Source organism: Paenibacillus thailandensis (genome assembly GCF_042685365.1).
Classification (GTDB): domain Bacteria; phylum Bacillota; class Bacilli; order Paenibacillales; family Paenibacillaceae; genus Paenibacillus_AP; species Paenibacillus_AP thailandensis.
On sequence record NZ_JBHUMY010000007.1, the window covers coordinates 271,443 to 329,113 of the forward strand.

A 57,671-nucleotide genomic window follows, 5' to 3' on the forward strand; every position below is an offset into this window, starting at 1 on the left:
CACTTTTGCACCTCGTGCGGCGCTCCCGTGCCGTCCGTGCACCCACCTGGTGCACTTTTGCACCTCGTGCGGCGCTCCCGTGCCGTCCGTGCACCCACCTGGTGCACTTTTGCACCTCGTGCGGCGCTCCCGCGCCGTCCCGGTACCCACGTGGTGCACTTTTGCACCTCATGGGGCGCTCCGGTGCCGGCCCGGTACCCACGTGGTGCACTTTTGCACCTCGTGCGGCGCTCCGGTGCCGTCCGGGCATCCATCGGGTGCATTATTGCACCTCGTGCGACGCTCCGGTGCCGGCCCGGTACCCACGTGGTGCACTTTTGCACCTCATGCGGCGCTCCCGTGCCGTCCGGGCACCCACCTGGTGCACTTTTGCACCTCGTGCGGCGCTCCCGCGCCGGCCGGGCGCCCATGACGCTTTGCTCATCGCTTTTTCCGCTCGGAATACGGGTTACTTCCGGTAAAAACGTAACGGATGCGAGGCAGCTTGTACAGCAGCCCCGGCCTTTTGTCCAGCAGATTGTTCTCGACATTGCAAGTGACCAGCCGGCGCAGGCCGGCCATTGTACCGGGGAGTTCGCGTATGCCGGTATGGTTCACGGTTAAATGCTCCAACGCCTCCAATTCGCCGATTTCATCGGGCAACCGGTTCAGCGACATCGCCGCCTTCGGAATAACGCCGCCGACCGGCACGCCATAGTAGCTCCCACCGATAATAGACAAGCTTCGCAGACGCTTCAACCGTCCGATTTCCGGCGGGATTTCCTCCAGGTCGGCGCAATAAATCGTCAGTTCCTCCAGCGTTTCGATATCGAACAGCTCGCGGGGAAGCCGCCTGACGTTCTGCTCGAATAATGTCAGCTGCTTTAGCCGTTTCAGCTTGCCGATTCGTGGCGGAATTTCGGTTATGCCGAAGTTTTCGATATGCAGCGACAGCGCTTGATGCCGGATGGCGTCGTCCAGAAACTTGTCGAAATCCACATGCCGGCTTAACTCCAGAAACAAACCTTCGATTTCGTTCGACAGCCGCTCCGCTTCCGCTTCCTCAACGGACAATCTCCCGATCTCTTCATGGGCGATATTCAGAAGAAAATCGTTCCCTTCGCGGTCCCGGAACGTCAAATCCTCCGGCAGGTCGGGGCCCCGCCAAGCGTACAGGCTGTCCGCCGCTTCCTTCAGCAGCGCCCCCGCCTCCTCGCAGCATCGGTAGGCATAATACACGCCCGGCGTATATGCGACGCCGCTCGTTTGACGAAGCTCTTCAAAGGTGTACTCGGCCACCCGGAACGGGAGCAGCTTGGTCAACAGATCCGCATAGTTCTTCGTATACAGGGACACCTCTTCATCGATTCCTTCATACCTATGCACGCCTACAACAAACGTATCGCCGTTTGCGATCGCATAATCGATCAGCGCCTTGTAGCCGTCTCCGTAAGGCTCGGACCGCAATCGGATTGCTTTTTTCACGTGAAACCTCCTCCTTCATGATGAACTCCCCGTTTATTTCCGCGGAAAGCTCCCGATACAGCCCCGACACCCATCCCGATGCCAATTCCGACGCCAATTACGCACATAAGGTTCCCCGTCACGATCCCGCCACAACCCGCCAGTTCCGCTCGCCGTCCGCACGGATGACGCCGTGCCGCCTAATGTAATCGGCTGCGAGCACCGCCATGTCGTCCGCCCCTTCCAGCACGACGGGCTTGCCGCGGAACATGTCGTAATCGCCGCCCCCCGCCGCGCGGTAATTGCTCATGACGACGGTGAACGACCGGTCGTCGGCGACCGGCTCCCCGCCGCGCGTCAGCTTCGTGACCCGCTTGCCGACCGGCAAGGAGACGTTCAGCTCGTATTCGATGCCCGCCCACATATCGTAGTTATAGTGCTGCGGCTTCGGCTCCAAATAGGCCCGGCTTACGGCAGGCCCGCCCGCTTCGTCCATGTCGAAATAAGCGGCCGTCTGCTCCAGCGCCTCCCGTATGTCCTTGCCGGTCAGCCGAAGAACCGTTAACGTATTCGGATAGACGAAGTTCGACAGCACGTCGCGCATCGTAATATTCGTTCCGAAGCCCCGGGCCTCTTCGCTTAAAAGCGCCGTATTCGACAGCTCCGCACCCGTCGCCGCAAGCTGAACCTGATGTACGAACGAAATAAAAGGATGCGCCGCCAAGCGGCAGGCAAACGGGTCGTCGATCCGCAAATCGCCTTCCGCCCGGCCGATCGGCTCGTCCAGCCAGCTTTGCGTCCGCCGCTCCAGCTCGCCGGTCAGCTTCATAACCGCCTCGTCCGCCGGCGTCGCTTCGTCCGGCTGCAGCAGCTCCGCGCGCTTCGCGGTAACGGCCCATCGGCCTCCGCTCTTCTCGAGCTCGACCGTAACCATCCCGACGGCTTGCCCGCCCGACCCCGGCTGAACGACGGCCACCCCGTTAACTTCCCCGGCGATTAGCCGGTGCTGATGCCCGGTAACCAGCACGTCAATCCCTTCGGCTTCCGCGCATATGGCGTAGCCTTGATTTTCGCCCGAAAGCCGCTCCGTCGGCTCCCCGGTCTCCAGATCGCGTTCGAAGCCGCCGTGGTAGCTGACGATCAGCAGATCCGGCCGCTCCGTGTCGCGGATGCGCCGGACCCATTCCTTCGCCGCTTCAAGCGCGTCCCGGAACTTCAGTCCTTCGATATGGCGGGGATTTTCCCAATTCGGGATATAATGCGTCGTAAGGCCCAATATAACCGCCTTTAATTGGCCTTCCAGCCATTTGACGACATACGGCGGACCAAAAGCCGGCTCGCCCGTCGATTCGTCCACGATATTGGCGGACAGCCACGGAAACCGGGAATCGCGAACCGCCTGCCGCAGCAGCGGAAGGCCGTAATTGAACTCGTGATTGCCGGGAACGGCGGCATCGTAACCGAGCGCGTCCAGCGCTTGAATGAACGGGTGAGTCCCTTCCGGCCTTGCAGCCGCGAAAGAAGCAAGAGGCGAGCCTTGCAGCAGGTCGCCGTTATCGATCAGCAGCATCGCTTCCCCGCGTTCCCGCACCTGCCGGATCAACGATCCGAGCTTCGCGAGTCCCGTGTCCTTCTTCCCGTTCGTCCGGTAATCGATGTCCCGAATGTACCCATGAATGTCGCTGGTCGCCATAATCCGGCATATAATGCGTTCTTTCTGCTCCATCTCTCCCACTCTCCTGCCCTATCGACTTATTCTTCCATTGTAGCAGTTTATACCTGACTTTATATGTAACTTTTTGTCTTTACAATATATTAATTCCTACTTTACCTAAAGATAATAAAAGCTTAATATATTAGGCAAGTAAGACTAATAGAAAGATTTGGAGGGAATCAGATTGAAAAAATTGCGCGCATTTGCTTTACCGCTGCTCTTGTCCGCGGTTCTCATGTTGGGCGCCTGCGGGGGCAACGGCGGCTCTTCTTCCAACGGGGGCTCGTCCGCCGCTCCGACTCCGGGCGAATCCGCTTCTGCATCGCCGTCGGCCGAACCTAGCGCGGCTCCCGAGGGGTATGTTCCGACCGAATTGACCGTCCAATTCGTTCCTTCGCAAAACGCGGACACGCTGGAAGCGAAAGCGAAGCCGCTCGAGAAGCTTCTGGGGGACAAGCTGGGCATTCCGGTTAAAGTCAGCGTATCGACGGACTACAACACCATCATCGAAGCGATGGCTTCGAAAAAAGTCGACGTCGGCTTCCTGCCTCCGACGGCTTACGTGCTGGCGAAAGAAAAAGGCGCGGCCGAGGTCGCTCTCCAGGCGCAGCGCTACGGCGTCGAAGACGCTACCGGCAAAGAGACGACCGAGCTGGTCGATTCGTATTACGCGATGATTATCGTCAAAAAAGATTCCCCCATTCAAAGCGTCGCAGACTTAAAAGGCAAAAAAATCGCTTATCAGAACGTCACCTCCTCCGCCGGATACGTATGGCCGGCCGCCGAGCTGCTCGAAGCCGGCATCGACCCGCTGAAGGACGTAGAGCCGGTTACGGTTAAAGGCCACGATCAGGCGGTAATCGCCGTGCTGAACGGCGACGTGGACGCAGCCGCTATTTTCCAAGACGCGCGCAACACCGTCGTGAAAGATTACCCGACCGTATTCGACGATACCCGCGTCGTCGTCAAAACCGAGCCGATTCCGAACGACACGGTCTCCGTCCGTTCCGACATGAACGCCGATTGGGTCGCCAAAATCCAGCAAGCGTTTATCGATATCGGCCAGGATCCGGAAGGCGGCAAAATCATCTTCGACATTTATTCGCACCGCGGCTACGTGAAATCGGAAGACAGCGTATTTAACATCGTCCGCGAATACGGCGAAAAGGTGAAAACCGAGTAAATCCCGTGCTCGATTGGATTTCTTGACAGACGGGACAAGCCAGTATCGGCGCTCCGGCGCCGGTACTGGCTTGTCCCGTTATCCTATACTGGACCGAAAGGTAAGGGGGCAAGCAGGCATGATAGAGCTTCGCAACGTTTCGAAGGTGTACCCCAATGCGACCAAAGGCTTGAACAATATTAACCTGACGATCGGCAAAGGCGAATTCGTCGCCGTCGTCGGCTTGTCCGGCGCCGGCAAGTCGACGCTGCTGCGGTCGATCAACCGGCTGCACGACATTACGGAGGGCGACATCCTCATTAACGGCAGCTCGATTACGCAAGCGAAAGGCAAGCAGCTCCGCCTGATCCGCCGCGATATCGGCATGATTTTCCAAAGCTTCAACCTCGTCAAGCGCTCCAGCGTGCTGCGCAACGTGCTGGCCGGACGGGTCGGCTACCATTCCACGCTCCGCACCGTTCTCGGACGTTTTCCGAAGCAGGACGTCGATCTGGCGTTCGAAGCGCTGAACCGGGTCAACATCGTGGAGAAAGCTTATTCCCGCGCCGACGAGCTGTCGGGCGGCCAGCAGCAGCGGGTCGCGATCGCGCGCGTGCTGGCCCAGGAAGCGAAAATCATCCTGGCCGACGAGCCCGTCGCTTCGCTTGATCCGCTGACCACAAAGCAAGTGATGGACGATTTGAAAAAAATTAACGTCGAGCTGGGCATCACGACGATCGTCAACCTACACTTTATCGATCTCGCCAGAGAATACGCGACGAGAATCATCGGCCTGCGGGCAGGCGAAGTCGTCTTCGACGGGCCGGTATCGGAAGCGACCGACGAGCGTTTCGCGGAAATATACGGCCGTCCGATTCAGCGGGACGAAATGCTTGGGGATGTCGTATGAGCATGAACGCCGATTTGAACGTCCCTAACGCCAAGCCGGAAATCAACCGTCCCGCTCCTCCCGGCCGTTTGAAGCATCTTTTGACGGCTGCGCTAATTGTTGTGCTCCTGTGGGGCAGCGGCATTCAGACGGAAGCTTCCTTTAAAGAGTTATTCATCGGCCTGCCGAACATGTGGGATTTGCTGGAGCAAATGTTTCCGCCGCGCTGGTCGTATTTCGACAACATCGTAACCGGCATGCTGGACACGATCCGAATGGCGCTGCTCGGCACGACGATCGGCGCGATTATCGCCATTCCCGTCGCCCTGCTTTGCGCAAGCAACCTGACGCCGAACCGCTGGCTGTATTATCCGGCCCGCTTCGTGCTCAATCTGGTGCGGACGATTCCGGACCTGCTGCTCGCCGCGATATTCGTGGCCGTATTCGGCATCGGTCCGGTGCCGGGCATCCTTGCGCTGGCCGTGTTTTCCGTCGGCTTGATCGCCAAGCTGCTGTACGAGGCGCTGGAGACGATCGACCGCGGACCGCTGGAGGCGATGACCGCCGTCGGGGCTAACCGGGTGCAATGGATCGTCTACGGCGTCGTGCCGCAGATCCAGGCGCACTTTATATCGTTCGTGCTGTATACGTTCGAAATCAACGTCCGGGCCGCAGCGATCCTCGGTCTTGTAGGGGCCGGCGGCATCGGGCTTTATTACGAAGCGACGCTTGGTTTTCTCGAATACGACAAAACTTGCGTCATCATCTTATTTACACTGGCTATCGTCTTGCTGATCGATTACGCGAGCACGAAGCTGCGGGAGAAGCTGCTATGATGAATACATGGGAAACCGTCGTTCGCAAGCCGAAGAAGAACCCTTACCGCTGGCTCATCTACATCGCGCTTATCGCCGTTTACGTTTGGGCGCTCGCGGGCGTGCCGTTCTCCGGCTTCAAGGAAACCGCGGGCCAAGTCATGAAATCGATCGTGGCCGGCATTTTTTCGCCGGATTGGGATTACGTCTATTTGCCGGACGGCGAAGATTTGCTGCGGGGGCTGCTCGATACGCTTGCCATCTCCGTGCTGGGCACGTTCATTTCCGCGGTGTTGTGCATCCCGTTTGCCTTCTGGGCATCGCGCAACATGAGCCGCTTCCGTGCCGCCTCCGGCGCCGGCAAAGCGGTGCTCAGCTTCATCCGGACGTTCCCGGAAATCATTATGGCGCTGTTGTTCATCAAGGCGGTCGGTCCGGGCTCGTTCGCGGGGGTGATGGCGCTTGGCCTGCATTCCATCGGAATGCTCGGCAAGCTGTTCTCCGACGAGGTCGAGAATATCGACCGCGGGCCGATCGAAGCGTTGACGGCTTCCGGGGCCAACCGGCTGCAGGTGCTCTGGTACGCCGTCATCCCGCAGGTGCTGCCGGGATTTCTCTCTTACACGCTGTACCGGTTCGAAATTAACGTCCGCTCCGCCACGATCCTCGGCGTCATCGGCGCCGGCGGCATCGGCACGCCGCTCATCTTCGCCCTGAGCACGCGCAGCTGGGACCGCGTCGGCATTATTCTGCTCGGCATCGTCGTCATGATCACGATCATCGACCTCATCTCCGGCGCCATCCGGAAAAAGCTCGTGTAAAGCGGGCTGCACGGCCCCGGTAGCGAAAAGGCATCCGATCATAACGATCGGATGCCTTCGCGTCTTCATGAACGAGCCCGTCAGCGCAGTCCATGACGACTGCTTTTCAACGCCGAGTCCCATGCTCTCTTCATTTCCGTCAAGCTTTCGTACCTCGTCATTCGGTCTGGATTTACCGCCTGCAGGGCGACCTGGTAAAGCGCCTCGCCCGCTTCCCATTTTTCGAAGGAGCGATCTAGCTCGCCGCCCAGCAAAGCAAAAGCGGTCGCCCCCATCGTAAATACATTGGTTCGTTCATCAATCGGAGCGCCAAATTCAAATTCTTCCGGCGACATAAAACGGGATGACCCCCAAAGCCTGCCCATTGTGTTGACGAACGGCTTCCTTTGGTAAAGGTCAATATCGCATATTTGAATTTCGTTTTTCTCAAAATCGTACATCAGGCTGCCGTCATAAAAATCAACGGCGACAAAACCGTTTTGTGCAACAAACTCATGGAATGAAAAAATGCGATCCAACGATTCCAGCCTTTGTTCGACGGACAGCCGTCTGAATCGATAATAAGGGGAATCGGGATGAGTATACTTGTCGGGCGGAGGAAACGACCAGTGAGGATGAAGGGATTCTCCTTCAAACCATTTGAAGATGGCGGCATAGCCCGATCCCGCGTAGAAATGATCAACCAGCGTAACTAAGGACGGGTGGCGTAATTCATGATAAAGGCGTACGGCTGTTTTCAGGTTTGCAATGGCTTCCTGTTCGCCGCCGGAATAAGCTAACGTTTTGGCTCCGGCGTACTTCACAAAGAACTTCCCTGCGCCGCTTTCAACGCCGAAGCCAATGTTTCCGGAATCCTGTTGGTCGAAAACGGCAAACACCCGGCCCAGCTCTTCAAGCCAATGAAAATCATGTTTTTGTTGTAACCGAAACGCCACATCGTGAAGTTCGATACGGCAATGATTCGTCATCCGATCTCTCCTTTTGGTTTACAAAATGAAAAGGGTGTCCCCCTTCGTTTTATGATGACTTTTGGGACAGCCCCTAGGAATATTTTAATATTCGCCTTTAATGACAAAAAACGAACCCCGAATCGTTCCGGCCAGTTTAGACTTCTGCCTGGCGAACTTAAACTTCCCTTCCAGCTCCTTCGGCACTTCCATCCCTTCGGAAAGCTTAAAGCCAACAGCCCGCTTCTTGGGGTCATCGACCGTATACATGACGTTGATCCCTAGACCATCCTCGTAAAAGACGAAAGCCCATTTGATATTTTCCACTTGAAAACGCGATGTTTCCAGAGGTTTGGCCGCAAACTCAATGCCGCGTTCTTCCTTTAAAATGCGGTTCACATAATCCAGGGTCTCCTGGCTTTCGCTGGCGGGTACAACCGTAAACTCATGCTTGTATTTGTTCATAAAGTAACGGGCTTCATTCGCGCGTAAACCGGCAAGCGCTTCTGCCACAGGCGAAACTTCCAAACCGGCCGTAGACACATTTTTGAAATCAACGATATTGGACATTTTCAACTCTCCTCGTATCCCTTTATTTTATAAACGAAATCCGTGTTGTTGTTCCGATGCAGTTACTGCTCCAGCACCTTTTCAAGCTCGCCGCACCATTTAGTCCAGCCATATTTGGCGCCGTTCAGTGCCGGAGCATTCGAAATTCCGGTTTGTTCGAGATGCAGGTTAACCTTTCCGTCCCCTAAATCCTGCAGCGTCCAGGTGACCGTGTGCTTCTCGCCGCTCGCCCAAGTATAGGACAACCGGTGCGGTTCCTCCACGAGCAGTACTTCGCCTTCGATAATTCCGTTCCAATATTCGTTCGGCTGCGTGCGGAACTGAAACCGATGTCCCACGACGGGTTCAAAATCATTCTCCATCGGCTGCCCGGTGTGGATGTTGGCCACCCACTTGGCAAGCTTGCTCGAATCGGTTAAAGCGGACCAAAGCTTCTCGATCGATGTCGCGAACTGAAAATCCATAGATAAAGTTAAACTCATTCTTCTTCCTCCTCTAATAGTTGTTTCAAGCGCAGCATATTCTCGCTCCAGAAATTGCTGTAGAAAGCCACCCAATCTTGAATTTCTTTGAGCGGAGAGGCGTTGAGCCTAAACCGCGTCTCTCTGCCGACTTTCCGGTCATATACCAGTCCGGCCTCTTTCAGGATCGTCAAATGCTTGGATACCGCCGTACGTCCCATTGGAAAATGCGGCGTTAATTCATGAAGCGGCAGCTCCTCAGATTCCGCTAGCAGACGAATGATTCGGCGCCTGGTCGGATCTGCGATCGCGTCAAACACATCCCTCACAGCACTCCCTCCTTGTTTTCTCTAGTCAGTATCTTCTGGCGGGAAGAAGGGTTCTCCGTTAATTTTACCACGATCCCTAAAGTTTGCGGTTCTTCGGGCGCAGCGCCCACGAAGCGATATTTAGCGCGGCATAACAAAGCGGAAGGATAACATTGAACCCGTTATCGCCATAATCGTTAGCAAACGCATGAGACAAAGCCGCGCCCGTCATCAAAAAGAAGATACCCGCGTAAGCCCATTCTTTAAGCCGAGGAAACCCCGGCATAAGGAGAGCGATGGCTCCAAGCACCTTCCAAATCCCGAGAATGGTCAGGATGTACAACGGGTAACCAAGACTCGTCACCAGCTCGAGGTTCCCCCCATATTGCAGCAGTTGCCCTATACCGCTCATTATAACAGCTGCTGCAAGCAGTGATGTGACAGACCAATAAGCGATCGCTTTCCCTTGGGACCGAACTTCACCTTTCGTGGTTGTTTCCAAACCGATCATTTTACTCATTTGTTTTTCCTCCTCATCATTGTTTCAAGCGAAACTTATTCTGATTCCAAGTTTTCCAAATCGGTATCCGCTAAACCGACACCATTTGGTGTCGGTTTGATTATATGACACCTTACGGTGTCGTGTCAACACTATTTTTAAACTCCGCATGCCCGGCAAAGTATGGGGCCGCCGTTGGAGGTTAAGGCACACAACAAACAAAGCCCCTTTAAGCAAACAATAGCGTTTACTTAAAGGGGCTTGTTCTTGGCGGCCGTTATGATTGCGCTGTACCGCAGAGGTGCGAGCGGTTCGGCTACGGGAGTTAAATATTCATAAAGCTGTCGCGCTCGACCTTGCTGACCCGCAGGAAGTAACGGTCATACCATTCCGTCTTCCCTTTTTGCTGAGCAACCCGATGCAAGGAGTGCTCCTTCCACGCTTTAATATCCTCTAGCGTTTCCCAATAGGAGACGGTAATTCCGAGCCCGTCCTCCTTCGAGCGCACGCTTTCCACGCCCAGGAAGCCTTTCTGCTGCGCGGCAAGCTCGACCATTTTGTCCCCCATGGCCTCGTAGCTCTTATGGTCTCCGTCCGACAGCTGCGAAGTGAAAATAACCGCATAATAAGGCGGTTCCGGCGTTTTGGCAATAGATCCCATTGTTTGATTCCTCCAGTCGCTTAAGTTACGAACTACTTGAATTATAAGAGCACTCTTTCAATAAATAAATTGAATGTTTAAAATAAAGGTTATGAATCTTTTTCATGTTAAAGGAGCAGCCGCATGAGCTTGTTAAAATACGAAATCGTCGTCAAAGCGGCGGAAACCGGAAGCTTCACCAAAGCCGCGGAGCTGCTGAACGTGACGCAGTCGGCCGTCAGCCATGCCGTTTCAAGCCTGGAAACCGAGCTCGGACTTCAGCTTCTTATTCGGGACCGCTCCGGCGTCCGGCTAACGCATGAAGGCGAACGGCTATTGGAATATATGAAAGAAATGGTGCATCTTCAGGAGAAGCTTATGCAGCAAGCCGATCGCATTAAGGGGCTGGAAACCGGAAAGGTTACGATCGGTACTTTTACGAGCGTATCGATTCATTGGCTGCCCGAAATTATCAAACATTTTCAGAACCGATATCCGCTTATCGAGCTCAAGCTGCTTGACGGGGACTACATGGAGATCGAAAGCTGGATTGCGAAAGGCACCGTCGATTTTGGTTTTGTTAACGCAGAGAGAGCCGAAGGGCTGGATCTGATCCGATTAAAAGAGGATAAAATGCTGTTCGTTATGCCTTCCGGGCATAGGCTTTGCGAAGAACGTGTTATCCATATCGGCCATGTCGCGGGCGAGCCGTTCATTATGCCGGCCAAAGGATGCGATACGAACGTTCGTCGATGGTTTGCGGAGCAAGGCGGCTCGCCGAATGTCCGATTCGAGCTGGAAGACGACCATGCCATCATGGCGATGGTGCGAAACGGCCTGGGCGTAAGCATCCTGCCCGAAACGATCGTTTCGGACGCGCCTTCGGGCATTTCGGTTCGCCCGCTTGTCCCGGAAGCCCGCAGAACGATCGGTTTAGCCGCGGTCTCCTTCAAAAAAACGGGACCTGCAGCTTCCAAAGCGATATCGTTTATTATCGAAGCCTTTCGTTCCGAAGAGCGCGGAAGCTGATGTCATCGTTTTAAAAAACGTTCGTAGGTCGGTTTCAAGGTTCATGATGACTCTGCCAGTCGTCTCGAATCCTTCCGGCATGTCTCCGAGATGTTTTACTTTCGCGATAACAAAAACGGTATACGTATCTGTACTTTCCCAATACCAAGCGGCAAACGGCACCCTTTTAGCCTCTAAAATCAAGCCGGCTTCTTCCACCGTTTCGCGGTCCAAAGCCGCATCGATATCCTCATTGCCTTCTATTCTTCCGCCGACCGTAGTTCAAGCTCGTTTGCCCGTTCCAACTGTAAGGAATCCGGCTACGACACTGGATTCGAGAAGGATTCTTCTCCTTTTTTACCGAAAAATCTCCTTCCCGTTCCGTAGCTTCCAAGCAAGCCATGCAGAGCCCGCAACCAATATAAAATGCATAAGGTACAGTAATAAGCCGAGGGGTTCTTTTGATAAGGGATGAAATGAACTCAAGATCAGAACACCCCATATACCATGATAGAGACCGTTAATCCACAGTACGATGCTCCTGCTCCGGCTATATTCTCTTGAGCACATAGCGGTCCCTAACACGAAATGCAGAATACTCCAAAGCCCTCCGATTGGGGCGGCTTCCAAATTCCACAACCGCTCCAAGACCGGTGGAAGGTATAAAACTCCCATGCTGATCGTCGACAACCCCAATAACCGAAGACCGCTGGCCGCATTCATCAAACCTCCTCCTTCCAGACGACTGCATCACCCATTAATTTTAACTTACCCCAAAATATACCATAGAATTGCGCGAGTCGCCGACACAACGGCCCCGCCAGGCCGAAGAATAGCAGCCGACGGAAGGCTCTTACCCTGAATTCGCTCCGTATCGGATGCAAACGGCATCTGAATCTGTCACACTTTTGCCGGCTTTCCTGTCTTATTTATGAAGAGGTGAAACAGCATATCCTTGCGAAGTAAAATCGCAAAGTGCAGGAAGGAGCGTTATGGATACGGAAAAAATGTACCGCGCCTATCGGCCCATGTTGTTCTCGCTAGCCTATCGGATGCTGGGCAGCGTTACCGATGCGGAAGATATCGTGCACGAGGCTTTCATGGCGGTCGGCCGGCTGGAGCCGGAGACGCGTCTTAACAACGAGAAAGCTTATCTATGCAAGATCGTCACGAACCGGTGCCTGAACCTGCTGCACTCTTCCGCCAAGCAGCGGGAAGTATACGTCGGCACATGGCTCCCGGAGCCGCTCGTGTCGCAATGGAATGCCGATACGGACCCGTCCGAAATTTATCAGCAGAAGGAATCTCTCTCGACGGCTTATCTGCTGCTCTTGCAGCAGCTCAATGCTGCCGAGCGGGCCGTCTTCCTGCTGCGAGAAGTATTCGAGTACTCTTATGACGAGATTGCGGACGTCGTAGGGAAAAGCAGCTTCAACTGCCGCCAAATTTTCCATCGGGCTAAAAAAAACATCTGCCGTCGCAAATCTTCGGGAGATGCAGCCAATACCGTAACGGAATCGCAGGTGCGGCAGTTTATCAAGGCGTTGATCGATGGCGATACGGGCATCCTTCTGCAGCTGCTGGCGAAGGACGCGATCCATTACAGCGACGGAGGCGGAAAAGTTCAGGCCGTGCCCCATCCGGTTGCCGGAGCTGCGAACGTGATAAAGTTTTACGAAGCGTTGTTCCGCTGGTTTCGGGCGCCGGACAGCCGCTATTCGTTCAGGATCGCGCTTGTGAACGGGAGCCCCGGTCTCATCTTGACGATCGACGGCCGGGTAGCCTACGTGTATGCGTTCGAAGCCATGGGCGGCCGTATCCGAACGATCTATGCCGTCGCCAATCCGGATAAACTTCGGCATATGTGTCGCTAATCGTAACCGTGGAACACGATAAAATAGGAGGAATAAAGCATGAAAATAACGGAACTGCAGCTCAAGACCGGCAAATTGGAGGAGATGAAACAATTTTACGGGGGGACGTTAGGCTTTCCTTTGGAAGCTCGGTCGTCGAACGCATTCACGGCCGTTGCCGGTGCGACGAGGTTGACGTTCATCCGTGAAGAAGGTGATGCGGCGCCTAATTATCACTTCGCCATGAACATCCCCGAAAACAAGATCGAAGAGGCGAAGGCGTGGCTGCTTGACCGGAGCTGCCCGGTGCTTGAAGCGAAACCGATCGATTTCTTGCACATCGGTGCCGAGGACGATATCGCGTTTTTCGAGGGAACCGACGCGCATGCCTTCTATTTCGAAGATCCGGCGGGCAACCTCGTCGAATTTATCGCTCGGCATCGGATGAACAACGGCTCGTCCGAGCCTTTCGGAAGTTCGTCCGTCCTGAATGTCAGCGAGATCGGATTTCCGCTTCGGAACACCGTGCCGGAGGCGATGGATTACCTGAGATCGCGGATTGACGTTACGCCTTATGTCGGAGACGGGAAGTCGTTTCAGATGCTCGGCGACGATCACGGCATGTTTATTTTGGGCAATACCGAGATCGGTTGGTATCCTACGCGACGAGTACCGGAGATCCATCCGATTCGCATGACCGTGCTGGCGGATTGCAGCGGCGAGTTTCAGCTGGGCGGGTATCCTTACGTCATTCGTACCGTTGCCGAGACGTCATCGCCCGAAGGCGAGGAAGCGATTCGTCCATGAGCTTCAAGCCCATGACGGAGTCGGCGTCCGCCATGCCGGCGGTATAGCCTCGTACCGGCGGTCCGAAGCTTAATCGCCAGCTTCGGACCGCCCTGTATTCGCACGGTTATTACGCGGCCTCCGGCACGGCTGTCTCCGTCGCAGCTTCCTCCGTTACTTCCACGGTAATTGTGTCGCTGGACGTTACGCCCGCGTCGTTGACCAGCTCTCCCCGGTATACATACGTGCCGGGGGTGCGGCCTTCAATCGAAGTGACGGCGCTTTGGGCGTTCGGCGTCGCCGCTTCCAGCTGCTGCGTGTCGATCAGCCGGTCGTTCTCGTAGAGACGGTATTCGGTAGCGTTCGTTCCCCACCACAGATCCATCTCCACGTCGTAGCTGCCGTCGCCGTCCCAGTTGTTCGCCGCCAGCACCGGCTTGCCCGGCGAGGCGTCGGTCACTTTGACCGTCAGCGTATTGCTGGTCGTCGTTCCGTATGCATTCGTAAGCTCCGCCGTGTATACGTAAGTGCCGTTCGCCTTGCCCGTTATCGCGGTTTGTACGGACTGGGCGGACGGCGACGCATCCGTCAATCTCACCTTGTCGATGAGCTCTCCGTCCTCGTACAGTTTATAGAGAACCGCGTTGTTGCCCCACCACATGTTCATCGTAACCGTATAATTTCCGTCCAGAAGCCCGGTGTCGTGCCCGTTATCGTCCGAGAGAACAGGCGCGCCCGGCGCGCCTGCGGCAATCGGAGACTCCATGGCTTCGGCGAAGTCCGACAGTCCTCTTGGCTTCAGTTGATATACGCTTCTAAAAATCGCGGCAACCCCCGTAATGTCTACGACATCCCCTTCCTCGTAAGGAAAATCGGAGAGCGTCAGGCCCGTCCGGGCGTCGACGCGCACATGCGTGCTGATGCCGCCGCCGACCGCATCGAATTCAAAAGATCCGCTTGGCGAAGCCGTTATGATGTTCGTGATCGTAACGCCCTTCAATTGAACAAGCTCGCCTTGGTTCGAATCGTCCACCGTATCCGCAGCTTCGGCTTCCGGCAAATCGGCCGTCCCCGTCTTTTCGATCTTGACGATATCGGCCAGTTCCAGCTCCGTATTGTATATAGCGAGCGGAGCCGTCACCTTCAGCACGTCTCCCTGCTGATAGCCCGCAGCGTTCTGAAAGACGTAGATCCCTCCGGTCTCATCCTGCAAATAGAAAGCTTGTCCGCCGAAAGCGCCCGGCTTCGTCGTCACGACGCCTTCGACGGTCACGATTGTACCGGCGCTTAGCGCACGCGCTTCGGCAATGGAGATCAATTGCGGAATGCCGCCGTTGTCGTCCGGCAGTTCTTCGGCCGGAACGTCGCCGGTCGCGACGGTCTTCGTCAGCAGGTTCGAACCGTTGAGACGGAGGCGCAAATTGGCGGAGCCGGTCGTTCCCGGCTTCAGCCGAACGGTCAAATCCTTGTATGCACGGCCGGTCTCATCGGCCGTCAGGCTGAACGCCGCGCTGTAGCCGTAGGCCGCCGGCCAAGTGCCGTCGGCGTTTTGCACTTGCGCGACCTGCGTGCCGCCCGTCAAATAGATGCCCGCGGTAAAACCGGAGACCGTAGCGCCGGCAGCCATATTGTCCACCACGACCCGAATTTGGAACGGCTCCGCGTTCGGAAGCGTGTCCTGATGGACGAAGCTGTAGACCGGATTATCCACTACGGGAGGGCCGCCGTAGGAGCCGGGCTTAAACGTCGAGCGGTCGTACCATTTATACCCCGCTTCGGGCGCGGCCCACGGCTCCGGCTTCGGTTCCGTCGACGCTTCCGGCGCTTCGAACGGCAGCAGCTCGGTCGGCTCGTCCAGCTCCAGACCGCTTACTTCGCTGAAAGACGTATAGCTTTCCTTCTCGGACAGCCAATCGATCAGATTGACGAGCAGCACGGCGTCGTCCGCTTCCTTGAAGCCGTCGTACGTCGTTTTTTTCGCGCCGGTATCCTCCCGCAAATATTTCGGCGTCACGTCTTCGACCGGCGAGGAGTCCCCGATAAACGCCGCTTTTCCGGCGCCCAGCTTGGAGACGGCGACATACGGGCCTTCCGCGATTCCGCCGCCGTTGTAAACGCCTTGATCGACGGCATTGCCCCACGCCTCGTTCGTTTCCGGCACGTAGACGATCCCTTTCGCTTTGTTCGGATCGATAATCGCCAGCGTAGAGCCGGCATGCATCGCCACGCTCGAGACGCCTTCCGTAATGCCAAACGCCTGCTCCGGCTCTACGATCACGTTGGCGTCGACGTCGCCAAGCGCGTTATACCGGAAACGCACGCCGAAGTTGTCCGCCAGCCAATCCGAGCTTGCGACGTCCTGCATGGCGGCCGAAGCTTTTTCCTCGTCGCTCATTCCTTTAGCCGGATCGTCCCATGCGCCGCGGCGATAGCCGTTAAACGATTCCGAGCCGTCCCAGCGGTTTTTGTTCCGGTCCGCGTTGTAATGGTCCCCGATAAAGAAAATGCTGCCTCCCGACTCCACATACTGCTCCATGGCCGCCTGCTCGCTCGTTTTGAAAGGAATGTTGGGCTCGGCGATAACGAATACGTCATAGTCTTTCAGATCGTCGTAGGTGAAAGGCGTCGTTTTGCGGAGTTCCTTCACATAGTAGCCGTTATTCGCGAGGGCGTTCCCGAAATCCGAAAAGCCGCCGTCGATGACCCAGTCCGCCGCACCCGCGGTTTGGGCGTGCGTGTTGTCGAACAGCACCTTTTTGCCGGCGTTATCGTTCACGACCTTGGCTTCGATATACGGAGCCGGATCGGTCGGCCCTTCCGCGAAGGCGGACGGAATGCCGCTTCCCCAATGAGCTTGAACGGGCAATGCCAACGATGCGATAAGAGCCGCTTTCCATAACCATTTCGCTTTCCATCCAGCAAGCTTCCCCACTACGAATCCTCCTTTAATAGATATCTAGAATGACGACCATATTCTACCATGTAATAGGGAGGAATAGTGATAGAGTTTTGTAAATATTTCAGAATTTTTGGAAAAATATTTGGCCGTCTTCGCGAATCCTGCGGAAAGCACCTTCGGCCGTCGGCAAGGCATGACATGAAACCGCCCCAATAGCCCCATAAAACGGCCAAAAAGCGCTAAACGGACGTCGCGGCCTGCTGCAGCCCGTCCTCTAGCGCTTTTTTAGACTATTTCCACCATGCTTCGTCCGGATAACGGTCGCCGCCTATGGCTACCGTTTCGCCGATGCGCGGGGTCGCCATTTTCACTTGCTTGGCCTGAGCGGCCCGGGTTACCCGCTCGATCGGATCGTGCCAATCGTGAAGCGAAAGCGTAAAGGCGCCCCAATGAACCGGGAGGAGCACCCCGCCGCGCACGTCGAGATGCGCCTGCACCGTTTCCTCCGGCAGCATATGAATGTCCGCCCAACGCTTATCGTATTGCCCGCATTCCATCAAGGTCAGATCAAACGGGCCGTACTCGTCCCCTATCGCTTTAAAATGCGGCCCGTACCCGCCGTCGCCGCTGTAGTACACCGAGCGTTCCCGCCCTTGGATGACCCACGAGCACCATAACGTCGCGTCGCGGTCCGTCAAGCTTCTCCCGGAAAAATGCCTTGCCGGGGCGCATACGAAACGGATGCCGTCCAGCCGAATCTCATCCCGCCAATCGCATTCCCGTATGATGGAAGGATCGATGCCCCAGCGGCGAAGATGGGCGCCGACGCCAAGCGGCACGATATATAAGCCCGCTTTGCCCCGGAGCTTGCGGATGGTGCCGTAGTCGAGATGGTCGTAATGGTCGTGGGACAATAACACGACGTCGATGAACGGCAGCTCCTCCGGCCGGACCGGAAGCTCCCTGCTGTAGCGCTTGTTGCCGAAGATCGGAAACGGCGTCGGCGCTTTGCCGAGCATCGGATCGATCAAGATGCGCTTGCCCTCCAGCTCGAGCAGCGATGCCGAATGGCCGAACCAGGTAACGCGGGACTCTCCGGGCCCAAGCGGTGGCCAATCGGCCGCCGGAACGACCGGAAGCGGCTGCCGCGGCCGAATGGCCGGCTTGGGCTTGGCGTAATCGCGGAGCAAAGAGCGGACCGTCTTCATGTCCATCCTCATATCGACGGGAGGGACATTGACGAACTTCCGCCCCGAATAGTGCTCCAGCCGTCCATAGGCGGCCCGCCGCTCCTTCGTTTCCGTTCGTCCGAGAGGGGGATAATAACGAAGAACCAATGCAATAACGATTCCGATTATAACGACGGTAATTAAGGTTGCCGGCATGTTTGACAGATCCCTCACGATATATAAAGGCTACCGCTATTGTACCACTGCTTGTCCTCCCGCTTCAAAGGCTCCGGTTCCCCTAGTTTTTATCCCCGTTCGCCCCGCTTAATTCCTCTCTGCTTATATTCCAGCGGGCTTACGCCGACATGTTCCTTGAACACCTTGGAGAAATAGTGCTGGTCCGCGAAGCAAAGCGCATCCGAAATGTCCCTGATTTTCATTTCCGGTCTCGTCTCCAGCAGCTTGCGCGCCTCGTTTATTTTCATTTCCGTGTAATAGTGCACGAACGTTTGCCCGGAGAAGCGCTTAATAATCCGGCTGATATAGGACGAGCTGACGTGGAACAGCCGGACCAGATCCGGTATGGATACGTTCGCGTACAGATTGGTGCGCAAATAACCGTCCATCCGCTCGAACAGCTCGGCGCCGCTTTTCCGGTTTAACGATTTCGCGCGGTCGAAGCATTGCTCCGCCCAAACGAGCAGCTCCGAGCCGAATTGCTTGTAGCTCGGCTGCCGAAACAGCTCCTCCCGTTTGCCGAACAGCCATGCGCTCCCCGCTTCCTCTCCCTCCTCCAGCAGCGCGGCGAAGGAGGCGGCCAATTTGCCGAAAAACCGCTTCAGTTCGGCAAGCCGAACGTTCGCCCTCTCCCATTTGACCAACTGCTCGGAAAGCATGAGCATAAACCGGTCCTTGTTCATCTGCTCGATCAGGGACGCCAGGACGCCCCCGATCCGGTCGACGTCTTCGAAGCCGGGATGAGGATAATGACGCTGCAGCGCGAAATCGAGCGCGACAGGCTTAAATACCGTCTGCCACTCCTCCAGGCAGCGAGCGGCCTCGGCGTATCCTTCCGGAATCCGATTCCATTCCGTCGGCGACAGGCAGCCGATCAGCGACGCCTGAATGCCGGCGGCGGCAAGCCGCAAGCGAACGTTCTCGAGCAATGCCGAACGATCATCGGCCGGATCGAGCCACGAGGCGTCGGCTACGAGCAGCCGCTCGCCGTTAACGGTAGGCATGCTCCACGCGGGAGAAGGAAGGTCTGCGCAGACGGCCGCGTAAGCCTCGTCCGGACGGTCCAAGCCCGCCGTGAAAGGCTGCTCGCGGATGATGAATACGACTTTCGGGTTCCGAAAAAATTCGGGGCCCGGATTTAAGCTTCGGCACCGTCTTTCTTCCACGATTCCTTGGAACGCGGACGCCAAATCCTCCTGCGCTTCCCGAAGCTGGGCCAGGATGCGCTCCATCACCTCGAGCAGCTGGCTCCGCTCGACCGGCTTCAGCAAATAGTCCGTCACCTGCAAATTGATCGCTTTGCGGGTATACTCGAAATCGTTGTAGCCGCTGATCAGAACGGCTTTCAGCTTCGGATGGAGCCGCTTGGCGCGCTCGATCAGCGTAAGCCCGTCCATCTTCGGCATCCGAATGTCCGTCAGCAAAATATCGATCGCATGCCGTCCGAACGCGTCCAGCGCCTCCTCGCCGGTCGCCGCCGTCGCCGCAACGCGGACCGGCAGGCCCGACGATTCGAGCAGCCCCTTAATATTGCGCAAAATCGGCTTGCTGTCCTCCGCGATCAGAACGTTGTACATCGTTTCGCTCCTCCTTCCTTCATTCAATAGAAATCCCGCTTCAGAGAAGCGATGATCTGAACGGTCGTCCCGCTGTTGTCGGGATTGTTGAACACGTTGAAAAACAGCCGGTTTTTGTACATCAGCTTCAGCCGGTTGACCGTGTTGATCATGCCCATGCTGCCGATGCCGAGCGAGCTGCTCTTCAGCTCCTGGGCGCCGTGGTCGGACTCCTCGATTTTGGTCACGATTTCCTTGATTTTGTCCGGGTCGATCCCTTTGCCGTTGTCGCTGATCTCCATGGCCCAAAGCCCGTTGAACAGCTTGATCCGGATATGGATTTTCCAAGGCGGGTCCGTGTTCTCGAAGGCATGCTCGATGCAATTCTCGACGAACGGCTGAATGACAAGACGCGGCAGCTGAATCGCTTCCGCCGAAGGATCCGTCTCGATCTCCCAGTCGAGATCCTCCTCGTAATTCCGCTCCACGAGCGACAAATATCGTTTCGTATGCTCGATTTCCTCCAGCATGTTCACATGTTTATACGGCGAAGAGACGATGTATCTTAAGCTTTCCGACAGCTGCTTGCACATGTCCGATACGGCTTCGTTGTTTCCTTCTTGGGCCGCAATGCTGATCAAATACAAAGCGTTGTGAATGAAATGAGGAGCGATCTGCGCCTGCAGCGCCGTGTTTCTCGCCATCGCCTCCTCGTGCACGGCCAGCTTTTCCCTCTCGATCGAGGACTGCAGCCGTTCCAGCAGCTCGCCGAACGCCTCGTTCAGCAGCACCAGATCGTTGTTCTGCAGCCGGCTGTCGATCCGCAGGTTCAAATTGCTGTAGTTCATTCGCATAATCTGGCTGCGAAGCCGGCGAACCGGCAGGACGATATTTCTCGCGAAAAAGTAAACGTACACGGCCGAAAACAACGTCAGCCCGACGATCAAAAGAATCGAAAGGCCGCTGACCGAGTTGACCGAGCCGAGCACCGCGGATTTGGACTTGACGACAACGGTCGTCCATCCGCTGCTTTCCGACTTCTGATAAGCGACAAAATTGCCGGAGTCGTCCGAATAAATGCCGCTGTCGGCCAAGTCGCGCATGCTTGGCTCATCCAGCATCCGCCCATTCGTCCCTTGGGACGTTACGATCGGCTTGCCGTCCGAATCGATCACATAGACGCCGGAAGCGGTCACCCCGTCGGCCGCCTTCTGGAAATACGCGTAATCGAGCTGAATGTACAAGTAGCCGTAAACCTTGCCGTTGACGTCGATAATCGACCTGACGAAAGCGAGCGATCCGGGCTTTTCGGCATGCAGGATGAAGCTGCTATCCCTCAGCTTGTCCGCGTACCGCTCATCTTTCAGGACAGGCTCGATAGAGCCCGGAATCTCTACTCCGAAATAGGAGGCCACCGGACGGCCTTCGAGACTGTAGACGGCCATATCCCGAACGTCCATGCTCGGCCCTAAAGCCTGAAACATAATATCTCTCAGCAGCCGGGCTCTTTGGAGCCCCTCCAGGAGGGAGCCCGAATCGAAATTCAGCGATTCGAACAGCTTATGATTGGACAAAACGCGCTGCGACAGCTGATTTTGCACATCGATGTAATCTTCCAGCTGATCGGACAACTGGGTGGCGGTCATGCGCGTTTCATCGATCGTTTTTTCCCGGAGCGGCGAAATGACGTACCCGTGAACGTAAATGAGAAAGCATCCGAGAATGACCAGCAGCAGAGGAAAAAACGTCAGAAAAAGCTTGGTTTGCAAGCTTATCCTGTTTTTGAAGGGGGGGATGTTAGGGCGCAATCGGATCGTCCTCCTTTCCTCTCCGGTTCAGAATATTACACATCAACAGGAAACGACAAACATGTACCCCGTTCGACTTGAAAATTATAATCGTAATTGTAACCGCCTTCATCCAAAGTGACAACACATATCAAATTTTTGGGGGGATAGTCGCATGGACAACAAAATGAAACGTTTCTCGAAGTTATTGCTCTTGCCGGCCCTGGCCGTCGCGCTTGCCGCCTGCGGATCCAATTCCGCCTCTTCCGGGGAATCCTCAAGCTCCGGCGAGAAAGTGACGATCGAGCTGGCCATCTCCAAAGCCTCGCAGGATTCCGCCTTCGTCGACGCGGAGCTGCTCAAGCAATTCGAAGAACAGACGAATATTAAAGTCAACATTCAGCAGCTTCCTTCCGAGCAAGTGACGACGGTGCTGCAAACGAAGCTTGCCGTCGGCGAAACGCCCGACATCGTGCAATATAACTTGGCGAGCGCCGCGTCCGATTTGAACCTGGAGCGCAATTTCGAAATTCTCGACAACGAGCATTGGGTCAGCCGCCTGCAGAATAAAGACGTGCTTTCGTGGAACGGCCATGTGTACAGCTTTCACGTCAGCCAGGACACCGGCATGCAAGGCGTCGTCTACAACAAGGACATTTTCGAGGAACTCGGCTTATCCGTTCCGAACAGCTACGAAGAATTCGTCGCGGCGGCGGAGAAGATCAAAGCCGCCGGCATTACCCCGATCTTCATGCCGTTCAAGGACAACTGGTCGATCAACATTTGGACGTCGGCCGCTTTCGCCGATTATGCCGCCAAAAACGAGCCGACGCTGTGGGAAGATTTGAATTCCAACAAGAAAAAATGGACCGACATTCCGGCTTTCGAGACGATTATCCAGCAGCAATACGATCTGTACGAGAAGGGTCTGACGAACGCCGACCTGTTGAGCGACAGCTACGACATGGCGGTAGGCAAATTCCTGAACAAGGAAGTGGCCATGATGTTCATGGGCGACTGGCTCATTCAGGACGTACAGAACAAAGACCCGAACGTTCGGCTCGGCCTGTTCCCGATTCCGTATGCGAGCGACGCGCTTGTCGGCGCCAGCCCGCTCGGCGGACAGCTGTTCATTCCGAAGCAGGCGAAGCATATCGAAGAAGCGAAACAATTTCTGGACTTTCTCGCGTCCAAGGAAGTCGCGCAAGAGATCGTCAACGAGCAGGAATACGTCTCCAACTTTAGCGACGTGACGACGCCGGAGCTTCCGGAATACAAGCAAGAGATCGTCGATCAGTACATTACGCCGCAAAAAACGGTCACGACGATGGAAGCCTACATGTCCGTCGACCTGAGCGAGTTGTACAGAAGCCTGCAGGACGTATTCGCCGGCAGCAAGACGGCCAAGGATGTGCTGGAAACATGGGATGCGAAGTTTAACCAACTGATGAAGGACAAGGGCGTCGAAGGTTTCTAAACATCAATCGGAAGGGACAGGATCAAGCCCTGTAACGGGCTCCGCCCTGTCCCGTCCTTAACGGAGAGTGAACCATGAAAATATCCAAGAAGCTGTACTCCTATTACATGGTCTTGCCCGCCCTGCTTATCTACTGCCTTTTTTTCGTTTTGCCCACGGTCATCGGCTTTTTTTATTCTTTTACCGATTGGCGGCTCGACAGAGAGGAAATCCGGTTTAACGGGTGGACCAACTTCCAGACGATTTTCACCGACGACACGCTGCTGCTCGCGCTCAAAAACACGGTCATCTTCGCAGTCGTTACCGTTATCGGCAAAAACGTCTTCGGCATCGTGCTGGCCGTCGCATTAAATATGCAACTGAAGACCAGAAACCTGCTGAGGGCGATATTCTATTCCCCGTCCATTCTAAGCATTCTGGTCATCAGTATCGTATTTACTCCGATGCTGCGATCCGACGGCGTCATCAACAAGCTGTTCGAGTCCGTCGGCCTTGGATCGCTTACCCAAGCCTGGCTGACCGACCCGGCTATCGTCATTCTCACCGTGTGCGGCATTTCGATCTGGCAGTCCGCCGGTTTTCAGATGGCGATTTATTTGGCCGGTCTGCAGTCGATTCCCAAAGATTATTATGAAGCCGCGACAATCGACGGCGCGGGCGGATGGAAAAGCTTCGTCCACATTACGCTGCCGCTGCTGCTGCCGGCCATCAACATCAACCTTATGCTTACGCTGATCGGCGGCCTGAAAGTATTTTCGGAAGTGTTCGTCCTTACCGGCGGCGGCCCCGGCAATGCGTCTCAGGTTGTCGGAACGATTATTATGCGCTCGTTCGGCGAAGGAAGCTGGGGGCTCGGCACCGCCATGAACACGCTGCTGTTCGTCGTCGTGACCTTGATTTCCGTTCCGCTGCTGTACTTCATGCGGCGCAAGGAGGTTAGCGAATAATGAGCATGCGTTTACGGCACGCCTTGCGCAATTCCATCGTGGAAGCGATCATGCTGCTGCTTTCCCTAATCATTTTGCTTCCCATTCTGGTCATGGTGTTCGGATCGTTCAAAAGCAGCGCGGAAGTGCTCGATTTCTCGCTCAAGCTGCCGAAGGAATGGCTTTTCAGCAATTACAAGCAAGTGTACGAGCAAGGCAACCTGCTGCGGTCGTTCATGAACGGAATCGTCATTACCGGCATTTCTTCCATCATCAATATCGTTACGACGTCCGCCGCCTCCTTCGTCCTCGTGCGGCGGGAATCGCGGATGTCGAACTTTCTGTATCTGTTTTTCTTCATGGGCCTGATCGCCCCGATGTCCACGATTACGACGATTCGGGTCGTTCAATGGCTCGGCTTCTACGGCAGCGTCGCCAGCGTCATTCTCGTTTATGCGGCGCTTAATACGGCCTTTAGCGTCTTTCTGTACAACGGCTTCATCAAGTCCATTCCGAAGGCGCTCGACGAGGTCGCGTTTTTGGAAGGGGCCGGGATGTTCACCGTGTTCTTCCGGATCATTATCCCGCTCATCGTCCCGGTCAACGCCACCGTCTTGATTATGGTGTTCATGTCCGTATGGAACGACATTACGATTCCAATCTACTTTCTGACCGACAGCACCGACTGGACGATGCCGCTTGCGGTATACAACTTCTACGGCTTGTACAGCCGGGACTGGAACCTGATTTTTGCCGTGCTCGTATTGACTTCGCTGCCCGTCTTCATCCTGTATCTGTTCGCGCAAAAATACATTATCGGCGGTCTTACCGCCGGCTCGGTGAAAGGATAATGCGGGGAAGTTGAGCCTCCGTTGACGGCAAAGCGGTCTGCCCCTTATGTGGAGCCGCTTTGCCGACTTTGGCTGCACCACCGCCGTTAACGATTAAAAAAAGGCCCCCAAAGGGACCTCTTCTCAATGTTGCAGTATTTCGTATCAGCTTTCGAGTAACGCTACTCCACCTTAAACTTCGACGCGGCCTCGCCAAGCTCTTTCGTTAACCCTTCGATGGTGACGACCATCTCGGACAAACGACGCACCATCGCCGCCTGCTCCTGCATCGTGGCCGTTACCTCCTCCGCCGAAGCGGATACCTCTTCCCCGGACGCCGACAAGTTTTGCGCCGCCCCGAGCATGTTGTCCTTTTCCGCTTCAAGCTCGGCAACCTCTGTTGCGATGCCGGCTACTTGCTCGTTAATGCCTTTGATGTTCTCGTAGATCGTCCCGAATGCTTCTTGCGTCTTCCGCACGTACTCGTCCTGCAACGACGCGATGCTTTTCAATTCGGAGACGCTGGCGTTGTTTTGCTCGACCAATTCCAGATTCCGCTGGATGATCGCGTTGATCTCGCCGGCCTGCTTCGTGCTTTGGTCGGCAAGCTTGCGGATTTCCGAAGCGACGACGGCAAAGCCTTTGCCGTGCTCGCCGGCTCTTGCCGCTTCGATGGAAGCGTTCAGCGCCAGCAATGTCGTTTGAGCCGCAAGCTCGTTAATCGTTTCGGTAATCCGGCCGATCTGGCCGGAGCTGTCCTGCAGCAGCGACGTTACCGCGGAGATGCTTTGCACTTCCGTATCGTTTTTCTCGCTGATTTGCTGCAAGTTTTCGACGATGCCGTTGCCCTCGTGGAATGCATGCACGATTCCGTCCGAGCTTTCTTTGGCCGATTGCGCCCGGTTGTTCATCTCCAGGAACTTCTCGCCGAAGCTGACGAACTTGTCCACGATGCTCTCCGTATCGTCCGCTTGGGATTCCATCGCCTTGGCGATTTCCGCCGACGCGGTCGTCGTTTCCTGTATGGACTGCGCCGTTCCAGCCGAGGTAGCGTCAAGCTCCTTCATGCTGGAGCGAAGCACCGCGATCGACTCGTTTATGCCCGATATCAGCTCCCTGTTCCGGGTCACCATCCGGTTAAAGCTGTCCGACAGCTGCTTAAACTCGCTGCCGTAACGGCCGCCGGCGGAGACGGTCAAGTCGCCCGACGACAGCTGCCGGAACAGATGCGTAAGGGTAACGATCGGGCGGGTAACGGAACGGGAAATGAGCAGTCCGGCCGCGATAGCGACCGCGACGACCGCAAGGGCAATCAGCATGACCTCGCGAAACATCGTTTCGATCGGTCTGTTAATGTCGGCATACGAATCGATAACGGATACGGTCCAGTCGGTGCCCGGAATTTTGTTGTAACGCAAATACTCCGTTCCCAGGTCCGCTTCGCCGCGGGCAAGCTCTTCCGTCGGCTTTACCTCAAGCAGCGACTCGATATTTTCCACTTGCTGTCCCACTTTTGCCGCATCCACCGAATTATACAAAACAACGCCGCTGCGGCTTAAAATTTCGATCTTTCCTTCTCGATTGATCGCGATCTGACCCAGACTATCCGTAAAGAAGCTGGTGTTGATAACCGACACGTAAACGCCCGTAAGCTGTCCCGCATCATTTTTGATCGGCTCGGTAAAAGCAATGACCAGATTGCCGGTTAATCTGGACACATACGCATCGCTCGCAAACGATTCGCCCGTCCGCACCGTCTCGATAAAATATTCCCGGTCCGCGAAAGATTGGCCGAGCAAGCTGGGATCCGAGCTTGCGACACGCGTTCCTTTGGCGTCCAGCACAAATAGCGACTCATGACCCCGCATTCCCTTCATGCTGGTCACTAGCAAATTATTGGCTTTGGTCAGCAGGCTGTTGGATTCGGAGAAAAAAGCTTCGCTCGGCATCGTGCCGGAAGACCATAAGGCGATCAGCTCCTGAAACGTATTGTGGGTGGATACCAAATAAGCGGATTGCTCTTGCAGCAGGGCCGCCGACCATAACGATTCCCCGATGCGGTCCGCATTCGCTTTGATTTCGTCTTTGCTTTTTTGAAGCAGAAGGGCCGACCCCGAACGGTATACGCTGATCGACGTAATTGCGATGCCCGCCACGACGAGCAGCGTAATTAAAATCGGCAGCTTAACCCGCAAGGATAGGTTCCGGATCTTGTCCTGCAATCTTTTGAAGTAAATCATCGTTGTACGCTCCCCCAATAAAAGATAACTGGCTGGTTTTTGCCATATGTTACTTTTATATCGGATATTATGGGGGATCACGTTAATGGTAATTCGGTCCAGACGGACATCGAAAAAACCGTGAACGCTTGCAGTCGGCAGCATTCACGGTTTCATTATCCTTCGTCATTGGCCGTTTTCTTTGTTTTTTAGCCTTTAATTGCACCTTCCGTCAGTCCTTTTTCGATATATTTGGAAATAAACAAATACACGATCAAGACCGGAACGACGGTGAGCGATACGGCGGTTGCCATAAGGCCGAAGTCGGTGCCGTATTGCGAGCTGATTTCGTTCAGGAGCGAGACGATCGGCCGAACGGTATCCTTGTTGACGAAAATCAGGGCGGAGAACAAATCGTTATACGACCATAAAAATACGAAAATGCTGGCCGATGCAAACGCCGGCCTCGTCATCGGCAGAAACACTTTGACGAACATCTGCCAGCGGTTGCAGCCGTCCATGAATGCCGCTTCCTCCAGTTCCTTCGGAATCGTAGACATATAACCCGCGAGAACGAGGATGGCGAATGTCAGGTTACCCGCGGTCTGGGGCAAAATAAGTCCCCAATACGTATTGACCAGGCTCCATTGAATCAGCAGCTCGTAGACGGGCACGACCGTTGCAAACGCCGGAATAAGCAGACTGGCGTAAAGAATCGAGAAGAGGAGCCTTCTTCCGCGAAACGCGAACCGGGACAGCACGTAAGCGGCAAGTCCTCCCAGGAACAGCACCAGAATGACGGTTCCTCCCGACATAATCAAGCTGTTCAAATAGCTTTTGCCCACATTCATCCGTTCAAAGGCGGTCTCATAATTGATCATGACCGGATCAAGCGCCAGACTGAACGAGTTATTCATAACATCCCGCGAAACTTTAAACGAATTATTGATAATCCAGAACATCGGGTATATCGTCGTCAGCGCCCATACGCTCAACACGAGATACATCACGAAAGTGCCGGGCTTCGCGCTTTTGCCGTAGGAGCTATGGACGTTCATTTCTCGATTGATCGTTTGCTGCATCACTGCACACCCCTAATACCTGCTTAGTATGTGATTTCCTCTCTCTTGAGCAACCGGTTCGCCGCAAGGGACAACAACACGCCGAACACGACGATATATATCGCGATCGTGGAGCCGTAACCGAAGTTCTGATCGACCATCGCTTTCTTGTACATATACGTGCCAAGCACTTCCGTACCGGATTGGCCGCCCGTAATGACCCAGATAAATTCGAATACTTTGAGCGTTCCGGTAATGGCCAGCGTAATCACAACTTTAATGTCGCTCAAGATCAGCGGAATCGTAAGCATGGTCGTCTTCTTGAAGCCGGAAATGCCTTCAAGCTTGGCCGCTTCATAGAAATCGGAAGGGATCTTCGACATGGCGGTAAGGAATAACACGAAATAAAAGCCGACATAATGCCACACGGTAGGAACCGCCACCGCCCGAAGGGCGCTGTTGTCGTCGAGCCACAGCACCTTTTCGATGCCCAAGCCCGCTAGAACGTTATTCAGAAGACCGAATTGATAGTTGTAGAACAGAACAAACAGCAGCGAAATCGCCGTGCCGGAAATGACGACCGGAAAGAAATACACGGTTCGGAAGAACGCCTTTCCTTTGCCGATATTATCGACCAGAACGGCGAGCAAGAGCGCGATGCCGACCTGAAACACAAGCACGTAAACCATAATTTCGAGCGTGTTTAAGGTAGACTCGCCAAGCAGTTCGTCCGAGAAAAGACGCTTGTAGTTGTCGAGGCCGACAAACTTCTTGTCGAAAAAACCGTTGGTCCGGAAAAAGCTGAAATAAAGGCTTTTGAAAAAGGGATAGTACAAAAAAATGGACATGACCGCGGCCGCCGGCAGCAAAAACATCAAAATATATTTTTTATCGCCTTTCATCCTTATCACCTTTGAAGTTTAGTTTAGGTGGATGAAACGACTTCGCCGCCTCGGCATAAGGGGCGGCAAAGTCCTCTCCATGTATCGCGCAGCTGGCAGCCTGCTATTTCTTGGCGGCAACCTCGGTCTCGTGCGCTTCCTTCAAGGCGTCGGCAGGCGTCTTCTTGCCTTCGACGATCGGCTGAATGCTGGCGCGGATGCTGGAGAACGTCTCCGGCGCCACCTTGCTGTCGATCGGCGACGTAATCGAAGCCGATTTGGCAACCATCGCGAAGCCGTCGACCGCAGCTTGCGGCAAGCCTTCGATTTTAACGTCGGCTGCAGGCGTGCCGCCGTTCGCTTGCGCGATTTTCTGAATCGATTCAGGCGAAGTCAGGAATTTCATAAGCGCAATTGCCGTGTCTTTCTTGGCGGCATTGTCGTACGTCGCTTTCGACAGGTAGAAACCGGAACCGAAGCCGCCGACAACGTCGTTGCCGCTGCCTGCTCCGCCAGGGATGGCCGGGAACGGAACGACCGTCGTGTTGTTCTTCACTTCATCGGCCCAGCCGCCGATCGCCCACGAACCTTCGAGAATCATGGCCGCAAGACCTTCGCTGTAATAGTTGCTGGCCATGCTCAGGTCGATTGTAGCCGCGTCTTTCGGGAATGCGCCGAGCTCGCCGAGCTCCTTGATAGCGGCAAGGCCCTTCTCCCAATTCGGATCGACGCCATCGATGAGGCCTTTCTTCTGTCCTTCCGGACCGGCTGCTGCCAAAATAAAATGCTCGATAATGTAATGGGATTGGTCGAACGGACCGGCCAGCGGAATAACGCCGTTCGCCGCAAACGTTTCGACCGCCTTTTTCAGTTTGTCGTAATCTGTAGGGAGCTCAAGGCTGTACTTCTCGAACAGCGCTTTATTAACGAACAAGCCTTCATAATAGCCCGTCAGCGGCGCGGCATAGATGTTGCCGTCGGCTTGGCGCACCGATTCGAGCGCGCTTGGCGAAAAACCGTTTTTCCATTCCGGGTCGGCTTCCAGCAGATCGTTCAGCGGTACGACCTTGCCCGCATTCACGAAGCCTTCCGCGTCCGCGCCGACGAAGTAGAACAACAGATCCGGTTCGTTGCCGCTGTTCATGTCGGTGTTGACCTTGGTCCGGAAGCCGTCGTCGTTGGCGGACATGACGTCGTTTTCGATTTTGACGTTAGGGTTGGCGGCGGTAAACTCGTCCAGCAAGCCTTGGAACGCGTCTCTTGCCGCGTCGGTTCCGCCGAAGGTCGAGAACACGCGTAAGTTTACGGGCTCGGCTTCCGGAGTCGGCGAAGCGGTCGCTTCCGCGCTTCCGCTCGGAGACGGCGACGCCGTGTTGCCGTTGTTGCCGGAGTTGCCGCCGTTCCCGCTGCCTCCGCATGCCGCAAGGAACGTCGTCAGAAGCAATGCCAGGCTTACAAGCAATAAGGATGACTTCTTCACTTCGTAAATCCCCCTTAACCTATAGTTGTATCGAAGCCGATACAGAGCGGCTACAACCAAATAGTAGTCCATCTGCCGCCGTAGTTGAGGGGGGATATTCCTCTAATTCGGGGGGATAAAATACGTTTCCGGCCCCCTGCGCGTAAAAATATATGATCCGCCCGCCCCGGGAGAAGACGATAGTATCCTCTTGGCAGCTTAGGATCTGCCCTTTTTCCGCTTTTTGGGTAGTCTCCCGGCAGCTCAGGATCTGCTCTTTTTCCGCCTTTTAGGTAGTCTCCCGGCAGCTCAGGATCTGCTCTTTTTCCGCCTTTTAGGTTAGTCTCCCGGCAGTTCAGGATCTGCCCTTTTCCCGCCTTTTGATTAGTCTCCCGTTTGATCAGGAGGTAACCCTATGGCCACTGACTTTTTTGATAGAGAATTATCCTTTGCACAACTTTAGACCGTCTCCCCGCAGCTCAGGAAACTTTTTTCTATTTTTTTTCGCCAGTATTTTTCAACCAAACCATTGATTCAAGAACATATGTTCGGTATAATATGCTTAGGTTCGGACGGGAACATGTGTTCTATATTGTGAAGGGAGCTGAGTTAAGATGCTGGAGTTGATTGAACAATTCGAGAAGAGGTTCGGGTCGTCTGAGGAATGTTACGCCTTTTTGTTTCAAATCAAGTGGCCCGGCGGCTTTGAGTGTCCGATCTGCTCTCATAAGCATTGCTACGTCATCTCGACCCGCAGGCTTCCTCTATACGAATGCCGTGCTTGCCGCCATCAGTCCTCCCTTACGGCCGGTACTATTATGGAGAAATCGCGAACATCGCTGCGCAAATGGATGCTCGCATTGTTCCTGTTTACGCATCCGCTTGTTGAAGGACTAAATGCCGTCAAGCTCGCCGAATGTCTGAACGTCACTTATAAAACCGCCTGGTCGATGCTAGGCAAAATCCGCCGGGCCGTTTCGCGTATAGACGATTGTCAGCCTCTGAACGGCAACGTTGACGTTATTGTCGCCGCTTACTGCCGGCCGCTCATCGGTTCCCTTCTCCCTCATCCGAAGGAAACTCCGGTTGTCGTTGGAGCGAATCTGAACGGGTCCGGTTCTGAAGCTTCCGCCGTAAAAATGAAAATAGCAGACCCCTCGATGCTTCGCGCATCGAACGCCTGCTTTCTGTTTCCCGAAGGAGAGCATTGGTTTGCATCCTGCTGCGCCGCAGAAGATGCTGAAATCCGCTATATTCATCAGCCCATTCGGCATCGGCCGCAAAGCCTGACGCTTCGAATGCTCGCCAAACAAGCTCAAAAGTGGGCCGCCCGAATTTATCGCGGCATTAGCGGCTGCCACTTGCAGTCGTATTTGGACGAGTTTTGTTTCCGTTATAACTATCGTACTCAAGGGATCAGCGCCGAATCGGCTTTCTTAACCCTGTCCCAAGCGAGTGTCGGATTAATTGACGGTGCCGCCAATAAGACCACGTTAGTTGCATAATGCAGCGATTTTTCTTCAATTTCTGCTTCACGGCATGCGGTTGACCACCGTCATGTGACGCCGAGCACCGCGCTGGGAGCTTCGCGTAGCATTTAGCGGATGCCTTTCCTGATCTAACGGGATAGTAACGAAAAGAAGCGGAAAGGCACATAAGGTCACTTAAACCCAAAGGAAGAATTCAAGTTGAAGAGTTGTGGATGTTTATATCGAGTCTGTAAAGGTTCAGGTTCATAGAGGCAATACGTATTCTAAGGCTACGCAAGCTGCATAAACCCATGCTTACTCCATATAATTCGATATTTCGACCAAGTTGCCGTCAGGATCTCGAAGGTAGACAGAGATAATTTTGCCCAGAGCGCCCGTCCGCTCCACAGGTCCTTCCTCGATCGGAACTCCGCAAGCCGTCAGATGCTCTAAAAATGGATCGTTTCCTCGATGTCCCGTACGGTCAGCACCATGTGATCCAGCGATTTGATTTTAAACATCTTCCATTCTCCCTAAACGCGATACCGTAATGGAAAACATAATGCCTTTTACTTCGAAAGCTCGACAAACCCTTCGCCGAATACGTCGCGAACGTCGTGTATCGTCAGAAACGCATCCTTGTCGGCTGCTTTTACGATTTTTTTCAACGTGGCGATTTCCTGCTTGCTGATGACGATGTACAACACTTCCTTGGCCGCTTTCGTATAATAGCCGTACCCCGTCAGCACCGTAACCCCGCGGTCCATCTCCGTCGTGACCTTTTCCGCGATTAGCTTCGGATTGTTCGAAATAATGGTGACGGCCTTCTTCGGGTTAAGGCCCTCAATGATGAAGTCCATCACTTTGGTCCCGATGTACAGCATAATGATCGTGAGCATCAGCCGTTCGGCACCGATAATAAAGAAAGAAGAGCAGGCGACGACCAGATCGAAAAAAAGCAGCCCGTAGCTGACGTTCCAATCCAGATACTTGTTCGTTATGCGCGCCAAAATAACCGTTCCCGCCGTCGTTCCGCCAACCCGTACGATCATCCCGATTCCAACGCCGGTAAAGACGCCGCCAAAGATGGCGTTGACGATCAGCTCGTCGGATTGGATGTTCCAGCTTTCGGTCAAATGAAGAAACAACGAATGGAAGGCAATAACGATAATCGTGTATATTGTGCTTGTTTTATCTAAAAACTTATAGCCGATCAACAGCAGAAAGGAATTAATGATCAGATTCACGAGACCCGGCGACCAGTCGAACAAATAATACAAAATAATGGTAACCCCGGTTACGCCGCCTTCGCCAAGGTCGTTAGGAATGACAAACAGGTTAATGGCAAGCGCGAATATAAACGCCCCGGCAATAAGATGCATGACGTCGAATATACGTTTTTTCATCGGATACCACCTTTAATCTTCACGGCATGGAACGTTCTGCAGCCCCGTTCACCCCCGTAATTCTACCAAATTAAAAACGTTAGTCAACACCAGCGCATTAGTGCAATAACATGGTAAACAAGGCATGTAAATAGAAACAAGCGCAAATGCAAAAGACAAAAATCCCCGTCATTGCCGCGATGGCAGGGGGATTTTGTTTATTCCAAATTTTTAACGGTTGCCGAACGTAGACACGAGTGCAATCCGAGCATTATTTAATCTCATTTAGGGAGCTTATACCGGTACCATGCAGCCCCCGTCAAGACGATGCCGATCACAAGGGCGGCAATCCAGCCGTCAGCGGAACCGGTCGTACTCGAATTCTCATGCGTCTCTTCCGATAACGGAATTTCCTTTCCTTGCAAGTAACCCAGCATGACGGAAGCGACCGATGTCTTGGCCGAAGGCGAGCAAAGCGGGTTTTCCCATTTGCCGTCCGTTTTGCTCAGGAAAAATAAATACTCCTCGCCGGGTTCGCTTGGTCCGTCCAAAGCTCCCCAGTTCGGATCTTCTTTGACGACGAGCGTGTGTTCCGTAACGCCTTTGTAGCTTTGGAGCACCGTCAGCTTCACCCGGTTATGGTCGCCGCTACGCTGTACGCTTTCAACGCGGGCGGTCACGACACCGTCGTAACGTTCATACGCTTCCTCTACCGAAGGAATTTCCGCACAAGATAATGCCCATACATCCGTTGGTTTAAGCAGAATTGCCATCATTAACGTGAATAATAATACGGCTGTTTTGCGCATAACGAATCCCCCCTCCTCTCCAGACGGCAGCAGAAGGCCCAAAGGTTGCTTTAACCTCTTAATGTTTCATTGTATGAACAATCGCCCGGTTTGTGACCGGTTCTTGAGGGCCTGGAGTGAAAGGGCACCCGCATTGGGCGAATGAGCGCGGACGATTTCAGATTCCCCTGGAAATCTATGGACAGAACCCCGCCAGTAAAATCGCCGCAATAAATATAAGCTGCAGCACGGACCGGATAAATAACTTCGGTACGGGACGCCCTCCGATCGTCATGTTCTCCTTCGCCGCGCGTACATTGGCGGGAAACATCGCGACGAGCAGCACCGTTAATCCGATCGAAGCCGCCTGCGAGGTAGCCGGGAGCAAAATGGCGACAGCTCCCGCGATTTCCAGCAGCCCGGTAACCGATACGATCAAGTCCGGTCGGGGAAAAGCCGGCGGAACCATACGGATCAAGTCCGGACGCCGCTTGCCCCAATGCGCGGAGGCGGCGAGCAGCAGCATGACGGCTACCGCTCCTTGCAGCGGAGTTTGCCAGCCCTCGAAATGGTTCATGCCGAGCAAGCCCAACGCTTTAAACAACAGAAAAGATACGACAAGCGCATAAAACGGTATCATCTTGCGTTCCCCTTTCCTCGACTTGTTATCAAGCTTGTAAAATGCCGGCCATAAAAGAGGCGATATCTTGCGCCTTGAAGGAAGCCCGCGCAAACGGAATGGAGGAGCGAACGCGCATGCCGAGCGTCAAAAGCACGAACATCTCGGCCGTCCGCCCGGGATCGACCGATGCCGGAATGACCCCGCTCTCCTGGCCGATTTCAATCCATTTCCCGGATAACGACACCGACCGCTCGTAATACTGCTTGAGCGCTTCCGCGACAAGCGGCTCTTCCTCCTTCCCGAGCAAATACATCAGCACCTTGTTCGATATGTCCTGGGCGTTGTCGTAGGCCGTAATGCTTTCCGCGATTTGCCGCATCGGCTCCTCGAATGTCCGGCGGCCATCCCCGATTTCCTTCATGAACCGTTCGTTCGTCTCCTCAAGACGCTCCTCAAGCACTCGAACGAAAATTTCGTCTTTGCTTTTCACATAGTGAAAAATAGCTCCCTTGGACAATCCCGAACGGTCCATGATGTCCTTCATCGTAATCGAATGGCAGCCTTTTTCCTGGATCAGCTCTTTGGTCGTATCCAGCAACAGCTTAAACGTCTGCTGCCTGCGCTCCTCTTGCTTCAAGTTTCAGCCCTCCTCATTTCCATTTTTTTCTGCTGCTCTCATTATAAAGACCGACCATCGGTTTGTAAATACAACAATATAAAGCCGGTTATGATGAACCATACGCCAAGTTGCACTGGCTATTAACCGACTTTTGCAAAGGCGGCCCGATTTCGGCCTCCTGCAGCGACTCTCCAACGATGCACCGTTTAGTCTTGTTTATATATGTCCTTCAGGATTCCGGAGCCGATTCCGGCAACGACCATGAGAATCAAAGGTCCGAAGTTCCAGAGAAACTGCCCGCCAATCAATGTCATGTCCAGTGAAAATGCTTTGTTCAGCAGGAGGACGCCCAGTTTGATCAAAAGCAGAACGACGCCGGCTAAAAACAAAACGTCGAACGTAAACTTTAATTTCGGGTAAGCCAATTGTTTGCTGTCTTTAATCACTTTCCTTGTCAACTCCTCGTCGCTTCTTAGTAACTCATCGATGGTTAAACCGAACAGATCGCTCACCTTAATAATGATTTCAATGCTCGGATAGTTCTGGCCGTTCTCCCATTTCGAAACCGACTGCCGGCTTACAAACAGCTTCTCGGCCAGTTCCTCTTGCGACCAGCCTCTTTTCTTTCTTTCCGTTTTTAGCTTCTCTCCAAAAATCATTGCAGCAGCGCCTTTCCGTAATTGATAAACCAATCATGAAATAACCGCCTGCAAAAGTAAAGACCGCATTGGTTGCGCGGCCCCGCAACCCGAGGTTGCCGCCTTATTTCTAAAAGCAAAACCGGTTCCGCTGCCGTCATGGACGGATGACAGAACCGGTTATGGAGCGGCAAGTCAATAACGATTAATCGTTAATTGGCTAGCTCGACGCAATCGTATACCCAGCCCGCGCTTAACCAGGGTCCTAAATCGCTGGGGCCGCTAATCGGCCTCCCCCTTGAAGTCAGACATCTGGGTTTAAGTTTCTTTCATGAAATTGGCTTTCGGATAGTAGAAACTTAAAGCCGAGACTCGCTCTCAAGGGAATTCTCTTTCTCCATTCCATTTGGCTTAGTCAAGGTCCGAAGAGAATTTGGCTACTCCCCCGCTCCCAGCAAGTAATCCGTCGGATTCTTACATTCGCTATAATCGCCGCTACCTTCCCCGGTTCCGCATCCGGATACCCAATAACCTTCAATCGGAAGCTCGTCATCGTCGATTTTAATGACATCTGTTAGACTGACTCGAAATTTGTCTCTGTCTTTTATTCCATAATTCACCAGCGTGCCGTCCGACATCAGCTTCAGCTTGATATAAGGATACTCGCCGCCCTGATGCGAGATTACGTTATGCAAATCGGCAACTTGTTTGAAAAAGTAATCGGACATCATTTGACGGTCGTATTGAATCCATTCATCCGTAGTTATGCGCTTGAGAACAAGGGATTGATCCTGCGCGTTATATTCGGCATCCGTATGCACATAGCCATCCTGACCGCGATCCACTATGGTAAAAGACAGCTCTTTCAGCTCGCCTTGCTCACTGAGAACCGCTTCGTATTCGGAAAGCCTTGCTTGTTCGCTTACCGCCGCCTGAGCCACGACGCTTTTCCACAGCCCGCCCGGCCCAATCTCCTCAATGGAGACATCGCGGACGGTCATTTCGTCGTTCATCCGGTTAACCGCTCCCGCTAGCGAAGGCTGCAAAACCTGCAACGCATAGACCAACAAACCAAGCAGAGCCGCTTTGCGCTTAATCGCGTCGTTCGGCTTCGCTTTCCGGAAAAATAGCATATAAAAGGCAAAGCCGAGGGGAAGCTTCACGGCATTGATCGAGAACGTAAAGGCGCCCAGCAGCATATAGCCGACAAGCTTCCATCCGAGCGTCCGCTCCTGTTCGCCGCGTCGCCGGTACAGAACGATCAAATACAGCCATAGTCCGGCCGCCGCCAGGGAGAATAGCCAAGTTACCCACGGAGTCCCCGTCAATTGCCGATACCCGTATAAGTTATAACCCGAAAAACGAACATAAGCGCCTTGCTCGAACCGCTCCCGGTAGGAGTCGTCGATGAAAATAGCCGATTGGTTCGACGGCCCGCCGCCCGCCCCGTAGCTCCCGCCAAGAATGTCTTTCCCTTCCGAATCCGTAACGACCCAATTGCCAAAATCGCCTGACGAAAAGGAACCGTCGGAATTGATATAATCCGTTAATAACAACTGCCCGGATCCGACATTCGGATTCGGTACGGCATCGAGTTGAATAAAAAAATCGTCCTCCCGCTTGCCGACCCTCTCCAATATAATCCTGGTGCCGAACTTCTCTTCAAGCACAAGGTTCAGCTCGTTCTCTTCGCCGTCCCGCTCCGGAATCCATTCCGGCTTCAAATAGAACTCCGTCGAGACCTGCTCCTTGATCAGCGATACCGAATACCCGTCCCGATTAACGATCCGCTCATATACCGCTTCGCTGCGATAATAGTAAAGCCATGCGCCGGCCAGCAGCAGCACAATCAAGGCCGCGCCTGCGACCGCTCTCCACCGTTTCAACCCCGTCACCACCCTCCAAAGGATTAGACGCGACAGGTTAGGAGGAAGTTTCTATAATGCCAAAAGTGGATAGTCTTGACGATGCCCCCTTCGTCATCAAAGACTATCCACTCGATCGTCATTCGCCCCGGATTTGACTCCACATCGTGACCATGTCGATCCAGCCGCGATGCTCGGCGATCTTGCCGTTTACGACTCGATATCGACGGTACAGCGTGACGTCAATCGTATTGCCCGTAGGCGCGGTTCCAAAGAACATGCCTTGATGCGTGCCTTTTACCGACATTTTCACAAGCACTTTATCTTCTTGGCCGATCATCTCTTCCACGGTATAGCGTTTATCGGGAAAGGCCTCCAAAATCGTGGCGGCGAATTGTTTCAAGCCTTCCTTGGATTGATAAGAGAGCTCCTGATAATCGGCCGACAGGAACCGGTCCACGCACTCCAAGTCGCTTTCGTTCCAAAAGGCCTCGATAAACGCACTTACCGTCTCGATATTGCTTTGTTCCAACGTTTTCATTTTCAACCTCTCCTTATAATGTGGTATAAACTTACCGGGCTAAACCGCCCCTGATCGGCCGTTATTTAGCTTGGATTTGCGGCAAAAGCGTGCCGGTGTCGAACCAGCCGCGATGCTCGGCGATTATTCCGTTCACAACCCGGAATTCGCGAAACTGCGTCGCTTTAACGGTTTTGCCCGTAGGCGCGTGACCCGCAAAAGGGCCGGAATGCACGGCCGTCATCGCGATTCTTGCGATGACCTTGTCGCCTTGAGCAAAAGTTTCGCCCACGGCATACCGCCGATCGGTAAAGGCCTCAACGAGCTGCGGCGCAAAAAATTGATCGGTTGTCTCCACCATACTCCGATTCGCCTCGTCCTCCAGAAACGCAGTCACCGCTTCCGCATTTTGTTGTTCCGCCGTTTTCATGCTATCCATCTCCTTTTTAATTATTTCTGTTGATTTCACACATAAATGTGACTTTTAGGTCACATATCGATCAAAAAAAAATGACCATTTCATCCGTTTGCAGCCGCAGCCGCTGCAGTCAACTTCCGGGTCGTCTCCACGAAACGATTAACGGCGGAAAGCACCCTCTCCCTTACTCCCTCGTCTAGCGGTGCTCCGTCGGGACCCAATCCGCCCGACCCGTATCCGATCGAAATCCATTCCGGGCAGTTGATGCCGTGCAAATTGCGCACAATCGTCTGCAGATGCGTAAGCGAGCTTACGCCGAGCGGGCCGCCTGCCGAGCTTACGGAAAGGACAGGTTTGCCCGCGACTTGGTCCGCCTGCACATAATCCAAAGCGTTTTTGAGCGCTCCCGAGATGGAGCCATGGTATTCCGGCGTCGCCAGGATCAATCCGTCCCCGTCCGCGATTGCTCCCAGCATATGCCGAACGTTCGGATGAAAGTCCCAATTATCCGGCGTAAATAACGGCAGCGGCAGCTCCGATAAATCGATAAAGCTGACCGAAACGCGATCGGCTTTCAAAAGGGTTTCCATGTACTTAAGCAAATTCGTGCTTGTTGCGTTCGCGCGGTTGCTACCTGCAATCAACGTCACTTTCATCTTCAACATCACCTTTCATTATCGAATGTTTGGTTGCGGCGAAAGGATTTGCATGCCGCCGGCTGACAAACAAATCCGATTGCGTTATTATGTGACTATAAGGTCACGTTTATTGGTTTTATAATACGTTACCTTAAGGTCACATGTCAAGCGGTTAAAACTGTTTTTTTCAAAAGGCTGTGTTATATTACTTTTAACTGCCATCTTATGCCGGGGAAATTGTAAGGGGGTGTTCCGTTGGAAAAGGATGTCTTCAAAGCGCTCGCCGACCCCAGCCGCCGCAAGCTGCTGGATCTGCTTTACGCCTCGGATGGGAGAACGCTTAGCGAGCTTTGCGTCCCCCTCGATATGTCCCGCTTCGGCGTCATGAAGCATCTTAATATATTGGAGGAAGCCGGGCTCATTACGACAAGGAAGGTCGGCCGCGAGAAGCTGCATTATTTGAACGCGGTGCCCATTAGGCAAATTTACGAGCGATGGGTAAGCAAATACGCCGAACCGTGGGCGGCCGGATTAACGTCGCTTCAAACCGAACTGGAGGGTGAAACGAATATGGATAACAAACCGCGGAATGTAAACCGGATCGCGATTAAAGCCAAGCCCGAGCAAATATGGCAAGCCCTGACCGATCCCGCCAAAACGTCGAAGTTCTGGTTCAACTGCGCCGTCCGGTCTGCCTGGGACATCGAAGCGCCATTCGAGCTGTGGAGCGGAGAGGAGAAAAAAGCGGAGGGCATTATTCTCGATATGGATCCTCCGAATAAACTCGTCTTGAGCTGGCGCTTCGTTTCGTTTCCGGGCATGGAAAACGACGCCCCGTCGCGCCTTACTTGGGAGATCGCTCCGCATGCCGAGCTTCAAGGCGTGACCCTCGTCACCGTGGTGCATGACGAATTCGAACAAGCTGCAAACACCGCAAAAATACTCGAAAACGGGGTGCCGATCGTGCTTTCGGGCATGAAGACGTTTCTTGAAACCGGGGAGGAGCTCGCCGTCGGCCAAGCGTAACCGCCTTTCGCCGTCCTCGGGCGGCAAAGCTCATCTTTCGCGGTGAAATAGAGGCCAGGCAGCGTGAACCGATGCCGTTCCGGTGCTGCCCGCACCCTAATAAAGCAAACAACCGCTCCCAATGAAGCGGTTGTTTGCCTTTTATGGAATCGGAAGGATCGCAAAGTTGTCGTAGCTCGTTTCGTTCAGGTATGTGCGCAGTCCGGCTTTCCCATGCGTGAAAGGATTGCCGCTTCGGTCCGTATAGTCGATAAGCGGATGCTTCATATCGTCGACATACACTTGAATGCGGGCCCCTTGCGCAACGACTTTCATATGCTTCCATTCGCCCGGTTCAACCTCCAGCGGTACGCCGGTCAAATACGTCCAATTGTAATTGAATTTTCCGAGATGTACGCCGTCTTTATTCAAATACGCGACATACCCTTGCAAGAAGTCTGCGCTGTTCTGTCCGAGTTCCTTGCCGTGTGCCGGATTGTTCACCCGGAACAAAATGCCTCCGTCCCCCGTTCCGCTGACGAGCTTGATATCGGATTCCACGCTGTAATCCGACCAATTGCTGTCCCCGATGACCGTCTTCGCAAAGCTGCCGACAGCGGAACGATATTCGCCGGAGCGGACATTCGGTTGCTCCTGCAGCGGATCCTGACGGACCCGAATGGTGCGGAAATCGAATTCCCCCTTCACCGTTTCGGCCTTCAACGTATGTCTGCCGGCCGGCAAGTAGACGCCTTGCTTGGTCGTCGTTGTCCAGTTTTCCCAGGAGCCGGAATTCGGAATATTCACCGCGCCTGTCAGGTCGGTCCCGTCGTCCAGCCATAGACGAATTTGTCCGCCGTCGAGCGTCGTGGCCGTCACGAAATCGATATCGTATTTGCCCGCCTTCGCGATGTCCACATTATACGTTAACCATTCGCCGGTTTGATTCCAGCCGACGTTATAGTCCCCGCCCGCATTGCGGCGGATATCTACCGCATCTGCCCGGTATTGATCTCCAATATTGTCTGCAGTCAGGTCGTGATAACCGGCACCTTCGCCGCCGGTTCGATAATCGGCCGCGGGGATAACGCCCGGAAGCGAATGCGGTTCGTCAAACCGGGTGAAGGACATCCTTGTCATATCGAACTCCCCTTGAACGACCTCGACCTTCAACTCGTGTTCGCCTGCGGGAAGCCGAATCCCCTTTTGGGACACCGCCCGCCATTGATCCCAGCTGCCGGTAGCCGGCACGTCGAGAATGCCGGTTAAATCGGTTTCATCGTCAAGCCAAAGCCGGACCTGCCCGTTCTCGAAAGTCGTAGCGGCCCATAAATCGAGATCGTACGAACCCGCCTCCGCTACGTTAATCTTATACTTCAGCCATTCGCCGGTCTGATTCCATCCTACGATCGGGTCGCCGCTGGCCGCCAGACGAATATCGACGGCGTCGCCGCGATATTGGCCGCCGATATTCGCCGAAGTCGCATCGTGGTAACCGACGCCTTCGCCCCCGGGCATGTAATGCTCGGTTTCGATAATGCCCGGCACGCGATTCGGCCGGTCGAAGCTCGTAAAGCCGATGCCGGCGAAATCGAACTCCCCTTTGATCGTCTCCGCTTTCAGCGTATGCTTGCCGGCCGGCAAACGAACGCCGGATGCTAGGACAGTCACCCAGTTGTTCCAGCCGCCGGTATTCGGGATATCGACGATCCCCGTCAAATCGACGGTATCGTCAAGCCAAAGCCGAATTTGTGCGCCTTCGAATGTTGTGGCAATTGTAAACTCGGCGTTGTATATGCCGGCCTCCGCAACGTCGATGTTGTATTTCAGCCATTCGCCCGTTTGGTTCCAGCCGACATTGTAACCGCCGCTGACAGGGTTTTCGCGGATGTCGACCGAATCTCCCCGGTACTGGCCCCCGATGTTTTGGAGCGTATTGTCGTGATAACCTATGCCTTCGCCGCCCGCGATATAACGGACCGTATTAATGAAACCCGGTACGGGGTAATAGACGTCATACCCGGAACTATCCTCCGCTTCTCCCGACCGGATGCTCCAGAACCCTTCGAACGGTTCCCAGCCTTCGTCTTGGCCTTGATTAAAATTGTCGCGTACAACAGGAACGCCGTCCGCCGCTTGATGGAAGGTCAGCTTGTCGAAGGAGGCCGTTCCCGCAACGGCTTCGACCCTAAGAATATGCTCGCCGGCAGGCAAGGACACCTTCTTCAATTGAGCCGTATTCCAGCCCCCGCCTTCGGCGTCCGGCTCCAGGCCAAACTCGCCGAGCTTGCCGGAATCGTCCAGCCACAGCCGAATTTCTCCTTGACCGGCAGCATCCCGGTAAGAAAGGTCGATATCGTATCGCCCTGCCTCCGCAATATTAACGCGGTAGTTCAGCCATTCCCCCTGCTGAAATTCCGAGACATGAAAGGATCGGTCGGAAGACCGTTCGGTTTCCACCCCCTCATGGCGATAAGAGTCCCCCGTGTCCGCCGTAAGCTCGTGATACCCGACTCCCTCGCCGCCGGACATATAGTGCACGGCCTCCACGCTGCCCGGTATCGGCTTCGCGGCGTCATAATCGCTGCTGCCGTTCACCTCGTTGCTGAACGCAACGAAGCCGAAGTCCGCCTGCGCATCCTGCGCCGCATAACCGATTTTCCCTCCTCCCAGCTCGATATTGCGCGTTTGCTTAAGCATGTTATCCACGTAAATCGTAAAGGCCGTTCCGGCTTTTTCCACCCGAATGTTATGCCACTTCGTATAATCGTAGCCCTCCGGCAGATCGCTTAACTCCCATCCTTGGTCGACGCCGCCCACCCGGAACTGCGTTTCCAGCCGGTTGTCCGCGGGATTCAATACGGCGATGCCGTAGTTGTTCTCGTCCGTATAGGAGAATACAGCCCCGTACTTCGGATTCGCGCTTGCGCCCTGTTCCGCCTGCTTCATATTGAACTCCGCGGTGTAATCGCTGCCGGAGGAAGCGTTCGAAAGCTGCTTGTATACGCTGTCGCTGACGGTTTCCTGCGATAGCACGCCGTCTTCGACCTTCCAGCTGCCTCCGCCTGCGTTCGTCCATGCCGTATCGAGCTCGGATGCATCGAAACGATCGTAAAAGTCGGGCATGTCCGGATCGGGCTGCTCGGTCGCCGTAGGGCCGAGAACCGTCATGCTGTCGCCGTTGAACACGATCCGGTCCATATTCAGATGCCGAAGCGGACCGACGATGCCATGGCCTTCCAGATTATGATAGACGATATAGCGCGCGTCCAGGTTCGGCCCCACGACAACCGTGTTATGGCCAAGACCGACGGTCGGCCCTTCGGCATCGAGCAGGATCGGATTTTCCGCCCCGCCCGTAAAGCCGGATATCGGACTCGAGCTGGTTGCGTAATCGACCCGGTATCCTTTGCTGAAGACGTGGTTGCCCGTATAGGTCATATAATATTTGCCGTTTCTCTTAAATACGGTGGGACCTTCCGTCCACCCCTTCATGCTGGCGCCGGTATCGACGCTGCTGCCGATGGAAGTCGGGCTTTCCATCGGGGCGGCCAGAATGCTTCCGTTGTTCGCATGATAGAAATACCACGAGCCGTCATCGTCGATGAAGACATGGCCGTCGATCGTATGGCCCAGGTTGCCGGTTTGCACGGTGAAAGGCCCGGTCGGGCTCTCGCTGCGCAGCACATAATGACCGTTCCCCGCCGGAGAGGTGTACATATAGAAATAGCCGTTCCAATACACAACCTCCGGCGCATAGGCGCCTTTCGTTACCGGATCGGTCGCGCACAAGCCCTCGTAGGTCCAATTCACAAGATCGGGAGAGCTCCATACCTTAACGCCGGCATCGGTATCCCGCGTGCTGACGTATAAATAATAAAGGCCGTTAAATTTAAGCACGTAAGGATCGCCCAAGCCGTATTGTCCCCACTCGTCCTCGAGCGCCGTCGGGTTTTTATACGCCAATCCAGCTTGCGGAACCAGAACAAATAAAAGCAGCAAACAAAGACAAGAAGCCAATCCTCGTTTCAACAGAATCGGTCACCCCATTCTTCGCTTAGGAAAGATTAATGGCACGAATTACATCGAGCGGGATCTTGGGCGTGCGGTCGGGCGCCAACAAACCGTTCACTTCCTGCTGAACGTCCGTCACTTGCGTATAGCAATAGCCGCAAATATAGTCCACCGCTTTGATCGCTTGCGTAATTTTGCGGAAACGCTCGATAAACTCCTCCTCCGATGCAACCTGATTCCCGTAGCCCCAGCCTTTTTCCGTTTTAAACGCAATGCCGCCGAATTCGCTTACGATGATCGGCTGCCCCCGGTACTCATACCCTTCGGCCATCGCATACTTCCCGTTATTGAAAGCTATTTCGCTCTGCACGATCGCTTCTTTGTCCGAATACCTGGCCAGGAACCGTTCCCCCGACTCCTCGTAATCGTGCAGCGTAATGATGTCGGACACCGTATGCTCCCAACCGTCGTTCGTCACGACGGGGCGGTTCGGATCGATCGTCTTCGTCAAATGATAAATGGCTTCCGTGAATGTCTGCTGCCGGGAATCGCGCAAAATATTCGGGATCCCCCACGATTCGTTGAACGGAACCCATGTAATGATGCTCGGATGGTTATACTGCTGCCGGACAATTTCCAGCCACTCGTTGCTGAACGTCTCGACGGCTTCGTCGTTGAATTCGTACGTTGCCGCCATTTCCGACCAGACAAGCAGCCCCTTGACGTCGCACCAGTACAAGAAGCGGGAATCCTCGATCTTCATATGCTTGCGGACCCCGTTATACCCCATGGCGAGAATCTTATCGATATCTTCGACGAGGGCATCCTCGGAAGGAGGCGTCAAATGGCTGTCGGGCCAATAGCCTTGGTCCAATATTAGCCGCTGGTAGATCGGCGTATTGTTGAGCAATACCTTCCCCTTCTCGATCGAAATCTTCCTCATGCCAAAATACGAATACACGCGATCGACGATCGTGTCTTCGCGATACAAGACGAATTCGACGTCGTACAGATGCGGATGCTGCGGCGACCACGCGCGCAGCTTCCAAGGTCCATTTGCTTCGTGGCGCATATCGACGTCCAATCGCACCCACGAACGGTCGATCGCCGCGCTGAATTGCTTCACCGGTTTCCCCTGGAAGCTGATGCGCGTTTCCAGCCGAAGAGGGGCTTGCCCGAAATCTCCCTCCACCTGATACTCGAAACGGACGGAGGTACGGTCAAGATCGGGGGTCATTTTAACGGATTCGATATAGGATTCGTTCACAACCTCCAGCCATACCGTCTGCCAGATGCCCGTTGTTTGCACATAAAAGCATTCAAAATTGTCGTCGATCCAGCGCTGCTTGCCGCGAGGCTGCGTACAGCTTTGACTGTCCTCGGCCTTGACGGTCAACCGGTTGGCGCCGCCGAATGCGATATACGGGGTAATATCGAAGGAAAAAGCCGCATATCCCCCTTGATGCCGTCCGACATAAACTCCGTTGATCCACACTTTCGCTACGTAGTCGACCGCTTGAAAATGCAGAATCACTCTTTTCCCTTCCGCTTCTTTCGGAATGTCCAGTTCTCTCTGGTACCATACATACGGATGAAACGTTTCTTCCCCAATTCCGCTCGCCTTTGTTTCATACGTAAAAGGAACTTGAATTTTCCGGTCGCCCGGGAAGCTGTCCGGCCAATTGTCCCGCTCGCCGATATTCCCGTCATCGAAACGGAAATCCCACTCTCCGTTCAAATTCAGCCATTGATCCCGGACGAATTGCGGCCTCGGGTAGTCTTTGATATACATGCGAGTTGTCATGTCTAATCTCCCTTTTCTGTATTGGATGGATGGTTAAAGCGAAAGAGGCGGAGCTTATCCTTTTATCCCCGACAAGCTGATCCCTTTGACGATTTGCCTTTCAAAAATAACGAAAAGAGCGACGATCGGAATGGAGGCAATCGCGTTGACGACCATCGGTTTCACGTAATCCTCGGAATATTGGCTCATTAATGTCGGGATGCCCATCGGAAGCGTGAACATATTATCGTCGGTGATCGACAGGAACGGCCACAGAAAGTTGTTCCACGAGCCGATGAAGGTGAGGATGGCCATGGATGCGAGAGCCGGCCTGGTTAAAGGCAGCATAATGTTCATAAAAATCCGCCAGGTTCCCCCTCCGTCCATCTGCACGCTTTCGATCAGATCGTTCGGCACCCCGTCGAAGAAGCTCTTCAGAACGATGACCGCCACCGGAGAAGCGAGCGAAGGAATGATCAAGCCTTGGTAAGAGTTCAGCAGATCCATATCCTTCGCCACTTGGTAAAGCGGGATAATGGTAGCTTCGCCGGGAATCAACAACCCCGCCAGCACAACGAAGAACATCAAGGAACGATAACGGTACGGCACCTTCGACATGGCGAAGCCGGCCATGGCGGCTACGGCAACCGTCAGAACCGTCACGAACACGGCGACGAGAAAGCTGTTGGCCATCCATTGGGTCAATTTCGTATCGAGCAGAATCTGCTCGTAGACCGCGAGCGAATACGGAGGCTTAAACCAGTCCAATACGGTGACGATTTTCATGCCTTCTTCTTTAATGGAGACGACCAGCATCCAAACGATCGGCGCGGCGAAAACAAGCGCCGCGAATCCGGAAACAATGCGGTAAACCCATTTCATCACGCTTGCGCCCCCTTCCGGTTATTGAGCCAATACTGCAGGGCGGACAGCGCGAGCAGAATGATGAACAGCACATAGGACATCGTCGCGGAATAGCCGAGATCGTTCTCTTTGAAGCCCGTTTGGTAGATCAGCTGGATGATCGGCCGGGTCTGATCGAGCGGCCCGCCCCCGGTAATGATGTAAATCTGCATGAACACCTTGTAGGAGGCGATGATCTGCAGCATGGCGATCGTCTTCGTAAGCGGAGCCAAACTCGGCAGCGTAATGTTCCAGAATACTTGCCGGTCGTTCGCGCCGTCCAGTCGGGCGGCTTCGTAGATTTCGTCCGGAATTTCCTGCAGGGCCGAAAGGTACAATATAAAATTAAAGCCGACGGTCCACCATAACGTAATGAGGGTTACCGCAATCCAAGCCAGGCCCGTTTCGGTCAGCCAGAAGATCTCCCGATCTCCGGGAAGCAGGCCGATTAAGTGGAGAACCGAGTTGACGAGCCCCGTATAAGGCTGGAAAACGAACAACCCGAGATAGGATGCCACCGCGACGGACAGTACGCTGGGAATAAAGAAGACGCTGCGGTACAGCTTTTGCAGGCGCGACTTCCGGTTCGCGATCAAGGCCAGCGCGATGGCGAGCACGATCATGGACGGAGTCGTCAGCAGAACGAATATCGTCGAATGCCAGACGGCTTCCCACACCTCGTTGTCCTTCAGAACCTCCCGGTAATTATCCCAGCCGACAAAATCCATCTTCTTGATGAGGGTCCACTTGTAGAACGACATCTCGATCCCTTTGATCATGGGCCATATGGTGAACAAAGCGTATACGGCCAAAAACGGAAGCAAAAATAAAAGCGCCTGCACATCCGCTCTCAGCGACTTCATTTTCATCTGCGCTTCACCCCGTCTTTCCCTAATCGGCTCGCAAGCCTGCAGACCGTGGCCGCAGGCTTGCGGGAGCCGTTTATTCGAAAGGCTTATTCGTCCAGAACCTTCTGGACCGCAGCCTCCAATCGATCCATCGCTTCCGCCGGCGTCATCTTGTTCGCCCATACTTCATTCAGCAGCTTGAAGGAAGCGTTGTCGCGGATTTGCCAGTTCTTCGTGGAAGGCTTGTTGAACTTGACCGTGCTTGCGACTGCGGCATAATCGCTGCGGTACGGGAGATCCTTGAACTCTTGCTTCTCCAGCACGGAAGGCTTCGATGGAATATGCCCCGCCTTCGCCCATACTTGGCCGTTCTCCGCAATCCAATCCGCGAAAATCATCGCCGCTTTGCGCTTTGCGGGATCTTCGTTTTTCGTGACGGGCAGGATGATCGTATGGGAGTCGCCCCATGTCGCTTCCTGACCGTAAAATTTCGGAATCGGCATCGCGCCGAATTCAAGCCCTTTGGTCGATTCCCAAGTTCCCGTCGCCCACACCCCGGTCATCATAATCGCCGCCGTCCCGCTCTGGAAGTTTTTGTAGAAGTCGGGGTCGTTTTTCTTGATGTACCCGTTCGTGTACAGCTTCTGGATATAATCCGCCGCTTGAGCGCCTTTTTCTTTGTCGATAGCCGCGGTTTGCAGATCGTCGGAGATGATGTCGTTGCCGCCTAATTGAGAATACAGCGCCCACCATAACCGGTAAGGATCGTCGTTGGAGTTGGATAAGGCGAAAGGGGTGACTTTGGCCGGAAGCTTCTCTTTCAGCGCAGCGAGGAATTGCACGAAGCCGTCGGCGGACTGTTCAAGTACCGGCTTGCCGTCCTCTCCCAGCAATCCGGCATCCCTAAGCAGCTTTTTGTTGTAGAACATGATGAACGGATGAGTATCGATCGGCACCGCATAATGCTTGTCGTCCACGACGGTTGCATTCAACAGGTTCTGGTTATACGAGCTCCAGTCCACGCCCGCCGCTTCGGCGGCATCGTCAAGCTCGGTTACGACGCCTTGGTCGATGAGGTCGGGCAAACGGGACGTATGGGAAATGCCGATATCCGGACCGCTCCCGCTTCCGACTGCGGTAATTAATTTGGTGTAATATTCGCCCCAGACCAGCTTCGTGTTTTTCACTTGAATGTCCGGGTGGGTTTTGTTGAATTCATCGATAAGCGCCTGCATGTTGTTGCCGTCGCCCCCGTCAAACAAGGTCCAGAAGCTCAGGTTCACCTTCTCCCCGCCGCTGTCCGCCGTATTCCCGGAAGCTTGGTCCTCCGAGCCTGGCGATGCGTTATTGCCGCCGCTATTGCCGGCGTCGTTGGCGCCGGTATTCGCGCTGCTTCCGCAAGCGCTCAGCATCATCGAGACGGAAAGCAGCAACGACAAAACAACTAAACCGATCCTTCCTTTATGCACAACTTCCTCCCCCTTTAAATAAAAATAGGCAGGATACAAAAACATGTAATTTGTTTTATTACAATATTCTTGTATCTATGGCCATAGTATACGTTCTACCTGAAGCGATTGTCAACGCTTTCATATCATATTTTTGTAATTAAACAAAAGAGAAGGACCTTTGATACAATGTCTTTGTAATCAAAGGCCCTTTTCCCCGTTTAGTCCAGCATATAATGGACTTTCATCATAATCTCCTGCTCGTAATCGCCGAACTGGCGGCCGAACAGATTGACCCCGCCCTGATACACGGCATCGGGCTTCACGCCGACTCGGAGCCGTACATTGGGTCGCTGCATCAGCATCAGATCGTTTAAGGTGACGTCCGATATTTTCTCCATATCCAGCGTCGTTCGCTGCTTGTCGATTCTCCATGTCTTCAGTAAACCGTATTGCGTCGACCAGTCGCTCCACCAGGACGGATTCAGCTTGCCCCGCCGATCCCCGAAATCCCCGGGACAAGTCCACGTGCCGATTTCCACGCCGTTGATCCAGACGGAGATGTCCGACGGCCAGTTAGGGTCGGAATTCGGCGCTTCGGAGCACATCTCAAGCGACAGCTCCAGCGATTCGATCCGCGCCCCGGGCGGAAGCTCGAGCGGCAGCAAATATTCCAAATACCCTTTGCGGAACCAGATGATCTGGGCTCCGATGCGCTTCGGGTGATAGAAGCTGGCCGGTTCGTCCTCCCGTATGATCATCCCGTCGGCATTGGCCATGCCGCAAGTCGGATGAACCTCGCAGTCGCTGTAATGTCCGATGGGCATCTCCACTTCGTAGACGTGGAGCGCTCCTTTCGGTCCCGCTTTTTTGGAGTTGAAGGCGATATGAATATCGTCATAGTTCCGGCTGCATACCTTCATCGCTCCGCGGGAAGCGGGAACAAGCTCCGTATTGATCAGCTTGGCCGCCTCCAATATCTTTACGTTGTTCGCCACCGTTGAAACCGGCAAATTCAGAGCCTCCGAAATTTCCACCACATTCAAATTCCGATCGATCAACAACCGGAGAATATCGACTCTGGAGCGGGTAGATAACGCATGCGCCACTGTCACTAACTTCTCGGGCTCGTCAAAGCTCAATTCCAGCACGTTCCTCGCCACTTTCCGATAGATTTGCTATTCTGATCCGCTTTCTTACAATGATACTACTTCTTTATTTTCATTAAATCAATATTTTTGTAATAATCTATAATATAGGTAATAAACATCGCTTCCAAAACTTCATATCAAATTAACAATTCACCCATTGAGGAAGCGGTTCACCCCTATCATAATGGACTATATGCCGGTTATTTGGATAAGGAGTGTTCATTAACGATGGAAGCGAATCAAGCGGCTGCGGGTCGTCGGCCAAAAGGCAAACTGCAGCAGCTATTGGAAGTGTTAGGGGTATCGACCAAGCTGGGACTGACTTCGTTCGGCGGACCGGTCGCCCATCTCGGCTATTTTCACGACGAATACATACGCCGCCGGAAATGGATGGACGAGCGCAGCTACGCCGATCTGGTGGCGCTATGCCAGTTCCTTCCCGGACCGGCCAGCAGCCAGGTCGGCATCGGAATCGGCGTCATCCGCGCCGGATTGCTGGGCGGCCTGGTCGCTTGGCTGGGCTTCACTCTGCCTTCGGTTGCAGCTTTGATTCTGTTTGCCTCCCTGATACAAGGCTTTGACATTGCCGGGGCGGGATGGATACACGGACTTAAAATCGTGGCCGTAGCGATTGTCGCTCATGCCATCCTTGGCATGGGACAAAAACTGGCGCCCGACCGGAACCGGGCGACCGTCGCCATTATGGCGGCATCCGTCTCGCTGTTATGGCAGACGGCGTTCAGCCAAGTGCTGCTGATCATCTTGTCGGGATGCGTCGGGCTATGGATGTATCGCAAAACGGCCGTTCCGGAAGCGCCCGACCTGCCGGTGCCGGTGAGCCGCAGTGTTGCCGTCGCTTGTCTCGTGTTGTTTTTCGGATTATTGATCGCGCTTCCTCTTGTTCGGCCGTTTGTCGCCGGCGGCTGGCTGCCGTTATTCGACAGCTTTTACCGTGCGGGCTCTCTTGTCTTTGGAGGAGGACATGTCGTGCTCCCTTTGCTCGAAAGGGAAGTCGTGCCGACCGGATGGGTCGGCAGCGAGGAGTTCCTCGCCGGCTACGGCGCCGCTCAAGCCGTGCCCGGGCCTTTATTCACCTTCGCCGCCTACTTGGGGGCCGTGGCGAACGGCATTTCCGGCGCGTTAATCGCGACCGCGGCTATTTTTCTGCCGGCGTTCCTGTTAATCCTCGGAGCTCTGCCGTTCTGGAATTCCTTGCGGAGAAGCCCGAAAGTACAGGGCGCGTTGATCGGCATCAATGCGGCGGTTGTGGGCATCCTGCTTGCCGCGCTCTATGACCCGCTGTGGACTGCCGCGATATTGGCGCCGGCCGATTTTGTACTGGCGGCCATCTTGTTCGGCATGCTGGTCTTCTGGAAACTGCCGCCATGGGTCGTTGTCCTGGCCGGTGCGGCGGGCGGGATGGTTATTGGGATGTTTTAAAACGCTACTCTTTCGAAATATCGATTCTGCGAGCAGCAGGGGCGTCCTTTTCCTCCTCCAGCGTACCGATCACGCTGTCGATCACCGCTCGCGAAGCGAGCAGACACTCCTTGGCAGCGTTTCTGAAATGCCGCTCGGGTTGATGCCGCTCCAGATTTTCTAATAAACGCTCCAATCGAATCAGATGTCCCGTCACTCGTTCCTTTCCAAACCCGGCGCTCATTGATCTCCAGCCTTTCCTTGTATAGTCGTTTCCCGTTTGCCGAAACGGATGACAAGCCGGTCCTTCGCATACCTCGCGCCTACAACTTCGCGGCCCGTCAACGATCTAGGCAAAATAACCTTGCGTTTATAGGCGCCGGCATCTACCGTCAATTCGTCGCCTGTCTGCGTTAAGTTGAGATCGTTCTTATCGGCAAACGGAATGATTAACTCCAGCAGCATGTCGCCTTTCTCCTCGCGGATCGCCCCCGTTCGGCCGCTGTACAACATTGCGGAAGGATCCCGGTCTATAAAGACGATATCCGCCAATTCTTGAAGTATGGGGAGTCCGATTATTTCCTTCTGCATCATAGGTGCTTTCAGAATCGGAATCGGCTGGAAGTTCGATACGATTTCTTCTTCGTATTTCTTCTGAATGTCCCGCCAATAGGCGAAAAATCCTTCGCCGGCCTCATCCGGCAGCACCCGGTTAACGATGACCGCATCCGTGTTGAACCCGAACAAATTCAAATACGTAAACGAGCGTTTCGCTTCGGCAAGCACCATCTTCTCGGGATTCAGCACAATCCGTACCGACGTAATTTCCGGATCCAGAACGATCCGCTGCATTTCCTCCAAGCCGCGTGCAAATCGTTCGATGCTGTCCAGCACGTCGTTCGAAGGAAGCTCTATATCGTTCACGAGCTTGGCGACCGGCCGTACGAGCTTGATCAGCCTGCGTTCGGTCGGGAATATTTTCTCCAGCCATCAATTCAGTACGTTCGGATAACTGAGCAGCCGCAGCGTTTCACCGGTCGGGGCGCAATCGACCACCAATGCGTCATATTGTCCGCTTTCCGCATGTTCCTTGATTTTCAGCAAGCTGAACAGCTCCTCCATCCCCGGAAATACGAGCGTTTCTTCCGTCGCGACATTGGATAACCGGTCACTCCTTTAAGTACGATTTCGTAATAATAGGTTTGCGAACATTTTAATACGACTTCGTAATAATTTCAATACCTTATCGGTTAAGTCATGAACGATTGTGCATCTTGGCATCGCAGCCTTGGATATCACATGATGTCGGGCGTTAAGACTGGGGGCAAAATTCATCATTGACACCGCTCCGTACTCAATGTTACATTGAACCCGTGCAATTACTACGAAATCGTATTAAAAGAAACATGAACGGTCTGACGATCCTTTGCATTCATTGGAGGTGTCCGATTATGGACTGGAATGGGATTGCGTTGACGGCAGCCGGGGCCATCGGCGGCGGCACGGCGGTGATTCACGGCATTCTGATGCAGCGGCTGATGATCAGGCCGATCGAAGCGGCTTTCGCTTCGAATGGGCGGATGTCCGCCCCGATGCGAAAGCTCGTGTCGTGGCTTCTGCATTTCACTACGTTCAACTGGTTACTTAGCGGACTCGCCTTGATCGCCGCTGCAATCTGGTTCGAGCAGGATGTAAGGCTGGCGATCGGCCTGCTTGCCGGCGGCTCTTTCATGTATGGGGCGGTCATCACGCTTTGGATCATGCGCCGGCTTCATCCCGGTTGGATCTTGATGGCCATTGCGTGCATTCTGATCGTCTTGGGACTCATCCCCGGAGCTTCATAATTAACCGTAAAGAAAAAAGAAAGAGGTCCCCAGAGGGACCAAATAGAGGTTAAAAAATAGTCGGTACCATTCCTCCATCCATACGGATGGGAGAGCCTTTAAAGGCGGATGCATACGGACTGCACAAGAAGGCAGCCAGTCTGCCTATTTCAACAGGCCTGATGAAACGCTGTATCTCCGATTGAGGCAGCATTGTCGCCATAAACTTCTTCTCTTTTTCCGAAAAAGTCAGATTTTCATCGTTGTACATCCCGTCAATGATTTGATGCACGTTTTCGGAAAGCGTCGGTCCCGGCATGATCGTATTGACAGTCACTTCCGTTCCTCTTGTTAATTTCGATAAGCTTTTCGCCAACGATAACAGCATGGACTTGGTCATACAATACTGGGGCATTTGTCCCGAAGGCATAACGGCTTCTTCGCTCGCAATAAAGATCATGCGGCCATCATTGTTTTTCAGCATTTTAGGCAAATAAAATTTGCATAACCCGTTTGCGGCAAGAACATTAGTACGGAAATATTTCTCCCATACTGCATCGTCAACATCCTCATATTGCATAATCTCATATATCCCCATGTTGTTAACTAGAATATCAATATTCGGGTATTGTTCAAATAAAGCTTCTCTTTGCCCAATATCCACAATATCCGCTGCAGCGTTTTGGGGAGAGGTAGCCGGGAAAGCCGACTTCAATTCGTTTACGGTTCGTTCTACCTCTTCATTATTCCGTCCGTTAATGAGTACATTTACGCCTTCTTTGGCAAGCTCAATGGCAATAGCCTTTCCGATCCCTTTCGTCGATCCTGTCACTAAAGCCGTTTTATTGATTAATCCCATATCCATAATCGAATGCATGTCTCCTTTATACGTTCCGGATAGGGATTATATTATCTTGTCTGGATTGCCCGGTAACTAGCCTATTGCGCCAAAGTTCTTGTTTATCACGCCAAAAATAAACTCCCTAAAGCAAATACCAGCTTCATTCCGATATCGATGTGCCCGAATGTGCCGTACGCCAATTGGAAGGAGTATCGCCCTCCCAAAGACGGAAGGCGCGATAGAACGAGTTCTGGTCTTCATAGCCCAGCAAGTAAGCCACTTCTTTAATTTCAAGCGAGGGGTCTGCCAAATAGTGCCGTGCCTGCTCATGTCTGGCTTGTGTCAACAGCTGCTTGAAGCTCGTGTTTTCGTCCGCAAGCCGGCGCTGCAAAGTACGATCGCTCATTCCAAGCTTCATCGCGACAGCTTGAACGTCGAGGCGTCCCCCTGTGAGACTGCGTTTCATAATCCATTTGACCGTATCTGAAACGGAGCGGCCGCGCTGCCGTTCATTGAGCGATCGATCCAGTACGGGAGTCAGAATCTCCAGCAGCTCTTCATTGTACGAGACAAAGGGGCGGTCCAGATCTTTTCGATCCAGCGTCAACCGGTTACCTTGTGCCCCAATCCGGATACGGCAGCCGAAGTAAGCTTCAAGCGCCTGCACATCGCCCATAGGATGCGTAAATTCGACGAGACGCGCCTTCAAGGGCTGCCCCGTTCCCCGGCGCCCAAGCTCCAGAAGAAATGCCAATGTGATGCCAACCAGCAACGGCGGACCGGATCGCTCGGCAGAGCGCCATTCCAGTTCGATGGTGCAGTCGTCGCCCTCCTCGGTCATACGTAAGCTTTCAGGGGGGCACAGTTGTTTGTACCGGACCATTCGATTTAGAGCGTCGCGGTAGTCGGGAGCATGGTAGGTCGCCAAGACGGTCGGCGGGAACTTCGCGGTTTCAAAGACGGTCGCAAGCTTGACGATTCCTTCGGCAATGTCGCCGACGAGATCGGAATAAGCCTGCCAGATCGCAAAATAGTCGCCGGTGGTCACGACCGGTTCGGAAATAATGGCGAGCGGCAGCCGCGCTTTGCGAGCGACGTCGTGGGCGGCAATGCCTAATTGACGCAATCCCTCCCAGAATCCCGGCGGCATTTTAATACGGTCGGAAGCATGCGATTTCATACGTATGGACTCCTCTAGCTGCTTCTATTTGGCTTATATTGATTTTAGGATAAGTTCGTTATGATAGCAAAACAGTTATGGATGTTCATAACAGCGGAACAAATAAACAAAGGCGCCCTATTGGGCGCCAGCGTTATTCTTGGAATCTTCCGCGTACCTTTTGAAATTGTCCATAATCGCTTGCCAGCCCGCTTTCTCTGATTCAAAGGGGTTGGTGCTTTCGGCGTCAAAGATTTCAATCCTCCGAAGCTTGATTCCACTTTGCAATATGATCCGGAGTCGTAATCCGCATTCGAAAATCATCGGCGTATTTGATCCGGCAGTCCCAAGCGGGCAAATAATTTTGCGTTAATAAAATTTTGGACGTGGAGTATTTTTCCGTCTTTGATTTCAATGACGTGAATCCCCCAAGGAACCAGGACGGATTGTTCATCGCCCGGCATATACTGCGCATAAGCAGGATAACCGCCGTTCACCGTTACCGGCAAAAAGCGGGATCCCTCGCAATGCCGGCGTGTAAGCGAAAAAAACTTGAACAAATCGTCCTTGCCGCGCACCCACATGGCGAAAGGCGGCATGGACATGCAGCCTTCCTCATGGAATAACGCGACCAGCGCATCGATGTCAAATTGTTCAAAGGCGTCCACATACCGCAATAGCAGCTCGCGATCAGGCTCTGCATCCATCCTGCTGAGCTCCTCGGAACGGAGATTCGTTCGCTTCATCGTCTCTCTGGCTCTTTGCAAGGCGCTGTTCACGGATGCCGGCGACATTCCTAGAGCTTCTGCGACCTCCTTGGAGGACCATTCGAATACATCTTTCAAAATAAGAACCGCCCGTTGGCGAGCAGGCAAGGTTTGCAAAAGTGCGATGAAGCAGAGCTGCAGAGTATCTTTGCGAATGAGAATATCTTCAGGATTCTCCCCAAAATCAGGCGCAAGCCATATCCATGAGGAATCCGGCAACGTTTCGCGGGGTTCGATAATGGAGGCAGCCGGATCGGACAGGTCTACGGGAAGCGTGCGTCGTTTGGCTTTCCTCAGCTTGTCCAGGCATATGTTTGACGCGATACGGTAGATCCACGTTTTGTACGACGACTCCTGCCTGAATGAGCTCCAGCTTTGCCAGACACGGATGCAGGTTTCCTGAACGGCATCGTCTGCGTCGTCGATGGATCCGAGCATTCTGTAACAGAACGACGTTAACTCCGGCTTTAAATTCTCCAGCAGCTGCAGATCCAGTGCTGTCTCGTTCATATTGGGCCTCCTTATGACGGTGAAGTCACTTAAAGTATTCGTGATCTTCCATGATAACCCTTCTATCCCCGCTTCTCGATTCAAATCCTTGACATTACCCAATAACAAGAACTTGACCCCATAAAACAATAAAGCCGCATTAGATGCGGCTTTGAATGGGACAATGTTTTTGACTTCTGACAGGTTTAAGGTTTTTATGTACTTATCGCGCGACATCAGATTCATATTTACCGAGGAATCACTTCAAGCACATTGCCGCTTCCATCATCAATAATACGTATATTTTTATCATCTATGAGTTGGATGGTGCCATCTGACTTCAAGATTTCATGCTGCTCCATTAACGCGTGAGCAACGGACTTGCGAATGAGCCCTTGATTTTTGAATACCAACGTATACAGATCATTGACTCCAGTCTTTCGATTAGAGTATTCAATGATTACAATAAGTAGATTCTTGGGAGTCCACTTGAAGTTTAAGTTGAGATCTTGAGTATTCACATTCATGTTCTTTATGCCTAACGGAATCGTACTCTTTTGTCCGGTATAAGCATTCGTAATCTCAAGATCCCCTTTTGCTGCGTGAATTATATAGCTGTATCCCATCGTGCTGCCATAAAAA

General features: G+C 53.9%; 50 protein-coding genes and 3 pseudogenes (1 of these 53 only partly in view). 14 read left to right on the plus strand and 39 right to left on the minus strand.

Going from position 1 to position 57,671, the window contains the following annotated elements; translation table 11 throughout:
* Positions 1-420 precede the first annotated feature (420 nt).
* Positions 421-1,464: a leucine-rich repeat domain-containing protein gene (locus ACFSW5_RS08935; protein ID WP_379271621.1), complete on the minus strand. Its 1,044-nt coding sequence runs from the start codon at positions 1,462-1,464 to the stop codon at positions 421-423.
* A 118-nt stretch (positions 1,465-1,582) separates the two neighbouring features.
* Positions 1,583-3,169 carry a bifunctional metallophosphatase/5'-nucleotidase gene (locus ACFSW5_RS08940; RefSeq protein WP_379271624.1) on the minus strand — a complete coding sequence of 529 codons (1,587 nt, stop codon included), beginning with the start codon at positions 3,167-3,169 and terminating at the stop codon, positions 1,583-1,585.
* Between the two features lie 223 nt (positions 3,170-3,392).
* Here ACFSW5_RS08940 and ACFSW5_RS08945 point away from each other — a divergent pair, with 223 nt between their 5' ends.
* The 4 genes from ACFSW5_RS08945 (at position 3,393) to phnE (ACFSW5_RS08960) (ending at position 6,844) form a co-directional block, all read left to right on the plus strand.
* Positions 3,393-4,340, plus strand: coding sequence for a phosphate/phosphite/phosphonate ABC transporter substrate-binding protein (locus ACFSW5_RS08945; protein WP_379271825.1), 948 nt, complete (start codon positions 3,393-3,395; stop codon positions 4,338-4,340).
* Positions 4,341-4,458: 118 nt separating this feature from the next.
* On the plus strand, positions 4,459-5,229 hold the full coding sequence (gene phnC / locus ACFSW5_RS08950; protein WP_379271626.1) for a phosphonate ABC transporter ATP-binding protein: 771 nt from the start codon (positions 4,459-4,461) through the stop codon (positions 5,227-5,229).
* 2 nt (positions 5,230-5,231) lie between these two features.
* Positions 5,232-6,044, plus strand: coding sequence for a phosphonate ABC transporter, permease protein PhnE (gene phnE, locus ACFSW5_RS08955; protein ID WP_379271628.1), 813 nt, complete (start codon positions 5,232-5,234; stop codon positions 6,042-6,044).
* Positions 6,044-6,844: a phosphonate ABC transporter, permease protein PhnE gene (gene phnE / locus ACFSW5_RS08960; protein ID WP_379271828.1), complete on the plus strand. Its 801-nt coding sequence runs from the start codon at positions 6,044-6,046 to the stop codon at positions 6,842-6,844. Before phnE (ACFSW5_RS08955) ends, phnE (ACFSW5_RS08960) begins: the two co-directional genes overlap by 1 nt.
* A gap of 80 nt (positions 6,845-6,924) precedes the next feature.
* Here phnE (ACFSW5_RS08960) and ACFSW5_RS08965 read toward each other — a convergent pair whose 3' ends face one another.
* The 6 genes from ACFSW5_RS08965 to ACFSW5_RS08990 form a co-directional block, all read right to left on the minus strand.
* The gene (locus tag ACFSW5_RS08965; RefSeq protein WP_379271630.1) at positions 6,925-7,812 is read right to left on the minus strand and encodes a serine/threonine protein kinase; all 888 of its coding nucleotides are present in this window, start codon (positions 7,810-7,812) and stop codon (positions 6,925-6,927) included.
* Positions 7,813-7,896: 84 nt separating this feature from the next.
* Positions 7,897-8,361: a phage tail protein gene (locus ACFSW5_RS08970; protein ID WP_379271632.1), complete on the minus strand. Its 465-nt coding sequence runs from the start codon at positions 8,359-8,361 to the stop codon at positions 7,897-7,899.
* A 62-nt stretch (positions 8,362-8,423) separates the two neighbouring features.
* Positions 8,424-8,843: an SRPBCC family protein gene (locus ACFSW5_RS08975; RefSeq protein WP_379271634.1), complete on the minus strand. Its 420-nt coding sequence runs from the start codon at positions 8,841-8,843 to the stop codon at positions 8,424-8,426.
* A complete protein-coding gene (locus tag ACFSW5_RS08980; protein ID WP_379271636.1) occupies positions 8,840-9,151 on the minus strand; it encodes an ArsR/SmtB family transcription factor in 312 nt (103 codons plus the stop codon). Before ACFSW5_RS08980 ends, ACFSW5_RS08975 begins: the two co-directional genes overlap by 4 nt.
* Positions 9,152-9,227: 76 nt before the next feature.
* Positions 9,228-9,650 (minus strand): DoxX family protein, encoded by a 423-nt coding sequence (locus ACFSW5_RS08985; protein ID WP_379271638.1) that lies wholly within the window; start codon positions 9,648-9,650, stop codon positions 9,228-9,230.
* Positions 9,651-9,954: 304 nt separating this feature from the next.
* Positions 9,955-10,290 (minus strand): antibiotic biosynthesis monooxygenase family protein, encoded by a 336-nt coding sequence (locus ACFSW5_RS08990; RefSeq protein ID WP_379271641.1) that lies wholly within the window; start codon positions 10,288-10,290, stop codon positions 9,955-9,957.
* 123 nt (positions 10,291-10,413) lie between these two features.
* On the opposite strand from ACFSW5_RS08990, the gene ACFSW5_RS08995 reads away from it, so the two are divergent.
* Positions 10,414-11,298 (plus strand): LysR family transcriptional regulator, encoded by an 885-nt coding sequence (locus ACFSW5_RS08995; RefSeq protein WP_379271643.1) that lies wholly within the window; start codon positions 10,414-10,416, stop codon positions 11,296-11,298.
* Here ACFSW5_RS08995 and ACFSW5_RS09000 read toward each other — a convergent pair.
* A pseudogene (locus tag ACFSW5_RS09000) lies at positions 11,203-11,544 on the minus strand (hypothetical protein); the annotation flags it as partial. The gene ACFSW5_RS08995 and the pseudogene ACFSW5_RS09000 sit on opposite strands and share 96 nt — an antisense overlap.
* Before the next feature lie 725 nt (positions 11,545-12,269).
* On the opposite strand from ACFSW5_RS09000, the gene ACFSW5_RS09005 reads away from it, so the two are divergent.
* Together ACFSW5_RS09005 and ACFSW5_RS09010 are read left to right on the plus strand one after the other, a co-directional pair.
* Positions 12,270-13,151 carry an RNA polymerase sigma-70 factor gene (locus ACFSW5_RS09005; protein WP_379271645.1) on the plus strand — a complete coding sequence of 294 codons (882 nt, stop codon included), beginning with the start codon at positions 12,270-12,272 and terminating at the stop codon, positions 13,149-13,151.
* A 39-nt stretch (positions 13,152-13,190) separates the two neighbouring features.
* Positions 13,191-13,937 carry a VOC family protein gene (locus ACFSW5_RS09010; RefSeq protein ID WP_379271647.1) on the plus strand — a complete coding sequence of 249 codons (747 nt, stop codon included), beginning with the start codon at positions 13,191-13,193 and terminating at the stop codon, positions 13,935-13,937.
* A gap of 109 nt (positions 13,938-14,046) precedes the next feature.
* On the opposite strand, the gene ACFSW5_RS09015 is transcribed toward ACFSW5_RS09010, so the two are convergent.
* From ACFSW5_RS09015 to ACFSW5_RS09030, 4 genes are all read right to left on the minus strand, one after another.
* Positions 14,047-16,848: an endonuclease gene (locus ACFSW5_RS09015; RefSeq protein WP_379271649.1), complete on the minus strand. Its 2,802-nt coding sequence runs from the start codon at positions 16,846-16,848 to the stop codon at positions 14,047-14,049.
* A 257-nt stretch (positions 16,849-17,105) separates the two neighbouring features.
* The gene (locus ACFSW5_RS09020) at positions 17,106-18,200 is read right to left on the minus strand and encodes an MBL fold metallo-hydrolase (RefSeq protein WP_379271651.1); all 1,095 of its coding nucleotides are present in this window, start codon (positions 18,198-18,200) and stop codon (positions 17,106-17,108) included.
* An 89-nt stretch (positions 18,201-18,289) separates the two neighbouring features.
* Positions 18,290-19,798, minus strand: coding sequence for a response regulator (locus ACFSW5_RS09025; RefSeq protein WP_379271653.1), 1,509 nt, complete (start codon positions 19,796-19,798; stop codon positions 18,290-18,292).
* Between the two features lie 23 nt (positions 19,799-19,821).
* Positions 19,822-21,546 (minus strand): sensor histidine kinase, encoded by a 1,725-nt coding sequence (locus tag ACFSW5_RS09030; protein ID WP_379271655.1) that lies wholly within the window; start codon positions 21,544-21,546, stop codon positions 19,822-19,824.
* 193 nt (positions 21,547-21,739) lie between these two features.
* On the opposite strand from ACFSW5_RS09030, the gene ACFSW5_RS09035 reads away from it, so the two are divergent.
* The 3 genes from ACFSW5_RS09035 to ACFSW5_RS09045 all read left to right on the plus strand — a co-directional run bounded on the left by ACFSW5_RS09035 (position 21,740) and on the right by ACFSW5_RS09045 (position 24,818).
* The gene (locus ACFSW5_RS09035) at positions 21,740-23,041 is read left to right on the plus strand and encodes an ABC transporter substrate-binding protein (protein ID WP_379271659.1); all 1,302 of its coding nucleotides are present in this window, start codon (positions 21,740-21,742) and stop codon (positions 23,039-23,041) included.
* Between the two features lie 74 nt (positions 23,042-23,115).
* Positions 23,116-23,988 carry a carbohydrate ABC transporter permease gene (locus ACFSW5_RS09040; RefSeq protein WP_379271662.1) on the plus strand — a complete coding sequence of 291 codons (873 nt, stop codon included), beginning with the start codon at positions 23,116-23,118 and terminating at the stop codon, positions 23,986-23,988.
* Positions 23,988-24,818 carry a carbohydrate ABC transporter permease gene (locus ACFSW5_RS09045; RefSeq protein ID WP_379271664.1) on the plus strand — a complete coding sequence of 277 codons (831 nt, stop codon included), beginning with the start codon at positions 23,988-23,990 and terminating at the stop codon, positions 24,816-24,818. The genes ACFSW5_RS09040 and ACFSW5_RS09045 overlap by 1 nt, the downstream gene beginning before the upstream one ends.
* Before the next feature lie 161 nt (positions 24,819-24,979).
* On the opposite strand, the gene ACFSW5_RS09050 is transcribed toward ACFSW5_RS09045, so the two are convergent.
* The 4 genes from ACFSW5_RS09050 to ACFSW5_RS09065 all read right to left on the minus strand — a co-directional run bounded on the left by ACFSW5_RS09050 (position 24,980) and on the right by ACFSW5_RS09065 (position 30,438).
* Positions 24,980-27,037 (minus strand): methyl-accepting chemotaxis protein, encoded by a 2,058-nt coding sequence (locus tag ACFSW5_RS09050; protein WP_379271666.1) that lies wholly within the window; start codon positions 27,035-27,037, stop codon positions 24,980-24,982.
* A 188-nt stretch (positions 27,038-27,225) separates the two neighbouring features.
* Positions 27,226-28,098: a carbohydrate ABC transporter permease gene (locus tag ACFSW5_RS09055; protein WP_449290233.1), complete on the minus strand. Its 873-nt coding sequence runs from the start codon at positions 28,096-28,098 to the stop codon at positions 27,226-27,228.
* A 23-nt stretch (positions 28,099-28,121) separates the two neighbouring features.
* Positions 28,122-28,979: a carbohydrate ABC transporter permease gene (locus ACFSW5_RS09060; RefSeq protein WP_379271669.1), complete on the minus strand. Its 858-nt coding sequence runs from the start codon at positions 28,977-28,979 to the stop codon at positions 28,122-28,124.
* A 103-nt stretch (positions 28,980-29,082) separates the two neighbouring features.
* A complete protein-coding gene (locus ACFSW5_RS09065; protein ID WP_379271671.1) occupies positions 29,083-30,438 on the minus strand; it encodes an ABC transporter substrate-binding protein in 1,356 nt (451 codons plus the stop codon).
* 593 nt (positions 30,439-31,031) lie between these two features.
* On the opposite strand from ACFSW5_RS09065, the gene ACFSW5_RS09070 reads away from it, so the two are divergent.
* Entirely contained in the window at positions 31,032-31,922 is an 891-nt protein-coding gene (locus ACFSW5_RS09070; RefSeq protein WP_379271674.1) for a transposase, read from the plus strand.
* A gap of 279 nt (positions 31,923-32,201) precedes the next feature.
* On the opposite strand, the pseudogene ACFSW5_RS09075 reads toward ACFSW5_RS09070, so the two are convergent.
* The 10 genes and pseudogenes from ACFSW5_RS09075 to ACFSW5_RS09120 form a co-directional block, all read right to left on the minus strand.
* A pseudogene (locus ACFSW5_RS09075) lies at positions 32,202-32,339 on the minus strand (VOC family protein); the annotation flags it as partial.
* A 116-nt stretch (positions 32,340-32,455) separates the two neighbouring features.
* Positions 32,456-33,292, minus strand: a complete 837-nt coding sequence (locus ACFSW5_RS09080) for a YitT family protein (protein ID WP_379271676.1) — start codon at positions 33,290-33,292, stop codon at positions 32,456-32,458.
* A 260-nt stretch (positions 33,293-33,552) separates the two neighbouring features.
* Positions 33,553-34,080, minus strand: coding sequence for a hypothetical protein (locus ACFSW5_RS09085; RefSeq protein ID WP_379271678.1), 528 nt, complete (start codon positions 34,078-34,080; stop codon positions 33,553-33,555).
* A gap of 175 nt (positions 34,081-34,255) precedes the next feature.
* On the minus strand, positions 34,256-34,699 hold the full coding sequence (locus ACFSW5_RS09090) for a DoxX family protein (RefSeq protein ID WP_379271680.1): 444 nt from the start codon (positions 34,697-34,699) through the stop codon (positions 34,256-34,258).
* A 28-nt stretch (positions 34,700-34,727) separates the two neighbouring features.
* The gene (locus ACFSW5_RS09095; protein ID WP_379271682.1) at positions 34,728-35,318 is read right to left on the minus strand and encodes a TetR/AcrR family transcriptional regulator; all 591 of its coding nucleotides are present in this window, start codon (positions 35,316-35,318) and stop codon (positions 34,728-34,730) included.
* A gap of 188 nt (positions 35,319-35,506) precedes the next feature.
* Positions 35,507-35,959: a helix-turn-helix domain-containing protein gene (locus ACFSW5_RS09100; protein WP_379271684.1), complete on the minus strand. Its 453-nt coding sequence runs from the start codon at positions 35,957-35,959 to the stop codon at positions 35,507-35,509.
* Between the two features lie 416 nt (positions 35,960-36,375).
* Positions 36,376-37,824: a hypothetical protein gene (locus ACFSW5_RS09105; protein WP_379271686.1), complete on the minus strand. Its 1,449-nt coding sequence runs from the start codon at positions 37,822-37,824 to the stop codon at positions 36,376-36,378.
* A 118-nt stretch (positions 37,825-37,942) separates the two neighbouring features.
* On the minus strand, positions 37,943-38,344 hold the full coding sequence (locus ACFSW5_RS09110; RefSeq protein ID WP_379271687.1) for an ester cyclase: 402 nt from the start codon (positions 38,342-38,344) through the stop codon (positions 37,943-37,945).
* A 61-nt stretch (positions 38,345-38,405) separates the two neighbouring features.
* On the minus strand, positions 38,406-38,753 hold the full coding sequence (locus ACFSW5_RS09115; RefSeq protein ID WP_379271690.1) for an ester cyclase: 348 nt from the start codon (positions 38,751-38,753) through the stop codon (positions 38,406-38,408).
* Between the two features lie 89 nt (positions 38,754-38,842).
* Entirely contained in the window at positions 38,843-39,397 is a 555-nt protein-coding gene (locus tag ACFSW5_RS09120) for an NADPH-dependent FMN reductase (RefSeq protein ID WP_379271693.1), read from the minus strand.
* 237 nt (positions 39,398-39,634) lie between these two features.
* Here ACFSW5_RS09120 and ACFSW5_RS09125 point away from each other — a divergent pair, with 237 nt between their 5' ends.
* Entirely contained in the window at positions 39,635-40,405 is a 771-nt protein-coding gene (locus ACFSW5_RS09125; protein ID WP_379271695.1) for an ArsR/SmtB family transcription factor, read from the plus strand.
* Between the two features lie 141 nt (positions 40,406-40,546).
* Here the strand turns inward: ACFSW5_RS09125 and ACFSW5_RS09130 are convergent, their stop codons facing one another.
* The 6 genes from ACFSW5_RS09130 to ACFSW5_RS09155 all read right to left on the minus strand — a co-directional run bounded on the left by ACFSW5_RS09130 (position 40,547) and on the right by ACFSW5_RS09155 (position 50,531).
* Positions 40,547-44,416: a carbohydrate-binding protein gene (locus ACFSW5_RS09130; RefSeq protein ID WP_379271697.1), complete on the minus strand. Its 3,870-nt coding sequence runs from the start codon at positions 44,414-44,416 to the stop codon at positions 40,547-40,549.
* 25 nt (positions 44,417-44,441) lie between these two features.
* Positions 44,442-46,202, minus strand: a complete 1,761-nt coding sequence (locus tag ACFSW5_RS09135) for a glycoside hydrolase family 2 protein (RefSeq protein ID WP_379271699.1) — start codon at positions 46,200-46,202, stop codon at positions 44,442-44,444.
* Between the two features lie 54 nt (positions 46,203-46,256).
* Positions 46,257-47,063 (minus strand): carbohydrate ABC transporter permease, encoded by an 807-nt coding sequence (locus ACFSW5_RS09140; protein WP_379271833.1) that lies wholly within the window; start codon positions 47,061-47,063, stop codon positions 46,257-46,259.
* Positions 47,063-47,953, minus strand: a complete 891-nt coding sequence (locus tag ACFSW5_RS09145; protein WP_379271701.1) for a carbohydrate ABC transporter permease — start codon at positions 47,951-47,953, stop codon at positions 47,063-47,065. The genes ACFSW5_RS09140 and ACFSW5_RS09145 overlap by 1 nt, the downstream gene beginning before the upstream one ends.
* An 86-nt stretch (positions 47,954-48,039) precedes the next feature.
* Positions 48,040-49,401 carry an ABC transporter substrate-binding protein gene (locus ACFSW5_RS09150; RefSeq protein WP_379271704.1) on the minus strand — a complete coding sequence of 454 codons (1,362 nt, stop codon included), beginning with the start codon at positions 49,399-49,401 and terminating at the stop codon, positions 48,040-48,042.
* 200 nt (positions 49,402-49,601) lie between these two features.
* Positions 49,602-50,531, minus strand: coding sequence for an ArsR/SmtB family transcription factor (locus tag ACFSW5_RS09155; RefSeq protein WP_379271706.1), 930 nt, complete (start codon positions 50,529-50,531; stop codon positions 49,602-49,604).
* Positions 50,532-50,759: 228 nt separating this feature from the next.
* Here ACFSW5_RS09155 and ACFSW5_RS09160 point away from each other — a divergent pair, with 228 nt between their 5' ends.
* On the plus strand, positions 50,760-51,971 hold the full coding sequence (locus ACFSW5_RS09160; protein WP_379271709.1) for a chromate transporter: 1,212 nt from the start codon (positions 50,760-50,762) through the stop codon (positions 51,969-51,971).
* Positions 51,972-51,975: 4 nt separating this feature from the next.
* Here ACFSW5_RS09160 and ACFSW5_RS09165 read toward each other — a convergent pair whose 3' ends face one another.
* Together ACFSW5_RS09165 and ACFSW5_RS09170 are read right to left on the minus strand one after the other, a co-directional pair.
* Entirely contained in the window at positions 51,976-52,194 is a 219-nt protein-coding gene (locus ACFSW5_RS09165) for a hypothetical protein (RefSeq protein WP_379271712.1), read from the minus strand.
* A pseudogene (locus ACFSW5_RS09170) lies at positions 52,191-53,105 on the minus strand (ArsA family ATPase); the annotation flags it as partial. The pseudogene ACFSW5_RS09170 and the gene ACFSW5_RS09165, both read right to left, overlap by 4 nt.
* Positions 53,106-53,401: 296 nt before the next feature.
* Between ACFSW5_RS09170 and ACFSW5_RS09175 the strand changes: the two are divergent.
* Complete coding sequence (locus tag ACFSW5_RS09175; RefSeq protein WP_379271715.1) at positions 53,402-53,794, plus strand: hypothetical protein; 393 nt, start codon at positions 53,402-53,404, stop codon at positions 53,792-53,794.
* Between the two features lie 49 nt (positions 53,795-53,843).
* Here ACFSW5_RS09175 and ACFSW5_RS09180 read toward each other — a convergent pair whose 3' ends face one another.
* The 4 genes from ACFSW5_RS09180 to ACFSW5_RS09195 all read right to left on the minus strand — a co-directional run.
* The gene (locus tag ACFSW5_RS09180; RefSeq protein WP_379271719.1) at positions 53,844-54,638 is read right to left on the minus strand and encodes an SDR family NAD(P)-dependent oxidoreductase; all 795 of its coding nucleotides are present in this window, start codon (positions 54,636-54,638) and stop codon (positions 53,844-53,846) included.
* A gap of 136 nt (positions 54,639-54,774) precedes the next feature.
* Positions 54,775-55,794, minus strand: coding sequence for a helix-turn-helix domain-containing protein (locus ACFSW5_RS09185; protein ID WP_379271723.1), 1,020 nt, complete (start codon positions 55,792-55,794; stop codon positions 54,775-54,777).
* A 299-nt stretch (positions 55,795-56,093) separates the two neighbouring features.
* Positions 56,094-57,275 (minus strand): sigma-70 family RNA polymerase sigma factor, encoded by a 1,182-nt coding sequence (locus tag ACFSW5_RS09190; protein ID WP_379271726.1) that lies wholly within the window; start codon positions 57,273-57,275, stop codon positions 56,094-56,096.
* Between the two features lie 2 nt (positions 57,276-57,277).
* Positions 57,278-57,671: the final stretch of a stalk domain-containing protein gene (locus ACFSW5_RS09195; RefSeq protein WP_379271728.1), read on the minus strand. The gene runs 455 nt beyond the window's last position; the window shows 394 of its 849 coding nt (coding positions 456-849); its start codon lies off the right edge, out of view; it ends in the stop codon at positions 57,278-57,280.

Bases quoted from the DNA above. Each gene is read 5' to 3' on its own strand.
- ACFSW5_RS09135 (WP_379271699.1), bottom strand. From the start codon at position 46,202: ATGACAACTCGCATGTATATCAAAGACTACCCGAGGCCGCAATTCGTC.
- ACFSW5_RS09140 (WP_379271833.1), bottom strand. From the start codon at position 47,063: ATGAAATGGGTTTACCGCATTGTTTCCGGATTCGCGGCGCTTGTTTTC.
- phnE (WP_379271828.1), top strand. From the start codon at position 6,044: ATGAATACATGGGAAACCGTCGTTCGCAAGCCGAAGAAGAACCCTTAC.
- ACFSW5_RS09040 (WP_379271662.1), top strand. From the start codon at position 23,116: ATGAAAATATCCAAGAAGCTGTACTCCTATTACATGGTCTTGCCCGCC.
- ACFSW5_RS09160 (WP_379271709.1), top strand. From the start codon at position 50,760: ATGGAAGCGAATCAAGCGGCTGCGGGTCGTCGGCCAAAAGGCAAACTG.
- ACFSW5_RS09050 (WP_379271666.1), bottom strand. From the start codon at position 27,037: ATGATTTACTTCAAAAGATTGCAGGACAAGATCCGGAACCTATCCTTG.
- ACFSW5_RS09035 (WP_379271659.1), top strand. From the start codon at position 21,740: ATGGACAACAAAATGAAACGTTTCTCGAAGTTATTGCTCTTGCCGGCC.
- ACFSW5_RS09085 (WP_379271678.1), bottom strand. From the start codon at position 34,080: ATGCGCAAAACAGCCGTATTATTATTCACGTTAATGATGGCAATTCTG.
- ACFSW5_RS09190 (WP_379271726.1), bottom strand. From the start codon at position 57,275: ATGAATCTGATGTCGCGCGATAAGTACATAAAAACCTTAAACCTGTCA.
- ACFSW5_RS09175 (WP_379271715.1), top strand. From the start codon at position 53,402: ATGGACTGGAATGGGATTGCGTTGACGGCAGCCGGGGCCATCGGCGGC.
- ACFSW5_RS09100 (WP_379271684.1), bottom strand. From the start codon at position 35,959: ATGATTTTTGGAGAGAAGCTAAAAACGGAAAGAAAGAAAAGAGGCTGG.
- phnE (WP_379271628.1), top strand. From the start codon at position 5,232: ATGAACGCCGATTTGAACGTCCCTAACGCCAAGCCGGAAATCAACCGT.
- ACFSW5_RS09025 (WP_379271653.1), bottom strand. From the start codon at position 19,798: ATGTACAACGTTCTGATCGCGGAGGACAGCAAGCCGATTTTGCGCAAT.
- ACFSW5_RS08975 (WP_379271634.1), bottom strand. From the start codon at position 8,843: ATGAGTTTAACTTTATCTATGGATTTTCAGTTCGCGACATCGATCGAG.
- ACFSW5_RS09045 (WP_379271664.1), top strand. From the start codon at position 23,988: ATGAGCATGCGTTTACGGCACGCCTTGCGCAATTCCATCGTGGAAGCG.
- ACFSW5_RS08945 (WP_379271825.1), top strand. From the start codon at position 3,393: ATGTTGGGCGCCTGCGGGGGCAACGGCGGCTCTTCTTCCAACGGGGGC.
- ACFSW5_RS09010 (WP_379271647.1), top strand. From the start codon at position 13,191: ATGAAAATAACGGAACTGCAGCTCAAGACCGGCAAATTGGAGGAGATG.
- ACFSW5_RS09110 (WP_379271687.1), bottom strand. From the start codon at position 38,344: ATGAAAACGTTGGAACAAAGCAATATCGAGACGGTAAGTGCGTTTATC.
- ACFSW5_RS09020 (WP_379271651.1), bottom strand. From the start codon at position 18,200: ATGCCGGCAACCTTAATTACCGTCGTTATAATCGGAATCGTTATTGCA.
- ACFSW5_RS09115 (WP_379271690.1), bottom strand. From the start codon at position 38,753: ATGAAAACGGCGGAACAACAAAATGCGGAAGCGGTGACTGCGTTTCTG.
- ACFSW5_RS09185 (WP_379271723.1), bottom strand. From the start codon at position 55,794: ATGAAATCGCATGCTTCCGACCGTATTAAAATGCCGCCGGGATTCTGG.
- ACFSW5_RS08965 (WP_379271630.1), bottom strand. From the start codon at position 7,812: ATGACGAATCATTGCCGTATCGAACTTCACGATGTGGCGTTTCGGTTA.
- ACFSW5_RS09005 (WP_379271645.1), top strand. From the start codon at position 12,270: ATGGATACGGAAAAAATGTACCGCGCCTATCGGCCCATGTTGTTCTCG.
- ACFSW5_RS09165 (WP_379271712.1), bottom strand. From the start codon at position 52,194: ATGAGCGCCGGGTTTGGAAAGGAACGAGTGACGGGACATCTGATTCGA.
- ACFSW5_RS08985 (WP_379271638.1), bottom strand. From the start codon at position 9,650: ATGAGTAAAATGATCGGTTTGGAAACAACCACGAAAGGTGAAGTTCGG.
- ACFSW5_RS09180 (WP_379271719.1), bottom strand. From the start codon at position 54,638: ATGGATATGGGATTAATCAATAAAACGGCTTTAGTGACAGGATCGACG.
- ACFSW5_RS08995 (WP_379271643.1), top strand. From the start codon at position 10,414: ATGAGCTTGTTAAAATACGAAATCGTCGTCAAAGCGGCGGAAACCGGA.
- phnC (WP_379271626.1), top strand. From the start codon at position 4,459: ATGATAGAGCTTCGCAACGTTTCGAAGGTGTACCCCAATGCGACCAAA.
- ACFSW5_RS09145 (WP_379271701.1), bottom strand. From the start codon at position 47,953: ATGAAAATGAAGTCGCTGAGAGCGGATGTGCAGGCGCTTTTATTTTTG.
- ACFSW5_RS09055 (WP_449290233.1), bottom strand. From the start codon at position 28,098: ATGCAGCAAACGATCAATCGAGAAATGAACGTCCATAGCTCCTACGGC.
- ACFSW5_RS08940 (WP_379271624.1), bottom strand. From the start codon at position 3,169: ATGGAGCAGAAAGAACGCATTATATGCCGGATTATGGCGACCAGCGAC.
- ACFSW5_RS09070 (WP_379271674.1), top strand. From the start codon at position 31,032: ATGCTGGAGTTGATTGAACAATTCGAGAAGAGGTTCGGGTCGTCTGAG.
- ACFSW5_RS09090 (WP_379271680.1), bottom strand. From the start codon at position 34,699: ATGATACCGTTTTATGCGCTTGTCGTATCTTTTCTGTTGTTTAAAGCG.
- ACFSW5_RS08990 (WP_379271641.1), bottom strand. From the start codon at position 10,290: ATGGGATCTATTGCCAAAACGCCGGAACCGCCTTATTATGCGGTTATT.
- ACFSW5_RS09060 (WP_379271669.1), bottom strand. From the start codon at position 28,979: ATGAAAGGCGATAAAAAATATATTTTGATGTTTTTGCTGCCGGCGGCC.
- ACFSW5_RS09120 (WP_379271693.1), bottom strand. From the start codon at position 39,397: ATGAAAGTGACGTTGATTGCAGGTAGCAACCGCGCGAACGCAACAAGC.
- ACFSW5_RS09080 (WP_379271676.1), bottom strand. From the start codon at position 33,292: ATGAAAAAACGTATATTCGACGTCATGCATCTTATTGCCGGGGCGTTT.
- ACFSW5_RS08970 (WP_379271632.1), bottom strand. From the start codon at position 8,361: ATGTCCAATATCGTTGATTTCAAAAATGTGTCTACGGCCGGTTTGGAA.